Source organism: Coleofasciculus sp. FACHB-542, from assembly GCF_014695825.1.
Lineage (GTDB): Bacteria > Cyanobacteriota > Cyanobacteriia > Cyanobacteriales > FACHB-T130 > FACHB-T130.
The window spans coordinates 1-57671 of record NZ_JACJPB010000038.1; the positions used below are offsets into that span (position 1 = coordinate 1).

The window sequence follows — 57671 nt, forward strand, 5'->3', positions numbered from 1 at the left end:
TGAGACAGGTTTTTTCGTTCACTTTCCCCCAATAATCCGCTTATATAGTTCCTAAACTCCCGTTTTTGGGCTTGATGCGTCAATATATCATCAAAGCGTTTGCACCATCTATTAAAGCAAGGGGGCATGGCGGCGGGAGTTGTCTCTTTCATTTATCACACCATAACGTGAAATGGTTGCCATGTCTGTATTATACCTTTTTAGAGTCTTGTTTTTCGTTTAAGCACCGCTAATTCCTTATTACCCATTACTAATGACCAAACCCCTTATCCTCGGCATCACGGGTGCCTCCGGCTTAATTTATGCCGTGCGTGCCTTAAAATTTCTGCTCCAAGCTGAGTACAGCGTTGAACTGGTTGCCTCCAAATCTACTTATATGGTTTGGCAGGCAGAGCAAAATATCCGGATGCCTGTAGAAGCAGTGGCACAGGAACTATTTTGGCGACAGCAAGCTGGAGTCGAAACGCAGGGTAAACTTTACTGCCATCCTTGGGGCGATGTGGGAGCCAATATTGCCAGTGGTTCCTTCCGCACCCTAGGGATGGTGATTATGCCGTGTAGTATGAGTACCGTGGCGAAACTGGCAGCTGGCTTAAGTTCCGACCTTTTGGAGCGAGCAGCAGATGTCCAACTCAAGGAAGGGCGGAAACTGGTTCTTGTGCCCCGCGAAACGCCCTTTAGCTTGATTCACCTGCGTAACCTGACGGCTTTGGCAGAAGCAGGTGCCCGAATTGTCCCAGCAATTCCTGCTTGGTATCACAATCCCCAAACAATTGAAGACTTAGTAGACTTTGTGGTGGCGCGTGCCTTAGATCAGCTAGATATTGACTGTATCCCGATTAACCGATGGGAAGGAAAATGAAAAATTAAAAATGTAAAATTGAAAATACAAGAAGAAATTCTGCATTTTTAAGCTTTAATTTTTAATTTTTAATAGATTATGCCTGCGATTCGGATTTTACTGCTGATGTTGGTGCTAGGGTCCGTAGCACTACTTGCTTTACAAAATTTGTCGCCGGTGCTAGCGCTGGTATTTTTGGGTGCTAAGACGCAAGTGCTACCTGTAGGGGTTTGGATTTTGGCAGCGATCGCAACGGGTGCCCTGGCTGGCAGTTTCTTACAATTGTTGAGCTATCTACAACGGCGTCCCTTACAAGCACGCATCCGCAAACTAGAAGCTACAGAACCCCCTCGTGCCAACCAGTCGCGGCGGGAAACTGCCCAATCTACCTATACCACTCAACAAACCTCTACCACTCAACAAACCAGTTACACCCCTCCCCCTCCGCCAGAGCCAACGAATACCGATGCAGATGGAGATGACTGGGAAGAGGAGGTTGCGGAGGATGATGATTGGGGGGATGAATCGGAGGAACCGCGCGATCGCACTCCAAGCCGACAACCGTTTGCAAAAGAATCTGTAGCAGAACGTACAACCTACGAGCGTCAGCAAGAACCGAAAAGCGCCTCTCGATCGGGTTCCGTCTATTCTTACAGCTACCGGGAACCGCGCAATTCTGGGGTGGGAAAAACTGAAGCCGTTTATGATGCTAGTTACCGGGTAATTACCCCGCCCTATCAGGAACCTGAACCTGTACGGAAAACCAATCCGGATGAGGACGACTGGGGATTTGAAGACGAGGACGACGAGTTTGACACTGATTGGAAGAACCGATAAGCCTAGAGGGTGACTTTTTTTTGCGAGGGTTTCCCTCAACCCCTCTCCGGGGAAGCCTTCACACGCTTTATTATTTTGACTCCTGAATGCTCAAGTCATTAACCCCAAGAATTAACTCTAAACTACTACTTATAACCGCATCAGTTCGCGCGATTGCTGCTTGACAAGACCTGTCATTGCGGCTTTCTGCAAGGTCATGAAGGCATTAAAATCCTCATTGTCATACTTTTTTCTTAATAACTGTCGCAGTTGATCTTCAGCTTCAACGGTTAAATATCCAATAGTCAGTGCTTGTTCGACAAGTTCGCGGATGAGCATCATAATTTGTCACCAACTCAATCAACACCCGGAGAAACCATTAGGTTTTGAAATAGGGAATTCACGTCAGTTAATTTACGGATGCCTTTTCTGAGGCAGGGCAATATAATTGAGCCGCAGGGTAGGGTAATGCCGTTAAAACCTAGGAAAACCATCGCTTCACCTCTTTTCTCCCTCTCAAAAACTGTGAAATTTTAATGAACTTTAGATGAAAGTTAGATAAAGTCTCCCTAAAATTTAAGGATAGCCAAAATATTAAAAAAACTTCATCTAACAATCGTTATTAAATTCGTTAGAACTTCATCGTAACTTCGTTAGGATTTCATAATTAATCCGTTAGAATCAGGCGTTGACAGCCTTTATTGAGGTTAGCAACGCGAGAGAATGGTATCAACTGTTGAGCGGCAGGACGACGAGTTTACAGAAGCAGCAAATAATTGGCATTTGGAGAAGCTTTATCTAGATTTAGCATCTGCCAAAGGAAGGAGTTTGACACCTGTTGAGAAGAAATTCTTAAGAGGATTGTTGTGTGGCTATAGTCCAGCAGAAATAGCAGACACTGTCTACAAAAGTCGCACTAGCAGTGCCGTTAGAGTTTACTTATCGAATGGGCTGTACAAATACATTCAAGAACTCCTGATTCGCCAGACGGGTGACGTTATAAAAATCAAGAACTGGAGCCGCGTCACCAACTTGCTCTCAAAAGCTGGATATAAAATAGATTCCGCTAACGTATCCGAACACGGTCAAGCTGAGACATCTACCATCGGGACGGCGATCGCTTCCCAGGATTGGGAAGAAGTGATTGATGTAGCAGCTTACTACGGTTGCGAGGAAGAACTGGCAACCTTAGAGCAGTGGATTGTCCACGACAGCTGCCGCTTAGTGGCATTGTTGGGGATAGGGGGAATCGGGAAAACTGCTCTTGCTGTAAAGCTAGCAGAACAGATTCAGCAAGATTTTGAGTTTGTCATTTGGCGATCGCTACGTCATGCTCCATCAGTTCAAGATTTGGTGGCAAACTTGGTTCAATTTCTGTCTCAAGGACAGGAAATCATCGGTGACGCAACCGCAGACGAGGGAATTTCCCTACTGATGGCTTATCTGCGATCGCATCGCTGTCTGATCATCCTCGATCGAGCAGAGGAAGTCTTATCTCCTATCCAACACGCTGGATACTATCGTCCCGAATATGAGGGATATGGGGAACTGTTCCGACGTCTGGGAGAAGAACGCCATCCTAGCTGTCTGGTTCTCACCAGTCGGGAGAAACCGAAAGAAATTGCATCCTTAGAAGGGGAAAACTTACCCATTCGTTCCTTAGAACTAAGGGGGTTGTCAGCATCCGATGGACAAGAGTTACTGCAACTCAAAGGTTTAGTTGGCTCAACCGAAGAATGTAGAGTCCTGATCAACCGCTATGCGGGAAATCCGCTAGTCCTGAAAATTGTAGCAACGACGATTCAAGATGTCTTTGACGGAAATATCACCGACTTTTTAGCAGAAGGGTTGGTTGTCTTTGGGGATATCCGAGATCTATTAGATCGGCAGTTCAATCGCCTCTCGGACTTAGAAAAAAAAGTAATGTACTGGCTGGCAATTCGTCACAAGTTAATTCCTATACGTTCCTTGCGAGACGAGGTGGTGCCGGGAGTATCGAAACGGCAGCAGCTAGAAGCAATGGAATCTTTGCGACGGCGATCGCTGATTGAAAAAACCTCGAATAATTTCACCTTGCCACCTGTTGTCAGGGCGTATCTCGCTGACAAATTAGTTGAGCAGATTTGTGAAGAAATGACGACTAAAGATGTGGCTCTTTTATTAAGCTTGGGGCTAATTAACGCTCCATCTGGGAGATACGAAACCAACCGTCGTCTAACCTTACCGGGTTAACATTACCGGGTTAACAAAGGGCTGGAAAGGACGATTTTTTGCCAATGCTTGGCTTAGCCGCTAGCATCTCCCACAGGAAAGTCGCTGAGAAAGGGCGAGTTCGCGGGACTCTTGCCTCACTTGACCCAGCATTGCAGCTTGCTGCAACTGCATAAAAGCGTTGAAGTCTTCTAATCCATACTTAGTTGTTAAAAGTCTCCGCAGCTGTTCTTCGGCTGCAACAGTTAAGTAGCCTGTACTCAAAGCGTGTTGGACGACTTCGCGGATATTGCTGAGGTTATTTTTCATGGTAGAACACCCAACTTTGATGATCCTAAGTGAGATTACCGTGCTTCACAATTTAACCTTATTAGGCAACCGTAACATTACTGAAATTGAAACAAAGCAATTATAGGGTAATTTCAAAGTAATTCAAAGCCAAGTTGGTTGCTCAAGTTAATAGTTTGCAGGATTTTGTTGATACAAAGCTCCAAATTTTGTCAGAAATACGCAAAAAGGTCTATCGGTATCTATATGGCTGGTGGATTTGACCTCAGAAGAGATAACAGTAACGTTTTTTTGTCCGCAAGCTTAAAGAAAAAGCTACACGAAGAATTCAACAGAAAGTACAAGCCTGAAGGCAAGCGTGCCTTAATGCAAGAATTTTTGAGTGCGTGGCGGAAACAACTCAATACACTTGAACCCTCCCGCCAAGCTTTACAAGCAATTTTGAACTCGGAGAGCCGCCAAACCTGCGAGTATCGGATTGCCAATGGCTTATGTCATCTGTTATTGAACTGTTCCTATGATGAATGGAGCGAGTTTTCTAAGAATGCTCCGGACAATTCTCAGAGCTTGCTATCCTGTCCAATCGGGGAACAGGTCGGTTCTCAAGACTCCTTATCTACCACTCCTGGTATAAGATGCTGGGAGGAAAATCAAACCGTCAACGCCCCAACCGAAGCGCCACTAGATCGGGGCAAAAAACGCCAGTGGGGCTTGTTTATCCCTAATCCGCGATGTCGGATGGTGTGGGGGCGAGAAAGCTTCATTCAAGAAGTATTGAACCGCTTGGACGATCCCACAGAACTCTCTATTTTTTCCCTCAGCGGCAGTCCAGGGTATGGCAAATCTGAAGCTGCCAGCCAAATTGCGAAAGAAGCACTCGACAGAAATCTGTTCGCGGATGTGGTGTGGGTGACAGCGAGGCAAAGCGAGTGGGTGGATGGTTACATCAGCCAGGAAAAGCAGTTTGAGGCGCTGACGTGGAAGAAATTTTTAAATGAAATCGCGCATCAACTGGATTGTCCCCCTGAGCGAGTTCACCAGCGTTTGAGAGCAGAGAAATTGCTTGTCGTCTTGGATAATGCGGAGACCGCACAAGTTGAAGATATTCTGGCGAACCTTATCAAAATGCTCAACCCCAGTCGGGCACTGATTACCAGCCGACACCGCACTAAACCTCCCTATGTGGGATTAATTGAAATCCCAGGACTCGAAGCAAGATGGTCGTCTAAATTGTTGGAGGACGAGGCAAAATACAACAATATTTCGGTACTGAGGCAGGCAAGCAATGAACAGCTCTATCAAATGCATCAATTATCTCGCGGCGCACCTTTAGCACTGCATTTCCTGGCTGGACGGGTATTCCACGACCAGGCACTTGAGCCAATCTTGTCGGAATTAAAGCTTGCCAGCCGACAAGTTGAGACATTCTACCGCTTCTGTCTGGAAGCAGCGTGGCAGCGCATCGATGTGGCAGCACAAAGTATGCTGCGTTACATGGGTAGGGTGGATGCGACCGTTAGCAGAGCTGAGTTGTCTAAAGTTGGGCAATTACTGGATTCAGACTTGGACGCAGCACTGGCGGATCTGAGACGATGGTATTTGATTGAAGACGTACAAGATGAGCTAGGCAATCCACGCTACGATCTGCATCCTTGGGTAAGAAGCAGCGTGCGCGGGGGATTGGTGGAGAAGTGGCAATCGTCGCTTGAAGACCTGGAAAAGATAGCTACTTGGAAGTTTGATATATAGTAAAGAGTCAATTTTTTTTGTTGATAGCTAAACTAGGACAGCGATCGCTCCGGCAATTGTAAATATGGAAAATAGCAATCAGAACCTGCGCGACCGACTCAAGGGCATCAATGTCTATTTGATTGGCATGATGGGTGCGGGAAAGACAAGCGTGGGACGCTTATTGGCACAGCATCTGGATTATCACTTTTTCGATACCGACGCGGTGATTGAGCAAGTTGCGAAAAAATCGATTAATGATATTTTTGCCAGTGACGGCGAAGAAAGCTTTCGGAAGCTGGAAAGCCAAGTGCTGTCCGAATTGTCGGCTTATACGAAGTTAGCGATCGCTACTGGCGGCGGTATTATCCTGAAGCGAGAAAATTGGAGCTATCTCCAACACGGTCTCGTCGTATGGCTGGATGTCCCTGTGGAACTTTTAGTCGCCCGTTTGCAAAACGATACCACCCGACCTCTGTTAAAAAATGCTGACATCGCGACCGAATTCCCAAAGCGTTTTGAGCAACGGAAACCACTCTATGCCCAAGCCGATCTGCACATCACCATTGGCGAGGGGCAAACTCCCGAACAAATTGCTACGCAAGTCATCGAAGCCATTCCCTCAGTTCTCAAGCCAAAGCAAGAGAATAACGGTCAGTAAATCTGGAAACAGCCGCCTCTCATCGTGCCGCAGACGCCAGTATGCACTAAACTTCTAGAAAACGATAACTGGCATCATCCTGCTAAGTAATGCTTAACGATAGCGAATACCTCAAGAAAGCTGAAGCGACTCGTGTTCGAGTGCTAAGCGAAGCACTTCCCTACATCCAGCAATTTGCCGGTCGCACCGTTGTCGTTAAATACGGCGGCGCGGCGATGAAAGACGCTTCGCTCAAAGATAAGGTAATGCGCGACATTGTATTCTTATCCTGCGTAGGCTTGCGTCCCATCGTGGTACATGGTGGTGGCCCAGAAATTAACTCTTGGCTGGCTAAACTGGGAATCGAACCCCAATTTAAAAATGGCCTGCGTGTAACCGATGCCGCCACAATGGAGGTGGTGGAAATGGTTTTGGTGGGTCGGGTCAATAAAGAAATTGTCTCCTTAATTAACCGTGCTGGCGGTTCCGCTGTTGGACTTTGCGGCACAGATGGCAACTTGATCAAAGCCCGTCCAGAAGGGGTAGAGGGCATTGGTTTTGTGGGAGAAGTAAACAGTATTGATATCAAGCTTTTGCAGTCGCTGGTCAGTAGCGGATATATCCCTGTAGTGTCTAGCGTGGCAACCGATGACAGTGGACAAGCCTATAACATCAATGCGGATACCGTAGCTGGGGAACTTGCGGCAGCTTTGGGGGCAGAAAAGTTGATTTTGCTCACAGATACAGCAGGGATCTTGCAGGATTACAAAGATCCCTCCACTCTGATTGCCAAAGTGGATATCGCCGAAGCGAGACGTCTGATTGAGAACGGTGTTGTGGGCGGTGGGATGATTCCCAAGGTCAAATGTTGCGTGCGATCGCTTGCTCAAGGCGTTCGGGCTACTCATATTATTGACGGTCGTATTCCCCACGCACTGCTATTAGAAATTTTCACCGACGCCGGTATCGGCTCGATGATTATCGCCTCTGAGTTTATGACTTAGGGTCTATGACTTAGGCGTGCGCGATTAACGAATAATAATCTGCCTGGGTTGGTTGAAGCGTCTGCGATTGCCTCGCGGATTCACAATCACTGGATTAATCAGGATAGAATCCCGAATCTGGGGATTGATTAAGGTGGGGTTGATCAGTGTCGAGTTGTTGACTCTTCTGTGCGATCCCACCGGGTAGCCGGGATAACTCGGATAGGAGTTGGGATAACCCTGGTAATAGTCGGGATAACTTGGATAGGAGTTGGGATAACCCTGGTAATAGTCGGGATAACTCGGATAGGGATTGGGATTGACTCGGTAGTAATTACTCGATCCGCGATCGCTCATCCCCGTCGTTGGGTTTATCGGAATCGGACTGGGAATCGGACTGCCATAAACAAAGCTACCCGACGACGGCTGGATAACTCCATGCTGGGGAAATCCATAAGTAGGCACGCCTTGCTGAATGATTAATTGTGCCTTGGCTGGGGAAATCGCCCCGGTTAGTACCGTAATGCCCAGGGTCAAGGGTGCTAAGCCGGTGGCAAGGCAAAACCGATGAAAACGATGCAACGGCAGAGGTAGGGTTTTGAGCATGGTTTTACATCCTAATCTTTTGGATGGTGCTAAGTATGAAATTTTGAATGACTTCTTAAGATAAACCCTGGCAAGGCGAGAAAAATTCCCCTCGTTGATTCACCTGAACGGGTGATGTTGAAACAACGAAACAGAAACCACCCCTTACAGACGATAAATCTTCCGAGCTGGCAGCTTGCAATTTTTGTCTTTGGATGCTCTCGAAAACCCTGGCAAAGGCAATTGATTTTAGCCGTCTTGATTACAGGATAATCTGCTTCGCTAAAATTTAAAGAGGCTATCGGTGATGACGTACAAAGCACAAAAAAGTTCTCTTTAAATTCGATTGGCACAGTGAATTCAGAAACCCAGGAAATTATTAGAACCGAGTACCAGACTGGCACAGCAGCATTTGAGCGAGGAAATTACCGCCAGTCAGTGCAGCATTTAGAGAAGGCAAGTAGCTTGGTGACTCGAAACTCCCGATTGGGAGGAGAAATCTTGATTTGGCTGGTGACGGCTTACGAAGCAGCAGGACAAACAACAGAAGCGATCGCCCTCTGCAAACAGCTGCGACATCATCCCGATCCACAAACTAGCAAGCAAAGCCGTCGCTTACTCTACATTATGGAAGCCCCGCAACTCAGCAGGCGTCCAGAATGGCTGACAGAGATTCCCGATCTCACAACTCTCGCTGACAGCGAACCGGAATTTCGCCGGGGGAGCAATCTTCAGGGTGCTACGAAAACTCCTCAAAAGCGTCCAGAACCGGAACCCATCGATCTCAGCCAAGTAAATACCAAGGACAATTTGTTTATTTGGGTTGCCTTGGTTGCCATTGGTTTGACACTCGGTGGATTAGCTTGGTTTAATTTTTGAACGCTAATTTTATCTGTGATTGGGTTCTTGTTTGGCTTCCCGCAAACCTTTTTTTATGCCCAATATGGCGTGACTGGACGGGCTTTCCTAAGTTGGGAAAATTCATCTAATCGCAAATTTAGCTTCTGTTTGAGTTGTTGAGGAGATTTTTCTCCAATTAAAAGTCGTAGAACAATTAGCAGCAGTCGGTAAACTTCCTGTCTGTCTTTACAGCGGTATTTAGGGCAGTCGTGCGACGAGTCCCTCTGGTAGCTTTAAGATGGTATGGGTGAAGCGGGAGAACCTGAGATGGTAACTGATGCGACGCTGGAGCAGATTCTGAAATTGGCGAAGGGACGAACCGACTCCGCTGAGGTTTACTATCTATCAAGCCAAGACACACCAGTTGAGTTTGAAAACAATCGCTTAAAATCCCTGCAAACCAAAGCGCTACAAGGAGTAGCGCTGCGGGTACTACACAAAGGAAGGCTGGGTTTTGCCAGTTCCACTGACTTGACGCGGCTGGAAGATTTGGTGGATGCTGCCGTACAAACTTCAGAAATTGGCGATAAGGCTGAGTTTGAATTTGCTGCGGATGTACAGGTGACGGAACCGGAAAAAAAATATACGCCACCAGCAACCCAGGAATTAGTGGAAGTGGGCGATCGCTTAATTTCTCAAATCCACGACTACAACTCCGATATTCTGGTAGATGTGGGGTTCCACGTCCGGACAAATAATGTAAAAATTGCAACCAGTGCGGATGTCTACGCCTCGCGCACCAGCCAGGTTGTTAGTGCCAGCCTTTCGGGGAATTTGGTACGGGGTGAAGATTTTCTCCAGGTTTATAGCTCCGATATTGCCCGTGAAGGCGTCCCAGATTTTAATCGCCTTCTAGAAGATTTGTTACGAAAATACGCTCTAGCAGAGCAGCCAGCGACCATTCAGAGCGGATCTTTCCCCGTTCTGTTTAATCCTAGAGCCGCCGCTAGTGCCATCGGACGCTTATTTAAGACGGTTCTCTCCGGTCAAAGTATCGTCCAAAAAGCCTCTCCTCTGGTCGGTAAACTGGGTGAAACCCTCTTTGACGAACGCTTAAATTTATTTGAAGACCCCAGAATCGGGCCATCTGCCTGTGCTTTTGACGATGAAGGCACGCCCACCCGTCGCAAAGTGTTTGTTGAGAAAGGCACAGTGAAAGAATTTTACTGGGATCGGCGCTGGGCAGCCAGGGCTGGCTGTGAGTCAACAGGAAACGGCTTTCGGGGTGGTTTGTCGCGTCCCAGCCCAGAGTTAGTAAATCTCTGCTTTGCGCCTGGGAAGACATCGACAGCGGATTTAATTGCCAGCATGGATGAGGGGGTGATTGTGGATCAGGTTCTCGGTGCTGGACAGTCGAATCAAATGGCGGGAGAGTTTTCTGTCAATCTGGATTTAGGCTACAAGGTAGAAAAAGGTCAGATTGTCGGTCGAGTCAAGAATACGATGGTGGCTGGTAGTATTTTTGAGGCGTTTAAAAATTTGGTGGATTTGGGCGATAAGCCGGAATGGGTAGGCGGGGGTAGTTTCTTGCCGAGTTTGTTGTTCAAGCAGTTGGGTGTAGCGGCGCGGCAAGGGTAACGAACGACTTCCGGCACGAGAGAAGGCAACCAGAAAAGTAAGGAGGAGAGAAAGGCGTGAAGTTAGCTGTGTTGAGTCGGAGTGCGAGGGGTGCTTTCGGTAAAGTATTGCCGAAAATGCGGGTTCTTTGGGCGATGCTGTTAGCGGTCGTATTGCTGTCGGGCTGCGTTCAGTATGATGCTGGGGTGAGGTTCGAGAATCCGAACCGTGGCGAGATTGTCCAGCATATCAAGTTGGGCGAACAACTGACGGCATTGAGCAGCGAGCAGGCACAGGAATGGTTAGATAGCCTTCAGCGCCGGGCGCGACAATTGCAAGGGAAAACGAAGCGCATCTCAAACCAGGAAGTTGTGGTGACAATTCCGTTTGCTAGCGGTGCGGAACTGGAGGAGAAGTTTAACCAGTTTTTTAATCCCCCTGCAAAGAAAGGTTCTCAGGCGGCGACAGATACAGATTTACCAAAGATTAATTCCCACCTGAGTCTGAGACAGGGGAATTTCCTGTTCTGGATACGGAATCACTTAAGCTACGATTTGGATTTGCGATCGCTCGGCGTTCTTTCTACTAACGGTAACGTTATCGTTAGTCCCGGTTCGCTGTTCGATTTGGACTTTAGCTTGAGAACCCCTTGGGGGGCGCGGAGTGTTGAGAAGGCGGAGAATGCACTCAACCCAGTTATCTCGGAGAAAGGACATCTGTTAGTTTGGACGCTCAAACCCGGTGAAGTGAACCATGTTGAGGCGGTATTCTGGCTTCCCAGTCCCCTCGGTATTGGCACCCTCGCAATTATCTTGTTAGTAGTGGCAGGGTTTTATTTGAAATACAACCGAGGCAAGGGAAGCGGTGTCAGTTCTGCACCCCCATCGGTGCCACAGGTGCCGTAAAAAAGCGATCGCGCTTTATTCGGAGCTAACAGACTGGGAGCCTAGAACAGCTTACTTGCCGTTCGGAAGCCGCTTCTGGGAATCCCAGTCCGTGGGGTAGACATCAGCCTCAGTCTGCGATTTGCGTACTAACAATGTATAAATTTCGGTGGGTATTTCAATCTCCGCTTTGTGCAAGGCTTCTTTAATCGCCTCATTTGCTTTAGAAGTGGTTTCTAAAAACTCCAAACGCCGAGAATTCACCCAAAAGCGGATTTCCAAATTCACCTTGCCAGAATCCAGTTCCCGGACAAGGACTTCTGGCACTGGTTTTGGCTGCACGCCTTTGACTTTAAGAACGGCATCAGTAATCACTTGTTTAGCAGTAGAGATATTGGCACCATAGGCAATGCCAACCGTAACCGAACTGCGGCGGTGCTTGAAAGCTGTGTTATTAATAATGCTAGCAAGGAAAACTTCTTGATTTGGGATATACACCTTCCGCCCATCATAGGTATTTAGAGTAGTTGCCCGCAGTTGAATTTGGGTAACGGTTCCCTCAAATTCCTTGATCGTCACTTGATCGCCTAACCGAAAAGGTCGGGCGGCAAGTAAAATCATTCCGGAAATGTAGTTACTGAAAACCTCTTTGAGGGCGAAACCAATCGCGACACTGGTAAGTCCCAATGCCCCCAGCAAAGCCCCAATGTCAAGCCCCAAGACGCCTAGAGCGATGACAGAGCCAATAACCCAAACTCCACCGTATCCCACTCGCCCCATCAGAATTTCAGTGCTGCGATCGCCTTCTGTCTCTTTCTGCGCCCATTTTAAAGCAATGTAACGCACGCCTCTAGCACCTACCCAGGTGATGCCAACGACGACCAATGCCCCTAAAATTAAGGGCAAGCTGCTGATGGCGTCCCGTACCAGATCGCGCACGGTAAGATAAAGTCGCTGTCCAACATCAATGGCTAGGGGCGGTTTTTTGAAAGCTTGATTTAATTGATTCGCCCATTTCTCGCCAAGCACCTCTACAGACACCCCAAAGTCGCGGGCGTCCTGTTGAGTTACTGACATTAAGACTCGGTTATTGAGTTGTAAGGTGGCTATCTTCCGTGGATTGTCTGGTTTAACGGTGACTTGCCCCAAAGCCTCTGATTGCAGCAGTATACTGGCAATCCGCCGATTGATAATTTGCGATCGCTCTTGAGCGCTGATTCCCGATAAACTACCTACTTGAAAAACTGGGCGTCCTCTGACAACAACATCAGCAAAATATTGTTCTTCAGTTGAAATCCTTACGGGTGTGGATTTTGGCGAGGTAGCCTCCTGGGCAAGTCCAGATGGAATGGTAATGAAGAAAATGCTGGTAATGACAATTAAAATCTGGAGTCGCTGTGAGCCTTGCTGCCCAGTGCAACGATGAAAAAGAATTTTCATATCCATTCCGAAGGACGACCAAATTTAGCATAATTCGCGCATTTGGCATCTGAATTCTTACTATAGATAGGGAATCTTACTCTAAGTTTCAGTTGTTGCATTTCTCTTCCCCATACTTGACTTGTTTTCCGTCTATAAAATTTGATGAGCGATCGCTTGGTGTTCGTTATTCATTTTTTTATCTGTCTTTAGGCGGATGATAATACTTGATAATTAAAACTCTTTATTTTTAGTAAACTGCAACACTGAATAGTCTTACTCGCTCTGCTACTCTGTTGAAACAAAAATTATTCCAATGGAGAAGCGCAGTGCAAACTTCAACAAAATCCTATCTTCCAGAAGAGCTATGTAAGGCTCCAGATTATCATTTAGCGGAGAATTACCCAAAAGATTTACCAGAAGTTGAAATAGGTTCTACTAAATCTAAATACTTAGACTCCCTAGCACCCATTAGTGCTGTGCAAGTTTTTGAAGACATACCAGGTATAAAAAAATCTACTTTCTCATTTGATACAGAGACAGAGACTTCCTTTGAAGTTTGGACTATCCTACCCAACAGGGTATTACTTCCCGAAGATTTAGAGTTTCTCAAGCAAGACAAGCATCGGGTAGAATTAATCGCGAAACAACTGGTTGAAATTGGTAATTCTTGGCTGAATTCACGAATTTTCGACAAAAAAATAAAAGTTCAAAGTTGGGAAGATATTCTAAGTATTTTGGACAAGTATGAATATGCTTATGATTTAACCGATATTGTTGAAGTTCCTTATAAAATTAGTAAAACAAATTTACAAAACGAATCTAGTGAAAAAGCTAAATATTGGAGTGTTTCTCCGCCGAGTTGGAATATTTCCCTGAAGAAAACTCGCAGTTTTAATGGATGTTATATCGTCGATGACTACAATTCATCTTATAATTTCTCGATAGAAGTTTGGATAGGCATTCCTTTTTTGAAAAATATCCAAACGGGAGAAGTCATTACAAGGGAAAATTTTCAGTGAAGATGCGATTCTACTGGGGAGACGGTAGACTATAGCACGGCAGATGTTGAGAGAACGCTGTCTAAGTCGCGATCGCCTCTACGATAGAAATCATGCGCTACTCTCTGTTAAGTCGGTTTCGCGGCACCTTGTTGGGCGCTGCATTCGGGGATTTCACCCCTTTGAGCAAAAAACAGTCTCAGCAGCCTCCTAGCTGGGGCAAAATGGCGGTTTGGGGCGCAGAAAGCTTAATTGAGCGGGGTAAATTCGATTTCGCAGATTGGCGTCACCTCACGGAAAAATTTGTGGAGATAGACGCGAACAGTGCTAACGCGCCTACGCCAGGAGCGATTATTGCCACACTGCCGATTGTGCTGTTCTCCCATGAATATAAAGCCAAACTGCGGCAAAATTTAGAACAAGTTGTCAGCATCTGGCAAGATGAGCCAGAGTTAAGAGATGGGGCGTTAGCAGTGGGATACGCGATCGCTCAATGCCTTCGAGAAAAACTCAATCGGGCTACTTTGATTCCCAAAACCCTTGCCTTCTTAGGAGATTCCCAGACGCCTCTGGTGCAACAATTAGAGCAAGTCCAAATTTTATTAGCAGAAAATGCGAGCTTAGAAATAGCGATCGCTCAACTATGTCGGAATGCCCAGCCCCAGAGTACCCCCATCGCTCTGGGTTTTTACTGCTTCCTCAGTACTCTAGAAGATTTTCGCCTGAGTGTCGCCCGTGCTGCCCGTAGCGGCTACCAACCCCCGATTACCTGCGCGATCGCGGGTGCTTTATCGGGAGCGTATAACAGTACAGTGGGCATTCCTATGGGATGGCGGCTATCTTGGAATCAACCTAAGTGGGGAATCACCTCAGATGCTCAGTTGTTTCAACTAGCAGACAATCTCCTTGCTGTTTGGTCTGGTGTTTATGATGCCTCAACAGCAAAGCCAGCCCAGCAAATCAGCGCCGTAGCAGCGCCCCATGTAATTCAACGGCGTTAATTTTTTTTAATACCAGCGATCGCTACTCCATGCAAGCTAAGCTGGTCAAAGAAAATTAAATTTAATCGGATAAATCCCCCAAGGGGGATAGGCAATTTGGGCAGTGTTTTGTAAGGTAGGATGAAGCCAACAAAGGGGTGCCATTAAGGGTAAAGATTGCTGTAAGGTGCCTTTTATGAATGCCAATCTACTTTTCGCTACCATCACTCCTGTCGCCTAAAACGACAGCCATACTATAAACATGAAGACGCTTCAGTCATTGACGCACCAGCTTGATCAATGGCGGCGGACGTACCAGCCCCTTCGCAGTCTTTTACCTTCCCGACTTGTTGATTCGCCTGCCGCTATATCAGGGCAAGGTCTAGGATTAGGTCTTGGCGCTACTCTCCAAAACCGCAGAAACCGTCCTCGGATTGTTTGGCTGCTGGCAGTGGTGTCCCTCACCGGAACAATGGGGCAGCGCTACTACAATGCGCCAAAGCTCGCCGTCGGCAAGATAGCACCGCAGACGATTCGGGCAACCTTTGACGCTAATGTCGTAGATACTTTCACCACAGAAGAAAAACGGAAGGCAGCCCGCACAGGTGCCGTGCCCGTCTTGACGATCCAGCAAGACGTAACCGAACAAGTTTACGATGATTTGGAGCGATCGCTTCGTACCGCCGACGACCTCCGACAACTAGCCGGTTCTTTTCCAATGGTTCCGACTGCCATATTGTCTGCTGCCACTCAGATTGACCTCCGCAAGTGCGCGGAGTGGGAGTGGCGCTCCATATTGGCAGCGGTGGACACTGACATGAAAGTGAATCAATCCCAGTCAGGGTTATTGCCAGATGCCAACGGTCAATCGAATATTTCCGCAACCCCTGCTGTCGCCGAACTCCAAGCTTACCATCAGGCCGCAAGTCCTCAAGATTTTTTAGCCCTAATAAGCACGATTAACCAAGCCCGCGCGCAATACGCCGAAGCTGTCGCCGCCTTCTCAAATGGCAATCCAGAAAGGCGCTACGATGCCTCCCTGCTTGACTTGTCGAATGAAGCTTGGCAGCAAACAAAAACCGGCATTCCCCAGGTTGCCGAACGGATGCTCACCCAAGGGATTCCCCCAGGCTTGCCTGACAGTATCTTACAGCAAGCGTTGAGAGTGCAAATGAATTTGCTCGTTCCCCCGGAAGCTGAGCCGGTGGCAACCCAAATGTTGCTCTGGGGACTGCGCCCCAACTTAATAGAAGATCCAGAACAAACGAAACAACTGGCAGAACAGGCAGCAAAAGCGGTGGCACTGCAAACGATCGCAGTTCGGCAGGATGAGGTGATTGTCCGCGCCGGTGAAACCATCTCCCAGGCAGATTTTGTGCTGTTAGAGTATTTTCAATTAAGCCGCCGGAGCCTTAGCTGGTCTGGATTGATTGGTTTTGGAATTCTGGTCACGGGTGGCGTGTGTACGTTCTGGCGGGTGGAACGGCGATTTAATCCCCAAATCCGGCAACGAGATCACTTGCTGATATTGCTGCTGACTTTGAGTACGCCAGTGCTAGTGAGTTTGGGTATTCGCTATACGAATTTGCCAGCAGTTGGTTTATTAGTGGGCAGTTTCTACGGTTCTGCGTTGGGTGTCACCGTTGTGGGACTGCTGGGTGGCGTGTTATCGGTTAGCCTGCCCATTACTTGGGATTGTTTGGTGGCGGGTGCTGCGGGTGGAATTATGATGAGCTTACTGGCAGGGAAAATGCGATCGCGCGAAGAACTCGCTTTCCTTGGCGTTGGCGTCGGATTAACTCAAGGCACTGTCTACCTGATTGTGAATTTGATTCTCGGTGCCGCAACAGGTTCAATTTGGTACACCGTACTCCAAGAAGCTGCCTTATGCGGTTTTTCCGGTTTAGCGTGGAGTATTGTGGCGCTGGGTCTGAGTCCCTATCTAGAACACGTCTTTGACTTGGTGACACCGATTCGGCTGGCGGAACTCGCGAACCCCAACCGTCCCTTGTTGAAACGTTTAGCCGCTCAAGCTCCGGGAACTTTTCAACATACATTGTTCGTTTCCACCCTGGCAGAAGCCGCAGCGCGGGAACTGGGCTGCAATGTAGAACTTGTTCGAGCCGGTACTTTGTACCACGATATTGGGAAAATGCACGATCCATTGGGATTTATTGAAAATCAGATGGGCGGTCCTAACAAGCATGATGAAATTAATGACCCCTGGAAGAGTGCTGAGATTATCAAAAAACACGTAACTGAGGGCATGGTAATGGCGCGGCGATGCCGTTTGCCCAAGGCAATTCAGGGGTTTATCCCGGAACACCAGGGAACAATGTTGATTGCCTATTTTTATCACCAAGCGCAGCAGATAGCCGAGAAAGACCCGACGAAAATTGTGCGGGAGGAAGATTTCCGCTATGATGGGCCGATTCCTCAGTCGCGAGAAACGGGGATAATGATGTTGGCAGATTCCTGTGAGGCAGCATTGCGATCGCTTAAAGATGCTACTCCAGAACAAGCCCTTTCCATGATTAACAAAATTCTCCGCGCCCGTTGGCAAGACAGCCAGTTAGCTGAGTCTGGGTTAACGCGAGAAGAACTATCCCGCATTGCTGAAGTTTTCGTCCAAGTCTGGCAACAATATAATCACCAACGCATTGCTTATCCCAAATTCACGGTTAGCTCAGACAAAGGATGTAAAGCATCCGTTTAATAGAAGACTATTCGCGTAGCTAGACTCTCCTCGCGGATTGAAAAAAACACACTTATCTATTAACTGCTGACAAATAACCTTGAAGCAGTCCAATCAACACTTCTGGCTGCTCCAAATGAGGTAGCACTCCCGTTCCCGCAATTGGTTGAAACCCACGAATTGCTTTTGGATTCAGTCCAGCCAAACGCTTCCCTAGATTCACACTGATAAACTGTGCCTCCTCACCCCACAGGATAAAAGTCGGCACCGTCAATTGCTGAATATACAGGGCAAGGTCAAAATAAAGGTCGCCCCGCAAAAATGCCAGCGCTGCGTATTCCCCATTTGGCTGCTGCGCTGACGCCAAATAAGCCTCTACTATCTCTTCAGACAATCGTTCTTGCTTAGTAAATAGGAAGCGTTCTAGAAAACTCCGCACCGCCACGTCGTTTGTCGCCCCAAGCGTATAAATTAGCTTATCTAACAGCGGAGTTCCAATTACTTGAAGCGGTAATCTGCGCCCAGCATCTTGTCCAAAATCGGCAAATCCAGACGGACATACTAAAAATAGCGATTGGAATAACTCCGGACGTTCAATAGCCACACGGATAGTGAAAGCCGCCGTCAGCAAAGATGCCACCACTTTTACAGGGGTAAAACTTTGCTCTCCTCCAGAAATCGCAATTTTCTCAATAAACTCCGTCAGCGTCTTCAAATAGTCTGCAATTTGATAATCTCGGACTGGATGAGCTGACTCTCCCCAACCAATTAAATCTGGTGCGAATATGCGGTGAGTCGTTGCAAAAGCCGGGTACACCTTCGACCACTCGTAGGCAGAAGCTCCGCCACCAAAGCCATGCAGGAAGATTAACGGTGGCAATTCAGCTTGTCGTTGCCCTAACCACGAGTTCTCTACTGCGGTATAGTAAACCATCGAACCGAGGGAAGTTTCTATGACTTTTTGCTCAAAACCAGGCGGTTGAAACTGAAGCATAGGCGCTAACAAACCTTAAGCTTACATCTTTAATTTTGCGTACTTTTGCGCTTACCTTTGCGCTCTTTGCGTTAAAAGACAGCCAATTTTGGACTAAAGGAAATAGTAACCGATGAATCTGCATTTGCTGGAGCAAAATCTATGGCAATTACTGTGCCAGCATCAATCGCTGATGCTGGCACAGTAATTGTTAACTCACCCAACGGATCGGGATTGGAAAGAGTGAGTCGGCGATCGCATCCTCATTCCCATCCGTTCAAACGTCAGTATCGCCATAGGTTTGTCTCCAGCTTTCTGCTTGCTGAAATTTGATACCTGCGGCTTTTGCAGCATTTCTGTCATCCGAGCGATCGCCTACCATTAACACTTTGTCTGGCAAGTGTTTTTCTATCGCCAAATTCAGCATTCCTGGATTCGGTTTGCGAAACTTCCCAGATTCAGGGTGTTGGCTGTGATTAACAATATCGCTGGGGGTTACGCAAAAACACTTTTTTCCTTCAAAGTCAGGACAGAAATAAATTTCTTCTATCTCTGGTAATAATCCCAAAGTGTATTGCTGCTCTTTAATGCAACTTTGCAGAGATTTTTTACCACTGGCGACACCCCCTTGATTGGTTACGCCGACGATTTTCCAGCCAGACGCGGCGAAGTAAGCGATCGCTCCCTCAGCGCCTTGAATAATCTGCTGATCGCCGGGACGCTGGATAAACTTGTGATCTGAAAGTGGTGATCGCACGGTGCCATCAAGATCGAGGATGAGTAAGTTAGTCTCAGCATTGACATCTGAAGGATCTTGCTCCATTAGAGAGTTGTTTTCAAGTCAGTTGGCTATTAAACCAAGATAAGGGGAAAAGTCAGCTAAGAACGTGGAATCTTACAAGAAAATGACGAATCAAAATAACCGATCTAAATGGGATTTCGGCAGATTTTTGCAAACGCTGACCTATTTCGAGGTGATTCCTTTCTTCAACTGCCTTCAGCGGTTGCTGCAAGGTCGCACCAAGGATAATCAAGACAAACCTACTGGAGGAAAGCGCGTGGGAGTGATACTGGTTGCTGGGGCGACGGGTGGGGTCGGTAAACGAGTCGTGCGGCGACTGGTTGAACGGGGTTATCCAGTGCGTGCCCTCGTCAGAAATACTCAGAAAGCGCGGGAAATGCTTGGCGACAACGTAGAACTCTTTGAGGGAGACATCACCATCCCAGAAACATTGACTCCGGAAATGATGTCGAACGTTAGTGCTGTAATTTGTTGCACTGGGGTTCGGGTGCAACCAGTCGAGGGCGATACACCAGATCGGGCGAAGTATTATCAGGGTATCAAGTTTTATATGCCCGAAGTCGTTGACAGCCCGGAAATCGTGGACTATCAAGGCATCCAGAACTTAGTGCAAGTTGCTGCCAACTACTTTAGCCCTCAGACGAAGGGGGGAGCTGAAAAAGTAGTATTTGATTTTAGCAACCTTTCAGATGACATCAAGAATACTTGGGGTGCGGTGGATGATGTCGTTATGGGTGGCGTAAGCCAGAGTGGGATACAACTGGTGGAAGGCACGGCGCTGTTTGCGGGCAACGTATCAACCGACAACTCTGGTGGTTTTGCTTCCGTTCGCACCCGCAACTTCGACACTCCGATAAATTTGGCAGGATACGAGGGTGTGGAATTGCGCCTCAGAGGCGATGGAAAACGCTACAAATTTTTCATCCGCACTGAATCCAGATGGGATGGGGTTGCTTATTCTTATTCTTTTGATACCGTAGCCAATACCTGGATCGATGTTCGCGTTCCCTTCGCTGATTTAACTCCCGTGTTTCGCGCCAAAACTTTGCAAGATGGCGAAGCAATTAATCCCAGTAAAATTTGCTCGTTCCAGTTGATGTTGAGCAAGTTTGAATACGATGGAGAACTAAATCCGAAGTTTTCACCGGGAGGCTTTGCTTTGCAGGTGGAATCTATCAAAGCTTATGGCGGCGCGATGCCTCAATTTATCATGGTCAGTTCGGCAGGTGTAACTCGTCCCGGTCGTCCTGGAATCAATTTAGGGGAAGAACCGCCAGCAGTGAGAATGAACGACCAACTAGGAGGAATTCTTACTTGGAAATTGCGCGGTGAAGAAAGTATCCGTGAAAGTGGTATTCCTTACACAATTATCAGACCTTGTGCTTTGACGGAAGAACCAGGAGGCAAGGCGTTAATTTTCGAGCAAGGTGATAATATTCGGGGCAAAGTGAGCCGGGAAGATATTGCCGAATTGTGCGTGCGATCGCTAGAACAACCCAAAGCCTGTAATCTCACCTTTGAGGTAAAAGAGGCCCAAGAGAGTCAAAGTTCTCCCGACTGGGAAAGCTTATTCTCCAGCTTGCAAAGCGATCGCATTGCAGCAATCAAATCGTAAAACAAATAGACTTCTTGCCTCTGCGGTTTTATAAAAAACTCCGTGCAAGAAGTCTACTATCTTTACAAACATTTGCTTGTCCCTACTTTATTCCCTCAAATTGCCCCAAAAAAGTTGGTTGAGGACGGAGAAGATTCACCTCTAAAACGGCTTTCACCGTCGCGAGTGCTTCCCGCGTCGAATAGGATTTCATCACCCCATCTCCATACCGTCCCCAATCGGGTGTACCCAAGCCGCTCGCATTCACACCTAATTGACGGCAAGTATACACGGCGCGTGACAAGTGGAACTGCTGCGTGATGACAACCGCCTGTGTCACCCCAAAAATCTCTCGTGCGCGATAGCAACTTTCATAAGTGCTGAAACCAGCATAATCCAGAGTAATATCAGCAGCCGGTACACCGCGATCGCTCGCGTAGCGCTGCATTACGCTCACTTCATCGTAGTCGGTGCGGCTATTATCGCCCGTCATCAACAGTTTTTTAACCCGACCCATCTGATAAAGTTGCACAGCCGCTTCCACCCGATCGGCTAGCATCGGTGTGGGGCTACCGTCGGGCAATACGCCTGCACCAAGAACAATGGCGACACGCTCAGCCGGAACTTGGGCAGGCTCGGTATAGCGATCGCTTCTGGTAACTGCATTCACATAGTAGATCGTCGCTGGAGCGAGCGCGGCACTTCCCAACAAGAGGAGCAGAAAAACACGACGCCAGTTAGACAAAAACCATTGACGCACGCTCAATCAAACTCCCCCCAAACGTTATCAGAAATCTGTTCTAGCTAGCCTCAAGGAATTGCATCCCAACTCCGGAAAATATCAATCGGCCAAAATAACCCCTTAAAAAGAAAAACCCCTGGCTTGTCTCCAGGGGTAAACATCAGGGTGCATCTAACTAATCTTTGTTTTACATAGACAACGTAGCTATATCCGGAAGAAAACTAATTTCTATACCTCTACGTCTTCAGTTGTTCTTCCGATCGGAATTTGAAAGATTAACGAGCGAATCAACTTTGTCTAATTAGGCAGAGTAGGAAACGCCCAGCCTGTCTAATCCACGTTTCACGCTGCGCTAGCAGTGGCAAAGAACAACTTCTCCAAGTTTTGTGGCTGCATAAATGCTACGTATTGAGGGGCAATCTCCGGGGGTAGCAGTTCAATCAATAGCTTGTTCTCAATCCACAACTCGATCACATCAAAAAACGAGTCCCGGTTACAGCGCAGCACGCGCCAGCCTTCACGGGTGGCAATCTTCTCAATCTGTTCTTGGCTCGTCGGTACAGATATGGCAGCATGGGTAGCTGTAAACGGTGAGTACAAAACGTTTTGAATGAATGCTGCCTGCTCGTAACCTTCACCAGGTATCATTTCGGTACCAACCGGATAAATCTCAATCATCGTCCCGTACTCATCGCCAGCAATAACGATATAACTGCCTGGATTTGGTGGGAATGGGGCAACCTTCCCATTCCATATCTCTGCAAAGACATTGGCGACGTGAAGGGGATTTTCAGCGGGGAGAGAAATGTGGTGAATCATAGAGAGTGACTGCTCCTGAAGGAAATCGCTGCAAGAATTTAAATTAGGTACTTCTGAAACATCCATCTGAGTCATTGAAATTTCGCAAACAGCCAGGTTGTTCCCACAAAGTTCACCCGATTGGGTGAGTTTCCATCACCTGATTGCATGACTTAAATCGAGGTGAATCCACTTAAATCTCTCGTGCGCGATCGCTTTCAATCGAATTCAGGACTCTTGGAACTGAAAATAAAGCTAACAGTGGCACCGCTCTGTTTCTAAGGGAAATTTCTGGTTGGATAGGGTGCTTTGATAAATCTTTGCGCGATCGCCTTGATCTGAAGCACCATTAACCTTTGACGCCGCTCCCTGCATCTGTCGGCACAATATATCGTTGCAAAAAGAGGAAGACAAGCAGCACTGGAGTAATGGAAATGACAGAACCCGCTGCTACCAGTCGCCAATCCAGGGATAATGCCCCGGCAAGGGTAGCGACACCTAAGGGGAGGGTGTAATATTCGGGTCGGTCGAGGACAATTAAGGGCCAGAGAAAGTCACTCCAAGAACCGATAAAGACAAAAATTGCCAGCGTTACCAGTGCTGGGCGAATTGCTGGAAGCATGACGTGCCACCACAAGCCTAGCTCCGAGCAGCCATCCATCCGAGCCGCTTCTTCTAGTTCTTTGGGCACGCCCTGAAATGCTTGCCGCAGCAAGAAAATCCCGAAGGCAGAGGCGATGCTTGGCAAAATAACACCCAAATAGGTATTTCTCAAACCTAGCTGTACGGTCAAGATGTACAGGGGAATCATCACGATTTGGAACGGAATCATAATCGTGGAGACGACAGCCGCAAAAACCATGTCCCGCCCCCGAAAATCCAGCCGTGCCAAGGGGTAAGCGGCAAGCGAGCAGAATAGCAGATTTAAGCCCACTGTCAGCACTGCCACCAGGGTACTGTTGAACAAATACTGACCAAAGGGATTGGTTTGCCAAACGGTGATGAAGTTCTGGAATGTCGGCTCTTGTGGGACTATCTGGGGTGGGAACTGAAAGATATTTTCAGTGGGAGATTTTAAGGAAGTACTGATGAGCCAAAGTAGAGGAAAAAGCATCACTAGCGCGATCGCTCCCAGAAACCCATACATCCAAAAAGTTTTAACTTTTGAGTTTTGAGTTGTAAAAAGGCGATATATCACGTTTGTTTTTTGAGTTTTGGAATTTATCATTGGGCGACAATAGCTGTTTTCTTTAATTGAAATCAGTCAATAAAAAATAATTATTTATTTTTATTATTATTAATAATTTATGATGTTTATTTTTGGAAAAATCTTGCTTTTAATCTAATTAAGTCATATTATAGTAAGAGTATTGGTCTAACCAAATGCTTGTTCTAAGTAGGTGGTTGGAGCGCAGAGGACAATGTCCTCTGCGCGGAAATTAAAAAATAAAAATTGAGAAATTGAGATTTCATCGCATCATCCTCAACCCCGTTTCTGTACAGACGCCCTGCAAAGATTTATCCCAGCTATCAATTGGCAACTCTAGGGAAAAAGCAAAGTCAAAGACAATGCCGATAGTTAATTGGGTTGCCCATTCAGATGAATTGAGCAAGCGATCGTAATAACCACCACCATAACCTAAACGATATCCCCGCACATCACAAGCTACAGATGGCACAAGAATTAAATCTACCTCTGTTGAGTGTAAAACAGGGCTATCTGGGTGCGGTTCAAGAATACCATAGGCACCTTTTTGTAGGGAGTCTCCAGGTTTCCAGAGATGCCAAATAAGACGATCGCCAACACAGCGAGGAAATCCCCATCGGCGACGAGCGCTAATGAGAGGGCTAAGGTCAGGTTCTTGTCGAAAACTGAAATAAGCTAAGACCGTTTTGGATTGGGTAAATAGGTGGGAAGATTCCAGGTGGGTACAGATGCGATCGCTCTTTTCTCTCCATTCCTCCACAGGCATCAATTGCCGTGTTTTGAGAAGCGATCGCCTTAATTGCTGTTTATCCAGTTGATGATCGACTTTGTTCACAAGTCTTATAACTTAAGGTTTGTGGCGAGGGGGTTATCGTCCATCCTTTGACTTGATATCCTGGGGACTTGTTTTGCGAGCGCTATTTTCGCTCCTGACAACGCAGAAACCCGTTTTGTTCGGCAAAACGGGTTCTTTACACTGGCGAGTTTTTCACGCTTACTCAGCGTGCTGCCGATACCAATCGATTGTGTTCTTCAGCCCTTGCTTGAAGTCCACTTGGGCAGTGAAGCCAAACTCTTGCTTCGCCCGTTCTGTATCTAAACAGCGGCGCGGTTGACCGTTCGGCTTATCGGTTTCCCAGATAATTTCGCCCTGATAGCCCATCAGTTCGCAAATCAGTTCTACCAAATCCTTAATAGAAATTTCATAACCCGTTCCCAAATTGACGGGTTCTGCGCCATTGTAGTCCTGGGTACCCATGACGATACCCAAAGCCGCATCTGTAGAGTAGAGAAACTCGCGAGTGGGACTCCCATCGCCCCATACAGGTAGCTGCTTATCGCCTCTAGCTTGAGCTTCGTGGACTTTGCGAATTAAGGCGGGGATCACGTGGGAACTCTTGGGATCGAAGTTATCTTCCGGGCCGTACAAGTTCACTGGTAACAGGTAAATGCCGTTAAAGCCGTACTGCTGCCGGTAGGATTGGAGTTGCACCAGTAAAGCTTTCTTCGCAACGCCATAGGGGGCGTTAGTTTCTTCCGGATAGCCATTCCAGAGGTCATCTTCTTTGAATGGTACTGGCGTGAACTTGGGATAAGCGCAGATAGTCCCTACACAAACAAATTTTTGAACCCCTGCTTGATAGGCAGCATGAATCAGTTGAGTGCCCATCATCAGGTTGTCGTAGAATAATTCAGCGGGTTTTACCAGATTCAGACCGATGCCACCGACGTGAGCGGCGAGGTGAATCACGACATCCTGCTGCTCAACGGCGCGTTGACAGTGTTCTAAGGAGCGGAGATCGTACTCGCGCGATCGCGGTATCGTAATCTTGTTTTGATCGGCTCCGGCTTTACACAACCGATCTACGACCTGACGCCCCAAAAAACCAGCTCCGCCAGTGACGAGAATCCGTTTATCGCTTAAATCTAAACTAGCCATATCTCTTGCCATCCTCCACTGGATTCAGGATATCTCCAAAAATTGATGAGTGATGAGTTAATGAAAAACTCATCACTCATCACTCAGTAGGGCGCGGGGATCGCTCTTGCCCCTACAAGTCAAAACGACTTAATCGTGCATACTACCTACATTCTGGCGAATCGTGGCAAGATCCAGAGGCGAGTGCGAACCATTGCCATTCGGACAATTCAAGCCCAAAGCTTGCATATCCGCTTCTACCATCAAGCGAACTAATTCTTCAAAAGTAACCGATGGTTTCCAACCCAGCTTTTGGTGCGCCTTCGTGGGATCGCCAATCAGTAAATCCACTTCCGCTGGGCGCAAATAGCGTTCGTCAAACTCTACGTAGTCTTTCCAATCTAGATTGACGTGTTCAAAGGCAATATCCAGGAATTGACGAATGGAGTAAGTTTCTCCTGTGGCTACAACGTAATCATCTGCTTCCTGTTGCTGTAGCATCAGCCACATTGCTCTTACATAGTCTTTTGCATAGCCCCAATCCCGCTTGGAATCGAGATTGCCCAGGTAGATTTTTTTCTGCTTCCCGGCAACAATGCGAGCGATCGCTCTGGTAATTTTGCGCGTGACAAACGTCTCGCCTCTCCGTGGACTTTCGTGGTTAAAGAGTATCCCGTTACACGCAAACAGGCCGTAGGATTCCCGATAATTCACCGTCTGCCAGTGAGCGTAAAGCTTCGCACAGGCATAAGGACTGCGAGGATAAAACGGTGTGGTTTCCTTCTGAGGCACTTCTTGTACCTTACCAAACATCTCAGAAGAACCCGCCTGATAAAACCGTACCTCAATGCCGGTACGCTGCTGGTAGTCCCGAATCGCTTCCAAAAGGCGTAGCGTCCCCATCCCGACCGCATCAACGGTGTATTCCGGCGAGTCAAAACTAACGCGGACGTGGGATTGGGCACCTAAATTATAAATTTCTACCGGCTGGACTTGTTCTAAAATCCGGCGTAGAGTTGTGCCATCGGTTAAATCGCCATAGTGCAGAAACAACCGCACACCCTCTTTGTGAGGGTCTTCATACATATAATCGATCCGGTCTGTATTAAATGTAGAAGTTCGGCGAATGATCCCGTGAACTTCATAGCCTTGCTCAAGCAAAAATTCGCTCAAGTAAGAACCGTCTTGTCCCGTAATGCCCGTAATTAGCGCTCGCTTGCGTTGCGTCATACTTAGTATTCCCTATAGCCTGTGACGAAACAATCGTCTTAACAGTAACTGGTAATTATCCTGTAAGCTTTCTCTCGCTAACATTGCAGCAAGAGTCACTTGCACCCAAATTTATGAAAAATCCCTCTGTAAGTAGAGGAAATCCTTAATTCACTCCTTACGTTAACGCAAAATCTCTGGCGCAACATCAGGAATATACGTAGATTCTGCTAAGCATCGGCAATAAGACTTACGTATTTCGACGGTGGACTAAATGTTGAGCAAAGAAGAGGGGAAAAGCTTCTTGCAAGAGTACCTACAATACCTGTTGCATAAATTCTGAGCGACACAAATTAATTAATCGCCATTACAACAACCAATTTATCTAAACTCTGAAATTAGACATGAAGAGTTTACCTGCTGTAGAGGCAAGCGTAACTCCCAGCGCTGTACTAACTCATCAAACGATGAACGACAAAATACTACAGCTCTCTCTACACAAGGAGGAAAGCTGTAGGAGCCGTTGTTCAAAGAACTTGACTTGAGTTATAGATTGCCGAACATTAGCTATGTTTCAGTAGGCACCATTGTCTTTGGGGGAAACGACAACGCCAATTGTTTTTACAACTAGCCACAAATCCAGCCAGAAATTCCTGGCATTGACGTAATAGACATCTATCTGGACTCGGCGCGGATAAGGGATGTCATTGCGCCCAGAAACTTGCCATAATCCGGTGATTCCAGGTCGAATCGTCAGCACTTTGTCAATGTGATGTCCGTATTTTGACAACTCCTCGGCAACGAGAGGTCTTGGCCCGACAACGCTCATGTCCCCTTTAAGAACGTTCCAGAATTGGGGAAACTCATCCAGGCTAGTTACCCGTAGGAATTTACCAATCCATGTAATTCGAGGGTCGTCTTTGAGTTTGAAATTATCCTCGAATTCCTGACGCAGATGGGGTGAGGTTGCCATCATTTGCAGCAAAACTTCGTCTGCATTTGGCACCATCGTTCTGAATTTGAGACAGCCAAAAGGCTGATGATTTTTCCCGATTCGTTCCTGGACATAAAAAATGGGACCTCGTGTGCTAAGAGCAATCAGCAAGGCCAACAACAGGTAAACGGGAGAAAACAAAATCAAAACCGACAGTGAAAACAGAACATCAAAACATCGCTTAGCGAAATCTCGGTCTAGACGCTGTAGGGGGAGGTCTTGCTGTTTGCTCAAACCTCTGGGCCTACCTGTCGGCGCGAGTGGTTGAAAACCTCGCTTCACGAACGCCCACAACATCTTGCCGGAGATAAGTTGGCTTTCGGCAGTCATCTTACTCCTTCACTTCACACCACACAGTCCCGATCATAAAGCCACAAGACGCCTGAAGACAGCTAATGGAGTCCCAGAAAGTAGAATTTGGTCATTAGTCATAGGTCATTGGTCATTAGTCATGGGTTTTTAGCAATCGGCTAAAGAGCATGACTGATGATTAGGGACGAATGGCTGAGGATGACTGAAATTCTTGATAACAGCTCTCTAGAAAGGCTAGATAGCGCTTCTGGAAAGTTTGAGGGGCGAACTGAGAAGCGCGGACTCTAGCAATCTCCGGATTAAATAATCCTTGCGATGCTTCAAAGGTTTTTACCGCTTCTATCAAAGCCGCTTCTGTTTGGGCTGGAAAAAATAAGCCAGTCCCCTGTGTCGGGTGTTCCCGAATATCCAGAACGGTTTCTAATGCCCCACCAGCACCATAGGCGATCGCAGGAGTGCCACAAGCTTGGGCTTCTACCAACGCCATGCCAAAGTCTTCACAGGCTGCATATACAAATGCTTTTGCTTGAGCCATATACTGCTCAACAACATCATCTGGTTGTGACCCTAGCACTTTTACATTGGGTTTCGCTAGCTGGCGCATTTCGTCAAGTTCCGGCCCCGTGCCAATCACCACAAGCGGGCGTCCCAGTTGGTTAAAAGATCGGACAATTAAAGATACTTGCTTGTAACTCACCAGCCGGGAAACGGTGAGGTAAAAATCTTCTTTCTGGGGCTGAAAGGAAAACCGCTCGATATTGACGGGTGGATAAATGACTTCTGCTTGCCGCCGATAGCAGCGCCAGATGCGACGTGCGGTGTGTTGGGAGTTGGCGATGAAATAATCAACGCGGTTTGCGGAGAGTACATCCCACTGACGCAGTTGATGGAGTAGATACCGAGTCAGGATGCCTGGGAGACCCCGTCCTAGTCGGCTACTGTCTAAGTAATCAAAAGTTAAATCCCAGGCGTAGCGCATGGGCGTATGGCAGTAGCAGATATGCAGTTGTTGCGGGCTGGTGAGGACTCCTTTGGCGACAGCGTGGGCAGAGGAGAGAATGACGTCATAGTCGCGTAAGTCTAGCTGTTCAATCGCTAGTGGTAGTAGAGGGAGATATTTTTGGACGCCACTGCGGGCTTTCGGGAAGTGTTGCAGGAATGTGGTGCCAATGGGGCGATTGAAGAGATAACTTTCGGGATTGGTGGATTCAAAGTCAATTAGGGCATAGAGGTCGGCATCAATGTGCTTGAGGATTTCCCGGACAACAAGTTCTGACCCGCCAGTAGCTTGGGGGGTCAACCATTCATGGACGAGGGCATACTTTAATGACAAAGCTGACTTCACAGTTGCGCGTACTTAAGGGCTGAGTGTAAATTTTACTCACTCCTCAGCCAGCGATCGCTAGCTCAAGAGCGATCGCTGTAGACTCTAAGTGCATTACCGCACTTTTGCACGCCTGACACTGGATTACAGGGAATTAAAAATAGACTTCCTAGAACTTAGCTTAGAAAAATAGCCTGATTCTTCTCTTCTACTACTTTTTTGAGCTTTAGAGAGCGAGTAGAAATCGCAGGCAGCTTTTGGTTAACTTCCACAGTAACTGTTTATCCCGTTTACTAAATTTTTTTCTGGATTATAGGATTTCTGCAATTTTTTAAATCCAGCGTCAACTGCGGGAAAATCCCTTTTTTTGAGAGCTGAAACATATTCGCGAGTTGCCTTACTACTCTCTCGATACATTCTAATAAAATCAGCTTGAAACTTTTTAAGCTTTGGATCGTTGACGCTAATATTTGTCATTTTTTGAGCTGATTTATCCCAAATCTCGGCTGTTTTAGCTAGCGCTTCTGGAGAGCTATTCTGACCTCCATTGGTCACGGTTTTGGTTTCATTCACCGTTTCATTGGTAATCTTGAAAATCTTTTGACACTGAGTGATTTTGCTTTCGGTGCAACTGACAATCGAGAAACTGACGGCGGCAGTCACGGGAAGGATGACAGCGTACCGACGAAGAAAGTGCATGAAAACTCTCCTGATGAGTTGATGGGTACTTCCACTTTATTTCCCTAGGATTGACAGCCAATCGGGATACGATGGCAAACCAGAGACCGAGATTAAGATTCGGTCTCTTCGGTTGCTTCAATGGCATCCACAAGGCGTTGTAAAGCTTCTGTTAGCTGCATCAACCGCACAAGAGAATCATCTTGGGTTTCTGCCAAGGTTTGCACCGCATCGCTTAAGGCAAAAATTTGATAGTGCTGCTGTTGGACTTGATGCCCCTGTTCTTGTACTTGAATGGTCAGGGCATCCACTCGGTCAGCAAGGCGGTTAATTGTCTCATTAGTGGCAATTACTGCCTCCCTAAGGTTTCCCTGTTGTTGTACTTGAATTGTGAGAGCATCTACTCGCTCGCCAAGACGGTCAATTGTGTCAGCGCTGGCAAGTACTGCCTCTGCAATTTGTTCAACAATCGATTCTAAACGACCTAATCTAACTTCCACTCCAGAATTATCCATGACGATGCTGATGCCATTGCCAAGCGTCAGCAACGATTTTACTCAGGTCTGCGTATTGCGGACACCAACCGAGGATTTTTTTTGCTTTATCGCTGCTGCCGACTAAAATAGGGGCGTCCCCGGCACGGCGATCGCGTTCTACTGCGGGAATCTCCCGACCTGTTACCGCCTTGGCTGTCTCAATCACTTCTCTGACTGAGAAACCGTTGCCATTTCCTAAGTTAAAGACATCGCTCGTTCCCCCTTGCAGGAGATACTCTAGCCCTAAAACGTGAGCATCTGCTAAGTCGCTGACGTGGATGTAGTCCCGAATTCCGGTGCCATCTGGGGTCGGGTAATCGGTGCCGAGAATGAAGATAGATTCCCGTTTGCCCAAAGCTGTCTGAAGTACCAGGGGAATCAGGTGCGTTTCTGGCTCGTGATCCTCACCGAGTAAGCCATCGGGATTCGCACCAGACGCATTGAAATAGCGGAACGCCACAGACCTGAAATCGTAGGCGAGATCAAAATCCGCCAGAATTTTCTCTACCATCCACTTACTGGTTGCGTAAGGACTGAGGGGATTTTGGGGATGGTGTTCGGTCATGGGAACTTCCTGGGGCATCCCGTAGATGGCGCAAGTGGAAGAAAAGACAAATTTCTTCACGTTTGCAGCCACCATTGCTTCTAGCAGTGTCAGAGTGCCAGCGACGTTGTTGTGGTAGTATTTCGCGGGATCGGTGACGGACTCTCCCACAGCAATATAAGCGGCAAAGTGCATAACTGCCGCAATGTTGCGAGTGGCAAAGAGTTGGTCGAGGAGCGCGCGATCGCTCATATCTCCCACTACCAGCTCTACCTTGAGTACATTTTCCACCAATTCCCGATGTCCGTACACCAGGTTATCCAATACCACTACCCCATAGCCCGCCTTGATCAGCGCCAGTACGGCATGGGTTCCAATATATCCAGCTCCACCCGTCACCAGAATGGTTGGTTTGACTTGCGACACGTTCAATACCTTCTCAAACTTTGAATCAGTGCTTTATAAGGATAGCTAACTGAGGGCAATGCGTTGTCCTCAGTAAGAGAGCCTGTGTTCCTTATAAATACTTTCCTTCACCAAACTAGCGATCGCATACCTCTTTCGTCTGAAAATCGCACAGAAACGCGGAAGCATCCCCATTTCTGTGCGATTCAAAATTATATCTTAGAGATTTTTGCGGCTAAGCTTACAACCCAGCGCTTTAGTGACCTTGATTACTTTTGAGGAACTGCGCGATCGCTTTGTTGTCGGGGAACAAACAGGGTTTTAGAGCTTGCCGGTGGTTGATTGCGGCGATCGCGGTGTTCTTGACAGCGAGGCAACCTGTGTAAAAGTGGCAGCTTTTCATCTTCGAGACTCTCTACCGTACACAAAATCGGTCTTTGATTTTCTGCACCCGCTACTGGTACAGGTGAGAGTGTATTTCCTTGAAAGTCTGTCACAATTTCTGTCTTGGGTTGGTTCCCAGGTTCCGGTTGGGGATTTGAACTGGGTATGGGGGTAGGAGTTGGCGCAGGACTTGGCACGGGAGTTGGCGCAGGAATTGGCGCAGGAATTGGCGCAGGAATTGGCGGTGGAGGAGTGGTATTGATCGTAATATTGCCCTGAACCGTTCCACCGGGGAAAGATTCGGGGGGCGAAATTGTCGAAGTGCCCGTGGTGATGGCTTGGGCAGTTCCATTCGTCGTGGGATCGCCAACAACAAATGGAGTCGAGGGGACTGGAACTCCCCCGTGATGATTGATATTAATGGCTCCACCCCCGCCCGTTCCGGTCGTGTTAATGCTGGGGTTATTGTAGGTAAAAGTAACAAACTTATTATCAACGGTGAGATTCTGTCCCGCCGCGATAGTTACATTACCGCCAGTGCCACTGCCAAGACTCTGAGCATCGATGATTTTGGCGGCGATATCATTACCAGCAATCAGCGTGATGTCACCACCATTGCCAGAGGAAGAGCAAGAATTGCACTTAGAACTGGAATCTATGGTTTCAGTCTTGATATTGCCTCCGGCGCTAATTGCGATCGCGCCGCCAGTCCCAGAAGCAGCCGTGCCAAAGTTATCAGAAGAGGAAAAGATATCTCCGGTTGTAATATTTCCCGATGGGGCGCTGAGGGTAATTGCACCTGCATTACCAGGGCGATTGCGAGAGTCTAAATTGTAAACTTGATTAACTGGATCGGCGGCATTAATAGAACCGCTGGTGCTGCTAATACTTATATTTCCACCAGACGACTGAATGGTTTGAACATTAATATCACCCGGTGCCGACAAGGTAACATTTAAAGGTTCCGCTGGTCCCAATAAATCATCAGATTTAATGGTTCCTGCAACTGTAATCGTTCCAGCTGAGGTAGGAGATTTCACAAAGGTTGTGTAGGAGGGATTTGCGCCTGCATCGTCAAAATATTCGGGAGGGGCACCCGGAAAGGGTTCGGCGAAGGGTACGTTATCAGTTGTCCCAGTCGCACCTGCTTGTAAAAGCAGGGCACGACTATTAGGATCTACCTCTGGATCGATCGCATTAATGACGATATCTCCACTAATCGTAATTTTTCCGGCTGCGATTATCTTCAGGGAAGCACCCGTATAAGAATCAAGCATGACATCGCCATCAGACGTAATGATGGGGTCATAAATACTTTGAAACTTGCCGCCAGCTCCCGATAAGTTGAGAATTGAGAAATTCCCCCCTGCTGAATAGTGAGCATCTCCAGAAATCACTCCATCACTGATTAAACTGAGATTGCCGCCACTTTGAAAGGGTGTTTCTGGGTGATTCAGTGCCAAAATATCAACCGCTTGATTGCCTTGAACGGTGAGATTCCCTCCCGCCTTCGCTACAAAAGGGGTCGCGACGCTATCCCGCACTCGCACGGTATCTTTTGCCAGCAAATTCATATCCTCAGATGTCTGTATTTGGCTTTCAACCAGAGTCAAATTATGGTTGGCTGAAAGTGTAGCTGTTCCCGCATTGAGCTGACGGACTACCACATCCCCCGCTTCTACTTTGATACCAGAACCTGTTAGTTCTACCTCTCCTTTGCTATTTGTAGTCAGTCCAGTGGCATTTCCCGCTTTGCTACCTGTTAGTAGCTGGGGTAGAGAGGAAACTGTTGCGGTTGAGGACTGACTAGCATCAGGAGAAATGGGTTGAATCTCCAAACTTAGCAATTGTCCGGGTTGACTAATCCGGACTGTATTCTGACCCGGTACTGCTGCCACAATTAGTTTACCGCTTGGTGCTGACAGAGTTCCCTGGCTAACAACAGTGCCACCCAGCAAGGTAAGATTTTGCCCTTCTTTAACTGCTAGTTCTCCGGAGTTGACAATAGCACTCGGTTGAGCGGTATTAAACGAATAACTGCTGGGCATTCCCGTTAAGGTTGCGTAATTATTATTGCCGCTAGCATTAAAAGAATTAGAGCCAAGACCAATCCCTGTGGCAGTGGTTGCGGTAAAGCTTCCCGGCACATCCAATCTGGCATTGGCACCAAATATAATCCCCGATGGATTCATCAGGTATAAATTAGAATTTCCTCCGGTGACTTTAATTAAGCCATCAATGGTAGAGGGATCTCCACCCACTACTCTGCCTAAAATATTTTCAATTTTGGGATTAGAAATAAAGTTAGCTATTTGGTCTGCATTGAGGTTAAATTGCTCAAAGCTGTGGAAAAGGTTTGCTCCATCACCAGACAGTTTTCCTCCGCCGATATTGATTGTATTGCCTTCAGGAGCGGCAATTGTGCCCGTACCGTCTTGAGCTGGAACAATCGTTTCTGCCTGTGCCGGTTTCACAGCGATCGCTGGTGCAACGGCAAGTAAGCTAAGCAATACGCCAGAACTTTCAAAAGCTGATTTCATCTGGTGTTAACCCATTGGGGTCATGATTTATCCTGCTCCTCATTACCAGGATTGATAGAACTATCAGGATCTCAAACAGGCTTCATTAATAAATAAATAAAATATTTCTAAAAGCGAATTTTATTAAACTCTATTTGTGTAAATATAGGGATAAAAGTACTTTTATTGTGTACGCAGAAGTACGAATTAATAGCTAATTCTACGGTTAACCATGATTTCTGTTTTTAAATAAAAACATATTTGTACTTTGACAATGCTTTAATACTATAAAACCTGTGTAAATTTACTGAACATTGAAAAGGTTTCCGGATTGACAGCTATAACAAAGAAGTATTTAACAAGGCTTGTTGTAAGACAATTTTACAAAGTTAAAACTACGTATATTCGCGGAGGATTAAAATTCCTATTTTTGGTAAAGACTCTATTTCAGATTACAACTTATTCCTCGATCTGAGACTGCCGGATTTGTTAGGAAACCAACAAATATTGAGTCTGTCAAATATCTGGGTTGTTAGCTTAGCTTCTAACCTTGCTCAGTTCCAACCTTTTTTTGCAATTGCACAGTATTCTACGCCCAAAAATAAGTAAGCTCATTTGGTCATGCAATTGCGAACAATAAATCTCTTCTAATATTGAATAATGAGGTTTTTGGTATGAAACAACCGCTCTATTTCTTAACTCTCGCTTTCTGTGTTGCCTTAACGATTTCCTCACATCAAAAAGCTGAGGCGGCTGGAACTGTCGGGAACGGAACCGCTGCAAGTTGTACTGAAACTGCTTTAGATACTGCTTTAGTAGGCGGGGGGACTGTAACCTTTAATTGTGGTTCTAGTCCGCATACGATTGTAGTGAAAGAAAAGGTACTTTCCGCGAATACAGTAATCGACGGACGAAGTGTAGTAACTCTCAGCGGAAATGGAACTAATCGGATTTTTTCCACTGATAGCCTCGTTCAACTGACTCTAAGAAATCTCACTATTGCGAATGGCTTTAGTACCGAAAATGGTGGCGGCGTTTATAGCGGCTACAGAGGTAAGTTAGTGGTACTAAACTGTACCTTTAACAACAACAAATCAACAATGCCGGGAGAGGCGGGAGGCGGTGCAATCTATAGTAAGAGTGAAAGTACAATTGTTGTAGATAAAAGCACTTTTACCGGAAATCAAGCTAGCCTCGGCGGAGCAATCTATGACTTGCTCAGCGACTTAACCGTAACGAATAGCACTTTCACGGGAAATACCGCTGGAATTGTGGCTCCTGGGGGGGCGGGTGGTGCCATTTATAATGATGGTGCGAATGGTAATTTAGGTAAAATTATTCTCCGGAACAACACCTTCACAAACAATATTGCCACCAATCAAGGCGGGGCTTTTTTTAATCAACTTTATAACAACAATACGACGACAATCGAAAATAACACCTTCTCTGGAAATAGCGTTACGGGCACTGGCGACAAAGGATTTGGCGGTGCTATTTTCGTGGTCGGTGGCACCACAACTGCCCCTAATTACACTGCCGGAACAAACAGCACTATTTTTATAGTGAGGAACACTACCTTCTCTGGCAACATTTCTGCGAATCAGGGCGGGGGACTGTGGACGGGAAATGACGTAAGCGCAGAAGTTTCTAATACTACTTTTTCAGGGAATCGTGCTGTGACTCCAGATGCCAAGGGGGGTCTAGGCGGCGCAATCATGAGAACCAGTGGCAAGATGACCATCAATAATGTCACGATTGCTAACAATTATGCTGGGTTTATGGGGGCTGGTATTTTTGGCAGCAGTCCAGATATAACCCTGAAAAATACAATTATCGCTAACAATAAAGCGGATAATGGCGGGAATACCTGGAATATTAAGCAGAATTGTTCTGACGAAATGACTAATGGCGGCAACAATATCCAATTTCCCGCCAAAAACCCAAACGATCCCACTGACAAAAACTGCGCGGTTGGCATCACGATTGTTGAACCAATGCTAGGTGCACTTTCTGCGACTGGTGGTTTGACTCAGACTCTACCCTTATTAGCAGGGAGTCCAGCGATTAATACAGGAAATAACGCGACTTGCTTGGCAACGGATCAACGAGGTGTTGCCAGACCGCAAGGTGGTGTTTGCGATATCGGAGCATTTGAAGCAAAATAATCAGATGGGTAGTTGGTAACGGGATGTAATTTACCAATTACCGATTCTTTTCAAACTATCTAGTGCCTGGAGCCGAAAACAAGAAGAAAAAGCGCTTTTGTCTTCTTGTTTTTGGCTCCTGTATTTTTATGTCTAAGCTTTGACATTTGCAGATTGTTACTGAATAGTTAGCTCAACAGGTGCAAGACTAGGAGATAGTCAAAGGTACTATTCTTCTCTAGTCAACATCATGCTGGATACGCTGGATTTGGATCTTTCCCTCGATAAAAATACTTACGAGTCTCAGATTGAGACGCTAATGCGTCAAGTGCGATCGCTCCAAAAGGCTTGCTGGGACAAAAAGCTACCCATGATTGTCGTGCTGGAAGGTTGGGCGGCAGCGGGGAAAGGTGCTTTAGTCAAGAAAATGGTCAATTACATGGACCCGCGAGGGTTTACGGTTCACCCGATTTGGCCTCCCAACCAGGAAGAGCAACAATACCCTTTTTTGTGGCGCTTCTGGCGGAGACTGCCAGTCAAGGGCAGTATTGGGATTTTTTATCATAGCTGGTACACCCATGTTTTAGAAGACCGGCTGTTTGCACGAATCGAGGACTCAAAAATCCCAAGCGTGATGGCCCAGATAAACGCCTTTGAGCGCCAACTGGTGGATGATGGAAATGCGATCGCTAAATTCTGGATTCATCTAAGCCGCAAAGAATTAAAGCACCGACTCAAAGAATATGCCAAAGATCCGTTAGACGCTTGGCGAGTGCGTCCGGAAGACTGGAAACAAGAGAAACACTACGGTAAATATGTAGATTATGCCGAAGAAATGCTCGTCCAAACCAGCACTGGCTCCGCCCCCTGGACATTAGTGGAGGGCAACTGCCAACGCTGGGCGCAGGTCAAAGTCCTCACCCAATTCGCTGCCACTCTTACAGAAGCCCTCGACCGACTTCACATTCGGACGCCTATCACCCCTGTACCCCCTCAAAAACACCTCAACCCAGCAGAGCCGGATCTCTTAGCGCAAGTCGATCTCAATCTTGCTCTCTCCAGGGATGAGTACAAAAAGCAGTTACGCGATGCCCAAGTAGAACTGCTGAAGCTTCAGATGAAGATTCACAAACATCAAGTGCCCGTCTTGGTGCTGTTTGAAGGTTGGGATGCAGCTGGGAAAGGAGGAGCCATCAAACGCTTAACCGATGTCCTCGACCCCCGCAGTTATGCCGTTCATCCCTTCGCAGCACCTACGGATGAAGAGAAAGCGCATCACTACCTCTGGCGGTTCTGGCGGTGGTTGCCAACAGCAGGGACAATTGGCATTGATGACCGCAGCTGGTACGGGCGAGTGTTAGTAGAGCGTGTTGAAGGTTTTGCCACAGAACTGGAATGGCGCAGAGCCTACCAGGAAATCAATGAGTTTGAGAGCCAACTGACGAATGCAGGCTACGTTTTGGTCAAGTTCTGGCTGCATATTAGTCCTGAAGAACAGTATCAGCGATTCATATCGCGTCAGAATGACCCCTTTAAAGAATACAAACTCACCGCCGAAGATTGGCGAAATCGGGACAATTGGGCTTTCTATGAAGTGGCGGTCAATCAAGCAATTCAGCGGACGAACACTCCTAACGCTCCCTGGACAATTGTTGCTGCGAATGATAAATACTATGCCCGTGTTAAGGTAATTCAAACCGTAACCGAGGCGATTCGGGCAAAATTGAAACGTCAATAAGAGGCAATCGGTAATCGCTGGTGAATAGTCGTTACCAATTACCCATTACCAATTACCCATTACCAATTACCTACTATGTTTTTACTACTAACGCGGGTTCTGCTGTGGCTGCTGATTGGCACCTTAGTCTATTTTTTGTTAGTGCGATGGATTCCCAAACAATATCTCGCTTGGTTGGGCGGGCTGCTGTTGTTTGTCATCATGGTGATGGCGTTTTACAACCCCAATGAAAGGTTGGTATCGAGTGCCTGGAACATTCTTTCGTTTCCGCTCAAACCGTTGGGGTTGTCGATTATGCTTTTGTTGTTCGCCATTGGCGGAGTGAAAAAGAATGCGCTAACAGGCGTAGCCTGGAACCAACTTAGGATAGCCTTCTTCGTTTTGCTGTTGTCTAGTTTGCCAATCGTTGCCTACTGGCTGGCTCAGCAAGCGGAAGTGGAGGCGATTCAACTGGAGCAACGACGGCAACTGATTTGTCAAACTCAATGTCCGGCTGATATTACGCCGACCGGATCTCAAATTGTGGGGGCGATTGTGGTGCTGGGGCGAGGGACGACACAACCCAATCTTCCCTACCGGACACAGATTCAATTAACTGATACAGGCGATCGCATTCTATACTCTGCTCAGCTGTATCAAGAACAGCTACGGAGCGGTAATGACCCCTTAGTGATTGTCAGTGCAGGACCTAGAGCGGAGCTGACAGGAAATCAAGATAGTGTTAACGAGGCTAACGATGTCGCGGCGCTACTGGTCAGGATGGGTGTACCCCGCAATCGAATTGTGATTGAACCGCGTGGGGTTGATCTCCGCACCAGTGCGGTCAGAGTTGAGGAAATCTTGAGGCAGCGCGGTATTCGATCGCGCCGGATTATTCTCGTTGCCTCCGGCTTAAATATTCGCCGTGCCAACCTTACGTTTGCCAATTTGGGCGTCACGGTCATTCCCAGAGCTACAGATTTCTTTACCTTTCAAAGTGGGGCAACGCCTGCCCGACGCATCACCGTCACGGATTTTGTTCCCACCGTGGAAGCGCTAGTCACGACAACGCGAGTGGTAGAAGAATATCTCACTTTCATCTACTACTTCTTACGCGGCTGGTTGACACCCCTCGTTTTATAGAAGCAGCACGAGCGCCAATTCGTCTACGATGGTTTGGGATTGGATGTTAGGCGAAAGCTTCTTGCAGGTTGCAAGAAAGTTTTTTGTCTGTTGCCTTTTCTCAGTTTTTAATCCTCAGTCCTCACAGAATGGCTCACTCTCGGCTGCAAAAATTGGGTGCTTATCTGCGTCCCCACTGGCGACAGGCTACCTTAGGCGTTATCGCGCTGTTTGTTGTGAATGCAGTGGGCGTTTATATCCCTTTGCTGATTCGAGATAGCGTTGACGAACTCCGCCAAGCGTTCGACTTCGCTCAAATCTGGAAGTATGTAGCGCTAATCCTGATTCTGGCTTCGGCAATGTGGGTAGTGCGGATGGCTTCGCGCATCTTGCTGTTTGGAGTCGGGCGACAAGTAGAATTTGACCTGAAACAAAAGATTTTTCAGCATCTACTCACTCTGGAACCGTCTTATTTTGCAAGCAACACTGCTGGAGATTTGATTAACCGGGCGACTAGCGATGTGGATAATATCCGGCGTCTGCTGGGATTTGCCGTGTTAAGTTTGGCGAATACAGTCTTTGCCTACGGACTGACATTGCCGGTGATGCTATCGATTAATTTGAAGCTGAGTCTGCTGGCGATCGCAGTCTATCCGTTTATGCTGATCGCTGTGCAGCTATTTAGCGATCGCCTACGGAACGAACAGCTGGTGTTGCAAGAGGAACTCTCTAGCATCAGCGAGTTGATTCAAGAGGATATGAGCGGGATTGGTCTGATTAAAATCTACGCTCAGGAGGAGAACGAACGCCGTGCCTTCTCCCGGTTAAATAATCGCCTGTTGCAAGCCAATATCCAATTAGCAAAGACCAGAAATGTCTTGTTTCCAATCATTCAAGGCATGGCTTTTATCAGCTTACTGATATTGCTATGGGTTGGAGCACGATCAATTGTGGCGGGTGCGATCACAATTGGCGATTTTCTGGCGTTGATTCTCTATACTGAACGATTAGTTTTCCCCACCGCTTTACTGGGTTTTACGATTACTGCCTACCAACGAGGTGAGGTGAGTATCGACCGCATTGAGTCAATTCTGATGGCAGAAGCCAAAATTAAAGATTCTCCGAATGCACTCGCATTACCCGTTGAAAAAGTAAGCGGTAAATTAACAGCCCGTCAACTCAGTTATACGTTTCCGGGAGCCGAAACTCCCGCGCTTAAGAATGTTAGCTTTACGATTGAACCAGGGGAAACCGTGGCGATTGTGGGACCAATTGGCTCAGGAAAATCGACACTTGCCAATGCCTTGCCGCGATTAGTGGATATTCCAAGCGATAGTTTGTTCGTAGATGGCAATGATATTACGCAGATCAAATTGCCCGATTTGCGCGGAGCGATCGCTTATGTCCCGCAAGACAGCTTTCTGTTCAGCACTACCATCAAAAACAATATTCGCTACGGCAATCCTCTGAGCGAACAGACAGAGATTATTAATGCTGCCAAGCAAGCGCAAATTCACCCGGAAATTCTCAATTTTCCCCAGCAATACGAAACCGTTGTGGGTGAGCGCGGCATTACCCTCTCAGGGGGACAGCGACAACGGACGGCTCTCGCCCGTGCTTTGCTGATGGATTCCCCGATTCTGATTTTGGATGATGCTCTCTCCAGCGTTGATAATCAAACTGCCACAGCCATTTTGAATAATCTTTCGGAAGGCATCCAGCGCAAAACGGTTATTTTTATCTCTCACCAATTGTCTGCGGCTGCAACTGCCGATCGCATTTTTGTGATGGATCGAGGTCAAATTGTGCAGTCTGGGACTCATGCCGAACTTTTGCAACAACCTGGACTTTACCGTTCGCTTTGGAACCAGCACGAGCTAAAGGAAATCCTCAGCTAATTTTAGTGGCACTCAAGTAGCGATCGCTATTTGAGTTTCTTGAGGTAATGCAATTTGATTCGTCGGGTTGGATGGTACTTCGGAAACCCTGGGTGTAAAGAACATTAAAGCCGAACCCAGCAGACAATTAACGCACATTTTTCCGATTCCTCCTCAAATAAAGCGGCTCTTGGAGTCATCTGTTTGAGGTTCATTTTACCCATACTTTTTAAAATGCCAGCACTGAAGTGATATGATTGCCCTACTCAATCGGTTCTGGTGGGGAGCAGCCACCAGAGGTAACGGGGAAAGTTCGGTGTAAAACCGTCGCTGTCCCGCAGCTGTAATGAGATCCGTCGTTTTGGTCTCTCAGCCAGAATACCCGCCGAGAGAAATTGATTTGCGAAATCTGCGAGGTACAGAATTATGTCTAAAGATAGACGCTTTGCTTTCTTAAATCTGATGCAAAGCCGAACAGTAATTGTATTTTTGGTTTTAATTAGCACTTTCCTATGCGCCCAGCGGGCGATCGCTCACCATCCAATGGGTGGCAAGACGCCGTCTAATTTATTTGAAGGGTTCTTTTCAGGACTAGCCCATCCCTTAATTGGACTGGATCATTTTGCGTTCGTGGTGGCGATTGGATTACTGGCGGTTGGGCAAGTGCGGGGCGCGTTCATCCCAGCTGGGTTTGTATTGGCAGCCTTGGCGGGAACTGGGATTCATTTACTCAATCTAGATTTACCGGCAGCTGAGATAGCGATCGCCGGTTCCGTGATTGTCTTTGGGGCGCTGCTGCTAACGCCAAACAAACCAAACTGGATGGTTCTTATAGCGCTGGGAGCGCTTGCTGGTTTATTTCACGGCTATGCTTATGGCGAGGCAATCGTCGGTGCTGGTATGACGCCGCTTGTTGCTTACCTTCTGGGTTTCACTTTCATTCAATATGGCGTTGCCTTGGTTGCCATGCTGATTGGCAATGCAGTGAGCCGGAAATCTGCCACTCAACCTTTATCCTGGCAGCGATTTGCCGGTTTGGTTATCTGCTCGATTGGAGTGGTTTTCTTGAGTAATTCCGTCCTCGGTTAATGATAATCTCGCGCAAAGGTGCAAAGACGCTAACAAAAACTTTGCGTCTTTGCGCGAAATTTGAAAAGAAATTATCCTGATTGTGCAACACCAAAATTTAAGTGTGAAACGGCACGGTTACTAGTGGCAGAAACCCTAGTAGTATCCAATGCCAAAGCCATATGCTGGGTGAAGCTGACTCCTCTGATGGTGCCAGAAGCGCTTCGATTCTCTCCTCTAAACGATTTCGAGAGGTCATGGCACTGAACGCTGCACAGAAACTTTCAGACTGTACTGGCGAGACACTCACCACCAATAGCAGAGATTCTGCTAACAACAAGGGATCAACTTGTTGCGCCGCCCATCGATCCGCACGAAGTTCCCGCAATAGTAAAAGTTCTTGCCACAAAGCTTCTGTATTCGGCAACCAAGCGGTTATCTGGCGCACCCAGCCAAGCCAGAAAAACCAAAACGTATCCCGATAATAGTAATGCGCTTGTTCGTGGGCGAGAACTGCTTCTAGATGATCTCGATCGAGGGTTTCTAACAATCCCTGACTGACGACTAATTCAGGCTGCCAGAAACCAATTTGGGCGCTAAATAGAACGCTGGCATTGAGAAGGCGACCCAATTTACCTTCAAGCTCGATTTGGGGATAAGTGCGTGTCTGTTGTACCGAACGCCATCCTTCATGTGCCAGCTTTAGACATAAAATTCCGGCAACGCCTAAAAATCCCCAGGCGAAGGAGTAACTGAACCATCCGGCTTGCAGTCCTCCCATTTTTCCGTCTGCACCCATGCAAATAACTGCGATCGCTGTCACGATCAATAGCAGCGGCGGAAACAAAAATAACCCAAAGGATCGTTGCCAGCGTTGCGTCCAAGTTCCCGATGGCTCTAACCCTGTGCATCTCAGACACCACGCCAATCCTAACGCCGTCAGAATCATCGCTAGATGCATGATTTTCCCTCCTCTCTCGCTTTGCGTGCGGATTGAAGACGAAGCGCGATCGCTTCTATTTGCTCTACGCTAGCGCTATCCAAGCTATCTGCAAAGGCAGCGACGACATCCGGGTTCCCCACTGCCAAAAACTGGTGTAACTGTTCGTGAGCTTTAATGACTTGCGCTTCTTCCCGCGATACCAAAGGTTGCCAGCAAAAGCTTCGTTCTTGTTTATCGCAAGCTAGCCAACCTTTTTGGGTCAGGCGACGCAGCACCGTAGTTACAGAAGTATAAGCTAACTCTCGGTCTGGGTCAGCCAGAATGCGATCGTGTACATCTTTAACGGTGGCAGAACCGAGTTCCCAGACGATATTTAAAATCTCCGCTTCCAAAGGGCCAAGGGAAAGTTGTTTGGGACGGTAGTTAGGTAGAGGAACCATACATCTGAACTTTGTGCCTTGTGCAATCTCTGAATAAGCTTACACTCCAAACTTGCACTCTTGTTCAAGTTTGACAGCTTGTCTTTTGACGGCAACAACGACTCAACTCAAAATAATGGGGTTGCATCCCAATCAGAGCCAAATCTGCTGACATTGAGCCTGCGTAGGCAGGCTTTGTTTGTGTAGCCACAGACTGACAGCCTGTGAGCAATTGGCTACTAAATGACGGGTGTTACGCAGTGCTTTCTCAACATCTATGTTCTCAACGTCTATGTTATGAGTCGCCTTTCCCGCAAGATTGTCATCTTCAGCATTATCTTCAGCATTGTAATGGCACTGCTGAATTCGCCGTCGATGGCTCAAGCTCAGCCATTACAAATCACGCTAATGGCGAGTACCGATACAGCTCAAATGAGTGCTGAAGGCTTCTTCAAGCGCGGAGTTTACGAGGTATTGAGCGGAGATTACCCTGAAGCGATCGCTGATTTAAACCAAGCAATTCGGCTCAATCCCGATAATGCTCAAGCTTACACGAATCAAGGTCTTGCCCGCGCTGCCCTCGGAGATACGCAAGGAGCGATCGCTGACTTTAGCCAAGCAATTGAGATCGACCCCAGCCTCGCTTTAGCTTACTATAATCGGGGTTTTGTCCGCTCCCAACTACAAGATTATCCGGGAGCAATAGAAGACTTTAGCCAAGCGATTGAACTCAATCCTCAGGATGGCGATGCCTATCACTGTCGCTGTCTCATTCACTACACGCTGGGAGATAAGCAGGGAGTGAGAGCAGATTTTGAGAAAGCCACCGATCTCTATCTACAACAAGGGAAACGACAACAATATCAAAGTTTACTACAAGAAATTAAAGAGCTTCATTCGTCAAGTCATTTTCTAGTTTCTTAATCATTTGTTACCTTGAATCATCCATGCGATCGCTAAAACTCAAAGCAATTAGCTAAAACGATTATTAACTAAAACTTTATTGGAAAAAATATATGAATAAACACTTATTGTTCAATAGTTTTTTGATGGCGAACGTTGTAGCAGTATTCATTGCCCCTCCAGTTCTGGCGGAAGTTACACAAGTCACTAGCATTCGTTTAATTCCCACAAGTAGCGGCATTCAGGTAATTTTAGAAACTACGGGTGGTAAGCTTTCTCAAATTTTGACATCCAGCAATAACGATATCTTTATCGCTAACATCATCAATGCTCAGTTGAGCTTACCCGAAGGGAGTCGTTTCTATCAAAACAACCCTACTGATGCAATCACTGCTGTATCTGTTACTCCTTTGGATTCTAATAGTATTCAGGTAGTCATAATTGGAAAGGCTGGGATTCCGCCCGGAGAAGTTAATCAAAGTGATTCCGCGCTTATTTTTAACATAGATAATACTACTGATTCCATAGCATCTGAGCCTGATAGCGAGGCTGATGAAACGCCTGAAGCAGTTGAATCAAGTGAGTTGACAACTGAGCCAGAAGTTCAAGTAGGAACAAATGAAGAAATTCAATTAGTCGTAACGGCGAAGAGAGAAAATTTCCCGGAAACGTCTACGCCCGTCTATACAATTAATCAAGAAGAAATTCAAAAGCAAGGCGCTAATAGTGCAGCGGAAGTCTTGAGAGGACTCCCTGGATTTGCCATTAATGATGCCGGTTTCGGGGCAGATATTCATACTGGCACTTACTACCGGGGACATTCGATTAATCAGTCTGTTTTTCTCCTCAATGGCAGACCTATCAACACGAATATTAATACTTATCATGGCGCTACCGACCTTAATAGTATTCCAGTAGAAGCAATCGAACAAGTGGAATTATCCAGCGGCACCAGTTCTACTTTATATGGTTCGGAAGCTTTTGGAGGAGTTGTTAATATCATCACCAAACAAGGACAAGAAGTTCCTAGACTCAATGCTTTAGTTGAATATGGCTCTTTTAATCAGTCTAACTATCGGATTAGCTATGGCGGTTCTGTTGACAATCTAAGATTTAATCTTGGCTATGAAGATTACGAGGCAGATAATCGTTATGCTGTCCCTAAAGGTGCAGCTAATCGGGATTCCGAAGGTCTTTTATTTAATGGAGATACCGCAACTAGCAACTACTTTGGCGGGATTTCACTAGATTTGAATTCTAGAAATACTCTTAGTTTAGATGCTTCTAAAATTAGCAGTCGTCGTGGGTTACTTTATTTTGGGTTTCCTCTGCAAAAAGACAGATTAGACCACGATGCTTTTAATATTGGGTTATCTTGGAAGGCTTTGCTAGGAGAAGGTGAAGATTCTGTTCTGAGAACGACACTTTCTTACAATCAGGATTACTTTAATACTTATGGCCCGACTCAAAATATCTTCTACCGGACTGGTACTCTGAATTCCCAAGCTCTCAATGCTAGGGTAGAGCATCAATGGCAAACATCTCCTCGAAATACTTTAACTTGGGGCTTCGATGTACAAAATAGCTACTTAAATGGGAATGTTTTAAGTACAGTCCCTAATCAGCTTACCCTGAACGAAAGTGAAAACAGAGATAGGTTTCATACAGCAATATTTGCCTTAAATACTTGGAAAATAAGTAACTCATTACAGGCAGATTTTGGTCTGCGGCAAAATTTTAATAGTGACTTTGGGAGCTATTTGAATCCCAGTGTTGGGGGACGGTGGGCTGTTACTCCAACGGTGGCGGTGCGGGGCAGTTGGGCTTCGGTTCAGCGCAATCCTGGATTAGATCAATTGTATGTTTTTGATACGGTTCATAACTGGTTGCCGAACCCAGATCTAAATCCAGAAACCGGATCTTCTTGGACGGCTGGAGTTGATATCCAATTTTTAGAAAATTTGACAGGACAGTTTACCTATTTTGGCAGCCGTTTAAACGACCGCCTCGGAGTTATATCAGGACGCTGGGCGAATATTGGTCTAGTTAATACAAATGGGTTGGAGGCAGCATTACGGTGGCAAATGACTCCGCAATGGTCAACTTTTCTTAACTATACTTATACAGATGCGCGAATTGAGACCGGCTTAGAGAAAGGATTACAGCTAGGTTTAATTCCTTACTCAGTAGGACAATTCGGGATTGGTTATGCGAGTGGAGGATGGCAATTGAATCTATATGCAAGTTACCACGGCGGGGCACGGAGAGCTTTCTTTAACAATCCTAGAGAGAGTAACAAAGATTTTTCGCCGTCATACTTAAATTTGGATTTGAGCGGTCGGATTCCGATCACTAAAAATTTTGCGATTACAGTAAATTTAGAAAATTTGGCTGATGTAAAGTACGAGAAAGCTAATCGAATCTATCACCCCGGGTTAACTTTACGAGTTGGCTTACAATCTAATTTCTAAAAGTTTTGGACGGGTATTGGATAGGGTAAGAGTAGAATTTTACTGCTTTTTGTCAGAGCGATCGCTTAACGCAATCCTGTCGTCATCCCGAAATTACCTCCTTGAGATAGAGGTATTTATGCCGCTAGACAGGTGTAATTTTTGATGAAAGCGCAACTTTCTACCGAAATTGATTGAATTATGGCTCTTTATCGTCGAAATTTCCTGTTTCTGCTAGGTGGCACTGCCGGAGCAGCCGTCATTGGGGCTTTCCCCGCAGCTTGTGCAGCTCAAACAACTCCAAAAAGTGAAAACCAGCAAGCACAGCAGCAGACACCGCAAGCACAACAGCAGGGGCAAACGGCAAATACTTTTACACTGCCGCCTTTACCTTATGCCTACAATGCTCTGGAACCCCATATTGATGAGGCGACGATGCGGTTTCACCATGATAAACACCATGCCGCCTACGTCAAAAACCTGAATGAAGCCGTGAATAAATACTCGCAACTCAAAGGCAAGAGTCCTGAAGAATTGCTTCGTGACATCAATAGCGTGCCAGAAGATATTCGTACTACAGTACGCAATAACGGCGGCGGTCACGTAAATCATACGATGTTCTGGGAAATCATGGCACCCAATGCTGGTGGAGCGCCGACAGGAAGAATTGCCGAAGCGATTAATCAAAGCTTTGGCAGTTTTGACGCTTTCAAAAAGCAATTTAATGAAGCCGGTAGCAAGCGTTTTGGCAGCGGCTGGGCTTGGCTGGTTCGCGGCAAGGATGGTAAGTTGCAAGTGATGAGTACGGCGAATCAAGACAGTCCGTTGATGGAAGGAATGTATCCGATTATGGGCAATGATGTCTGGGAACACGCCTACTATTTGAAATACCAAAATAAGCGTGCTGATTATTTAGATGCTTGGTGGAACGTCGTTAATTGGAATGCAGTAAACCAGCGATTTGAGAAAGCATCAGCTTAGTTGAATGCCGCTGATTTCAGCCCTAAACTAAAGTTTGGGCTAATAGCTTAAACCCGTTTAAACGGGTTTAAAGGCTGACCAGTAAGTTAAAGCTTACTTTAGCTTTAATCCGGAAATTTATTTGCAAACTCTTTGTGTTAGTGCCATCCCGGCCTAGTTGCTCGAAGCCTTAGTTAGCAGGCTCAATTGAGGCTGTGAAGCGCGAGGTGGCTCTCGCAGTGCTAGATGGACTTCGTTTGTCTCGCCGGATTCCCGCCTCTGGGCAATTTGCTCTCATCGGGATGCTCCCGATCCTGGGAACCCAATGCATCTACAGCGCTATTTTTGTAGCTTAATGATAATAATTGACAATAACTCTTTTTGCAGCTATATTCAAAGGTTGTCAATTACGTTACTAAAAGTTGATAACACAGGCTATAGAAGATGGCTTCAAAGAAAAGCAACCCTTTGTACAGGTAGTGGGTGGAGAATTTGTTTGTGGTAACTTAACAAACGGTTCTTAGCTACCTAGTTAAAAAACATTGTCAATATAAGATTTTATTGAGGAGTAACCTGGTGAAGCGTCGAAAGTTTGTGTTTTTAATGGGACTGGCAACTGCGAGCGGTGGGTTAGCGATCGCCTGCTCTGACAACCAGAGTGTCACGACTCCCAATGCAACCTCCCCAACCAGCAGCCCTGCCAGTACGACTGCCGCCAGTCCATCTGCCAGCCCAGTTGCCGCCACCGGCCCATTGGAAAAAGAACTGGTGGTCTACTCAGGACGGGACGAGAAACTGGTTGGCGACCTGATTAAACAGTTTGAAAAGGAAACTGGGGCGAAAGTACAAGTCCGCTATGGCGACACCGCTGAGTTAGCAGCAGCCATTTTGGAAGAAGGTAAAAATAGTCCGGCTGACGTTTTCTTTGCCCAAGATGCTGGGGCACTCGGAGCAATGCAAAAGGCAGGTAGGGCATCGCAGTTGCCAACTTCACTGCTCGATCGGGTAGAAAGCCGCTACCGCTCACCGGATGGGAAGTGGGTTGGAATTACGGGTCGAGTGCGGACAGTAGACTACAACACCAAGTTAGTTAAGGCAGCAGATTTACCAGAATCTATCACTGGCTTTACCGATCCAAAGTGGAAAGGAAAAATTGGTTGGGCACCTACGAATGGCTCCTTCCAGTCCTTTGTCACCGCTTTGCGCGTCTCGCAAGGGGATGAGAAAGCTAAGCAATGGCTAGAAGGCATTAAAGCCAACAATCCCAAAACTTACCCCAAAAATGCGGCAATTGTAGAAGCGCTATCCCGTGGGGAAATTGCGGTCGGATTTGTCAATCACTATTACTTAGAAAAGTTCAAGCAAGAAAATCCCCAAGCTCCGGTGGATCATCACTTTACCAATGATGTTGGTTCCTTGGTTAACGTGGCGGGCGTGGCAATTTTAGAGGGTGCAAAACATCCCAATATTGCTCAGAAGTTTGTGGACTTCATGTTGGCTCAGGATGCTCAGAAATACTTTGCCACCAAGACTTATGAGTATCCACTAGCTTCGGGAATCGCTCCGGCGGGGAATTTAAAAGCACTCAACGGAATTCCCAGCCAAGCGACTGCCATTGACTTAAGCAATCTGAACGACTTGGATGCAACGTTGAAGCTTTTGCAGGAGACACAGGTAATTTAAGTCGTTTGTGGGAATGGGGAATAAGTACTGATAACTCTTATTACCCATGACCAGCCTTCAAAAGTGATGTTATTTCCGCAATTTTGTTGAATTGTTGGTTGTTAATCCTCATGTTGATTAACTGATTGGAGAAAGCAGCTCGACCCCCTTTATTTCTGACTTTAACAGCAGCGGCAGTAGCGATCGCGATCGCTCTGCCTCTGACTTATTTGGTCATCCGGACGGCTGGTGTCGGTGGGGAAGCGCTCTGGGAATTAGTTTCCCGTGCCCGAACTCTCACCATTTTGCTCAACAGTGCGGCAATGGCGGCAATCGTGACCCTGTGTTCGGCATTGATTGCCGTGCCACTGGCATTTTTAACCGTGCGAACCGATTTACCGGGACGTCGATTTTGGCTAATAGCGACGACCTTACCCTTGGCAGTTCCTAGCTATGTAGGGAGTTTTACGCTGATTGCCACTTTTGGGCCACGGGGTAGTTTGTTGCAGTTGTTGCTGGAACCTTTGGGGGTGCAGGAATTACCTTCGATCTACGGCTGGCCTGGGGTGATTTTGGCACTCACCTTATTTACTTATCCTTATTTGCTGTTGAGCGTGCGTTCTGGATTGCAAGGAATTGACCCTACCTTGGAGGAAGCCGCCCGCAGTTTAGGTCAAAGCGGTCAAGCTACTTTCTTTCGGGTTATCTTGCCCCAGTTGCGCCCGTCATTGGTGGCTGGGGGTTTATTGGTGGCGTTGTACTCGCTGCGGGACTTTGGGACGCCGTCGTTAATGCGGTTTGATGCCTTTACACGGGCAATTTTTTTGCAGTACAAGGCAAGTTTTAACCGCAATTCAGCAGCGGCTTTGGCGTTGGTATTGGTGGGGCTGGTACTGTTGATTTTGTGGTTAGAGTACCGAGCGCGATCGCGTGCAGCATACTACAGTCGCGGCTCCACCTCCCAGCGCCCCCCTAAAGTCTTGCTACTAGGTCGTTGGAAGTGGCCTGCGGTAGCTTTTTGTGCGGTCGTGACAGCGATCGCTTTAGTGCTTCCTATTGGCATTACCGTGTTCTGGCTGATTCGCGGACTCCATAATGGCTACAGCCTGCCGAATCTGGTACCGGCTGCACTCAATTCCATTTTGGCGTCAGGAATTACAGCGGGTGTCGCCACTCTTTTTGCCTTACCTGTGGCAATTTTAGCGGTGCGGTTTCCTGGGCGAATTACTTCAATAATTGAACGCTGTTCTTACATTGGCTTTGGCTTGCCTGGAATTGTGGTGGCGCTGTCGCTGGTATTTTTTGGGGCAAACTACTTGCCACAGTTGTATCAAACCCTGCCGATGTTGGTGTTTGCCTATCTTGTCTTGTTTCTACCCCAGTCGGTGGGAACCGTGCGGGGTTCGCTTTTACAGGTGAATCCGCAGCTGGAAGAATCGGCGCGGAGTTTGGGTAGAAGTTCCTGGCAAACTCTCAGAGAAGTTACGCTTCCGCTGGTGCGTCCGGGTGTTATTGCTGGAGCTATGTTGGTGTTTCTCACAGCAATTAAAGAATTACCGGCTACCTTGCTATTAGCACCGATTGGCTTTGAAACCTTGGCTGTAAAGATTTGGAAAGCGACGGAAAATGTTGAGTTTGCTGAGGCAGCAACTGGCTCTCTATTTATGTTGTTAGTTTCAATTGGTTCGACTTTATTACTGTTATCTCAAGAGCGTGTGAGGAGTTATAAGTAGGCGGAAATGGTTTGTAGGAGATTTATTTTGACGAACCGCCAAGGACGGGCTAGCGTTCGCGAAGCGGCGCGAATGCGCGAGAGAGATGAGCATTAGCGCTATAGGACGCCAAGGAAGAGAAGGAAGCGGGTTTCATGAATCACTTAAGATTGCTATCTATATGGTTTTTATCAAATTCAGGACTTACGCAACTGGCACAGCGATAGCGAAGCGCTGCTGCGAAGCGCAGATCGCATAAGAACACCACGAAAGCGCGATCGCTCAGAAAAACTACGCTATGCCCCGTATGGCAAGGCGTTTCTCCTCATGCACGCGATCCTTCCTGATGGATGATGGCGATCGCTGTGCTAATCTTTGCGGACATACTGGCGGATACGTTGAGCCGTCTCTTCTGCCCGAACTTGTGCGGTTGCCTGCTTGCCACTTTCGGGTTCCCAGTTGTACTCGCGACTGGAATAGTACTGAATTGCAACCTGTCTCTTGGAAGTCAACACCAAAACGATCTGATAGTTGACATCGTAGAATTTGTCACCATCACTATCTTCTTTTGGAACTAGTCTTCTAGTAGGAGTCAGCTGAACCTGAACATCAACAAAATCACTCAGCGTGTAGGTCTTGACCGTATTACTGTCCTGGGAAATGATACAGTGGGCTGACCGATCGAAGACCCAAACTTTAGATGATTGCACGTTCGCTCTCAACCACTGTGCGATCCCTTTTGCGTATGGGTTTGGAGCTACATATTTGTCAATCCAGGTTTGCCCAAATCCAAGTGCCAATTGCCAGGGACGGTAAACTCGACGACTGACCTCATCTGCTATTGGCTGCACTTGTTGCCACTCTGCTCCCTCCCAGGGAGACTTTACAGATGGGTGAGCCTGCCCACACAGACAAAGTAACTCGCCCGATCGCATTTCGACAAAGAGCCGCACCTTTGCCCAAGGGTCTACATCTAAAATAACCCGATGAATATCTGAAAAATCATAATGTTCCTGGCGTTGTCTCCACAGACTCCCATATTGGTAAGTCAGTCGATTCTGGGTTTGGTCAATGCAATAAGACTCGATTAATTTAGAGCGGATACTCAAAAGACTGACATACAGCGCGTTGATTCCCACAAGGAAGAACATGCCAGGGAGTAACCCAGACCACTGCAACCAGTCCACCTGTGCAATGCTTAAGCGATTTGCTGTAGGGTCTTTTAGGAAGGTGTTGATGCGATCAACACTCTCCTGTGTATTATCCAACCCAGAAGTTTTATATTCCCTTAAAGGAACTTCACCTTCACTGGTTTGTAACAGAACTTGGTAAAATACCCCATCATCTACATTTGTTGTCAACTCCACAGCCTGCAAATTACGAATGGGTGTGTTCTGCCACACCCCCAACCCCAACCAGCCCGGTTTGCTTAACTGACACGTAACCTGCGTCGGTTCTATCCGTTGGCAGTTCAATTTTGCAGGCCCGGTCCAGAGAAGGAATCCAACTCCTATCCCGGTCACGAGAATTTCTCGGAACACACGACCGAAGGACACGTAATTCTGGCGGAGAACTAATTTATTTGGAGACTGTTCAGCAATTTGCGTCATAGCAACTTTGAAGCAAGGATTGAAAATAAGAAATGTTGATGTTTCAGCTTTAGCAACCGAAGACGACTTCCTACAAGAACCTAACAAATTGGTTTTGCCATGCTGGGGCTATCAGCATTGCTACAGGCATCAGAGCTTCTGTTTAATTTAATACGCTTCGCTGGTGCTATATATTTGTTCTTAGGAGTACAAATGTTGATGAGCAAGCAGCAGGTTCAGTCATCAAAAACGGTTACTCCAATTGTTTACCGAAGACTTTTCTGGACTGGATTGGTCACCAGTATCACTAATCCAAAGGGAATTTTATTCTTCTTTGCATTCCTGCCAGAGCTTGTTGTTACCACTACAAGTCCCGTACCATTGCAAATGTTTGTCGTAGGGTTGACATTCAGGTTCTCAGGAGAAAATTAGTTGCTCAACTCAGGCGTCCAGCGTTAGCCATGTCCTTGGCCTAATTGTGGAGATGCAATCTGCGCTTCGCAGCAGCGCTTCGCTATCGCATGTGACAGTTGTGTAAGTCCTGAAATTATTTGTTGTGCCAAAGAGCTATTTAATCAAGCCGCCTATTTTAAATTTTGAGTTATGCAATCACCGGCAATTTTACGCTTACAGAATGTAACGAAGCAGTTTAGTCAAAATGCAATTCCGGCTGTTGAAGATGTAACGTTGACCTTGCAACCAGGGGATTTGTTGGGATTGCTGGGGCCATCTGGCTGCGGTAAAACTACACTGTTGCGGCTGATTGCGGGTTTTGAACGACCTTACCGCGGAAGCGTGGAGATTGCGGGACGAACGGTAGCTGATTCCCGTTGTTGGGTGCCGCCAGAGCATCGGGACGTGGGAATTGTCTTTCAAGACTATGCCCTGTTTCCTCATCTGAGTGTGGCGGAGAATGTTGCTTTTGGGTTGCAACAGTTGAGTAAACAGCAGGTCAAGGAACGCACGCAAGATGCGATCGCGCTTGTCGGTCTGCAAGGATTAGAAAAGCGCTATCCTCACGAACTCTCTGGCGGTCAGCAGCAACGGGTTGCCCTCGCCCGTGCCTTAGCACCGCGACCCAAGTTGGTTCTCCTCGATGAACCCCTCAGCAATCTCGATATCCAAGTACGTTTGAGGTTGCGTGAAGAAGTGCGAGAGATTCTCAAGGCAATTGGCACTTCAGCAATTTTTGTCACCCACGACCAGGAAGAAGCACTTGCCATCTCTGATTGGGTGGGTGTTATGCGTCAAGGACATTTAGAGCAATTGGGCACACCGGAAGATATCTACACCCACCCCGCCTCGCGGTTTGTTGCCGAATTTGTTACTCAAGCCAACTTCCTTCCCGCCCAACGCCAAGGTCATCTGTGGGAAACAGAAGTCGGTTGTTTTGATGTCGCCCTTAACGGACGGCAAGACCCCATTTCTAGCCTCACCGGCGAACTCATGATTCGCCAGGAAGACTTGATCTTACAGCCATTTCCTGATGCACCTGTTGTCATCCGAACCCGGCGCTTTTTAGGGCGCGAGTACCGATATTGCCTCCAAACTCCCTCTGGTAAAGAACTCCACGCTCGCACGATGACTGATACCGCCTTGCCGGTAGGAACGCGAGTGCAGCTATCGATTGCCGGTGATAGCGTTCGAGTTTTTCCCAACTAAAACTCTCGATAAATTAGGGAAATTGCTCATAGCCCCCTTTTTAAGGGGGTTGGGGGATCTCCAAATCCGACCCGGCGAACTGGGCTTGGTCGGGGCTTTTTGATTGCCATGCCCCTACAAATGTATCGCACTCAACAGCGACGCAAGCGAGTGAGTAGCAGCACAATTTCGTCCATCGCCTGCCGTATCGTTGGGGCAGATTGGTCGGATTGATTGACGAGAATGCTAAAAACGATCGTTTGATACTCTGGATGATTCATATACCCAGATAAGGAAACCGTTCCACTCATCGTTCCTGTCTTCGCTTGCACAATGCCTTGGGCTGGAGTATTTTGAAAGCGACTTTTTAGGGTGCCGCTGACACCGGCAACCGGGAGAGAGGCGCGGTAAATTGCGGCTTCTTTGGTTTGCGCGATCGCTTCGAGAGTCTGCACCAGTGCTTTTGGACTCACTAAGTTGTGACGAGACAACCCGGAACCATCAGCCATCACGTAACTGTTGGGATCGACGCCTAATTCCGTTAAAGCTTGTTTAACAGCAGCTAACCCCATTGCAGCCGAATTCTCTGAAAGTGTGGTTTCCTCGCCTTTACCGGCGGCACCCAGGGTTCGCAATAAAGCTTCTGCGTAGAGATTATTGCTGTTTTGGTTCGTCTCCATCAACAGAGTCTCCAACGGCGGCGACTCCACAGCAGCTAATTCCCGTTCGTCCCCCCTTTCTCTGCCAGATCCCACCTGCGACTGTGCGATAGGAATCCCTGCAATTACTAAAGCCCGCCGGAAGTGCTGCAAAAAATACTGGGCGGGGTCGAGAACTGCCACACCCAAGGATGCAGGTTCGGCACCCGCAGGCAACTGACCTTTAATCTGTAATACGGGTTTCCCCAGTACAGCGCTAACGGCGATCGCTGCCGGTGATTTCGCTTCCGCTGTCACCGTATTATTTTCCAGTCGCCATTGCGCGATCGCAATTGGATCGATCCAAGCGGTTTGTAGCGGTTGCCCAGGCGATCGCGGTGATAGGGTTAGCACAGTGGCATTTTGATTCAAAATCAAACTATTAACGGGTGCCGCATAAGCTGCCTGAAGGTCTCCCCATTCCCAACTGGGATTTACTGCCTGCCCTTGAAAGTAATCATCCTCGACAATGAGCTGCTGCACCTGACGAATTCCCTGGCGCTTTAGCTGTTGTGCCAAGCCTCTTATCTGGGTATCGCTAAAACTGGGGTCGCCTCGTCCGACAACGCGCAATTCTCCCCCGTTTGTGCCATAAACTGAGGTGCGAATCCGAAACTGAGAACCTAATTTGTTTAAAACCGCTGCTGTTGTCAACAGCTTTGTATTCGATGCGGGGATAAAGTAACGGTCTGGTTCGCGGCTGTAGAGGGTGCGTTCTGGAAATTTTGAATTTGTCGATAATGGTTCTATTAAAATTCCCCAACGAGTACGAGAAAATTCCGGGCGGTTGGTGACAGCTTCAATCGCGTTTCCTAGTTGGGCAGGACAAACCAACGCAGGGGATTGAGGTTTTTCTGCTTGAGAAACCTGCTTTGAATTTATCGAAGGATCCGGAGAAACAGCGGGATTATTTGCCCTCGCCGCTTCCTGCCAGGCTAGCAATTGTGTGTTTAGGAGCAACAGGAAACTCAGGCATTTACTGATTTTAGTAATTTTTAGGAATAAGTAGGGCCGCGGGAAAAACCTAAAAATAGATAAACTTGTTTTTTTGGAACTACAGATTTTTTTATGCTGGGATAAGCTGATACTTTCTTTTGACAACCTACTTACCATTCAGATTTTTCCGAATAAAACTGATTTGTTAGTGAAAATATTACCTTAGATAGGTGCAAAAGCACAACTTGGTTTAGCAATAAAAATATTTCTAATGGTAGAGCTTATTGAGTCTTGAAAAGTGAATAAAATACAGAATAATCATAGCTTTTTTTGTATTTACAACCGAAAAAAATAGGTACTTATAATCATGGCACTTCAAGAGCGCGATTTTGAGAAAAGCAATCGCCATACAGAGGGACCCCGTCGGAACAACGGAAGTAAATATTTTTTGGTTGCTCTATTAAGCGCACTTTCGACATTGGGTTTAGTTGCTGCTGGTTGGTGGCTGTATCAGCGAATGCAACAAGAAAATGCGATCGCTCCCGCAGAAGTTCCAGTGACGACTGCTAGCCCAATCGTCAGCCCAACCATTAGCCCCACCATCGCCCCAACTGCTCCAGTCGCCCCAGCACCCAGCCTTGGCATTCAACCCGGTCAATTTGTTCAGCCTGCTTTAAGCAACAAAGGGCAGGTAGAATTAATCGCTGTCCGCAGAATTCTCGGTGCGCCCGATGAAGTCAGCGTGGATATGCGAATTAATCGTCTTGCAGACGATGTGGTGGGAGGAGACCTGATTAATGCCGGTGGGACAACCGCCCGGAATCCGATTACCAGCGAAACTTATCAAGCACTCGATCCCTTAAAGCGTTCATCAGGAACGGTTTCTTTATATCAGATGCGCCGGGGGCAACCGCAAGAAGGCTATGTCGTGCTAAAAGTCCCCGCAGGTGTTAGTACCCTCGATATCTATGTCGATCAAACGCAGGCGTTTAAAAATGTGCCGATTGCGGATGCGAACACCAGCCCAGTGGGTGGAACCGCCCCCGCTTCCCCAGTACCCACCATCGCGCCATCGCCCCAAGCTCAAGCACCCGCGACTACTGCGCCAGCTGCGCCAGCGCCCAGCGCTGACATTCAACCCGGTCAATTTGTACAGCCTGCCTTGGGCACCAAAGGACAAGTAGAGTTGCTGTCTGTGAAGCGAATTCAAGATCCCGAATCCAGAAACCGCGACGTGGTAAACGTGCAGATGCGCGTCCGGCGTCTGTCAGCGGATCGAGTGGTTGGAGGTGACATCATTACTGTGGGCGGAACCACTGGACGGAATCCAGAGACGAGCGAAACCTACAAAGCCGTTGACTTG

Annotated in this window: 49 protein-coding genes, 1 pseudogene and 1 riboswitch (1 of these 51 running past the window's edge); of the genes and pseudogenes, 26 read left to right on the forward strand and 24 right to left on the reverse strand. The window is 47.2% G+C overall.

Annotated elements, in window-relative coordinates:
• A pseudogene (locus H6F52_RS13360) lies at positions 1-152 on the reverse strand (IS701 family transposase); the annotation flags it as partial.
• Positions 153-253: 101 nt separating this feature from the next.
• Here H6F52_RS13360 and H6F52_RS13365 point away from each other — a divergent pair.
• Together H6F52_RS13365 and H6F52_RS13370 are read left to right on the forward strand one after the other, a co-directional pair.
• Positions 254-862 (forward strand): flavin prenyltransferase UbiX, encoded by a 609-nt coding sequence (locus H6F52_RS13365; protein ID WP_190535377.1) that lies wholly within the window; start codon positions 254-256, stop codon positions 860-862.
• 78 nt (positions 863-940) lie between these two features.
• A complete protein-coding gene (locus H6F52_RS13370; RefSeq protein ID WP_190535380.1) occupies positions 941-1678 on the forward strand; it encodes a LapA family protein in 738 nt (245 codons plus the stop codon).
• 129 nt (positions 1679-1807) lie between these two features.
• Here H6F52_RS13370 and H6F52_RS13375 read toward each other — a convergent pair whose 3' ends face one another.
• The gene (locus H6F52_RS13375; protein WP_190410913.1) at positions 1808-1999 is read right to left on the reverse strand and encodes a hypothetical protein; all 192 of its coding nucleotides are present in this window, start codon (positions 1997-1999) and stop codon (positions 1808-1810) included.
• Positions 2000-2380: 381 nt separating this feature from the next.
• On the opposite strand from H6F52_RS13375, the gene H6F52_RS13380 reads away from it, so the two are divergent.
• Positions 2381-3889: an NB-ARC domain-containing protein gene (locus H6F52_RS13380; protein WP_190535383.1), complete on the forward strand. Its 1509-nt coding sequence runs from the start codon at positions 2381-2383 to the stop codon at positions 3887-3889.
• Between the two features lie 60 nt (positions 3890-3949).
• On the opposite strand, the gene H6F52_RS13385 is transcribed toward H6F52_RS13380, so the two are convergent.
• On the reverse strand, positions 3950-4177 hold the full coding sequence (locus tag H6F52_RS13385) for a hypothetical protein (RefSeq protein ID WP_190410665.1): 228 nt from the start codon (positions 4175-4177) through the stop codon (positions 3950-3952).
• Positions 4178-4447: 270 nt separating this feature from the next.
• Here H6F52_RS13385 and H6F52_RS13390 point away from each other — a divergent pair, with 270 nt between their 5' ends.
• From H6F52_RS13390 to argB, 3 genes are all read left to right on the forward strand, one after another.
• The gene (locus tag H6F52_RS13390; RefSeq protein ID WP_190535386.1) at positions 4448-5905 is read left to right on the forward strand and encodes an NB-ARC domain-containing protein; all 1458 of its coding nucleotides are present in this window, start codon (positions 4448-4450) and stop codon (positions 5903-5905) included.
• Between the two features lie 64 nt (positions 5906-5969).
• On the forward strand, positions 5970-6545 hold the full coding sequence (locus tag H6F52_RS13395; protein WP_199300546.1) for a shikimate kinase: 576 nt from the start codon (positions 5970-5972) through the stop codon (positions 6543-6545).
• 89 nt (positions 6546-6634) lie between these two features.
• Positions 6635-7528 (forward strand): acetylglutamate kinase, encoded by an 894-nt coding sequence (argB, locus tag H6F52_RS13400; RefSeq protein ID WP_190535389.1) that lies wholly within the window; start codon positions 6635-6637, stop codon positions 7526-7528.
• Between the two features lie 24 nt (positions 7529-7552).
• Here the strand turns inward: argB and H6F52_RS13405 are convergent, their stop codons facing one another.
• Positions 7553-8113 carry a hypothetical protein gene (locus H6F52_RS13405; RefSeq protein ID WP_190535392.1) on the reverse strand — a complete coding sequence of 187 codons (561 nt, stop codon included), beginning with the start codon at positions 8111-8113 and terminating at the stop codon, positions 7553-7555.
• Positions 8114-8446: 333 nt separating this feature from the next.
• On the opposite strand from H6F52_RS13405, the gene H6F52_RS13410 reads away from it, so the two are divergent.
• From H6F52_RS13410 to H6F52_RS13420, 3 genes are all read left to right on the forward strand, one after another.
• Entirely contained in the window at positions 8447-8971 is a 525-nt protein-coding gene (locus tag H6F52_RS13410) for a tetratricopeptide repeat protein (protein WP_190410669.1), read from the forward strand.
• A gap of 288 nt (positions 8972-9259) precedes the next feature.
• On the forward strand, positions 9260-10570 hold the full coding sequence (locus H6F52_RS13415; protein WP_190535395.1) for a TldD/PmbA family protein: 1311 nt from the start codon (positions 9260-9262) through the stop codon (positions 10568-10570).
• 56 nt (positions 10571-10626) lie between these two features.
• A complete protein-coding gene (locus H6F52_RS13420) occupies positions 10627-11454 on the forward strand; it encodes a DUF3153 domain-containing protein (protein ID WP_347276212.1) in 828 nt (275 codons plus the stop codon).
• A gap of 51 nt (positions 11455-11505) precedes the next feature.
• On the opposite strand, the gene H6F52_RS13425 is transcribed toward H6F52_RS13420, so the two are convergent.
• Positions 11506-12873 carry a mechanosensitive ion channel family protein gene (locus H6F52_RS13425; RefSeq protein ID WP_190535398.1) on the reverse strand — a complete coding sequence of 456 codons (1368 nt, stop codon included), beginning with the start codon at positions 12871-12873 and terminating at the stop codon, positions 11506-11508.
• A 308-nt stretch (positions 12874-13181) separates the two neighbouring features.
• Between H6F52_RS13425 and H6F52_RS13430 the strand changes: the two genes are divergently transcribed.
• The 3 genes from H6F52_RS13430 (at position 13182) to H6F52_RS13440 (ending at position 17549) form a co-directional block, all read left to right on the forward strand.
• Complete coding sequence (locus H6F52_RS13430; RefSeq protein WP_190535401.1) at positions 13182-13874, forward strand: hypothetical protein; 693 nt, start codon at positions 13182-13184, stop codon at positions 13872-13874.
• A gap of 92 nt (positions 13875-13966) precedes the next feature.
• Positions 13967-14854: an ADP-ribosylglycohydrolase family protein gene (locus H6F52_RS13435; RefSeq protein WP_190535404.1), complete on the forward strand. Its 888-nt coding sequence runs from the start codon at positions 13967-13969 to the stop codon at positions 14852-14854.
• 241 nt (positions 14855-15095) lie between these two features.
• On the forward strand, positions 15096-17549 hold the full coding sequence (locus tag H6F52_RS13440) for an HD family phosphohydrolase (protein WP_190535409.1): 2454 nt from the start codon (positions 15096-15098) through the stop codon (positions 17547-17549).
• A 52-nt stretch (positions 17550-17601) separates the two neighbouring features.
• Here H6F52_RS13440 and H6F52_RS13445 read toward each other — a convergent pair whose 3' ends face one another.
• Positions 17602-18522, reverse strand: coding sequence for an alpha/beta hydrolase (locus H6F52_RS13445; protein ID WP_190535412.1), 921 nt, complete (start codon positions 18520-18522; stop codon positions 17602-17604).
• Between the two features lie 256 nt (positions 18523-18778).
• The gene (locus tag H6F52_RS13450; protein WP_190535415.1) at positions 18779-19324 is read right to left on the reverse strand and encodes an HAD-IIIA family hydrolase; all 546 of its coding nucleotides are present in this window, start codon (positions 19322-19324) and stop codon (positions 18779-18781) included.
• Positions 19325-19406: 82 nt separating this feature from the next.
• On the opposite strand from H6F52_RS13450, the gene H6F52_RS13455 reads away from it, so the two are divergent.
• A complete protein-coding gene (locus H6F52_RS13455) occupies positions 19407-20918 on the forward strand; it encodes a CIA30 family protein (protein WP_190535418.1) in 1512 nt (503 codons plus the stop codon).
• Positions 20919-21000: 82 nt separating this feature from the next.
• Here H6F52_RS13455 and H6F52_RS13460 read toward each other — a convergent pair whose 3' ends face one another.
• The 9 genes from H6F52_RS13460 to H6F52_RS13500 all read right to left on the reverse strand — a co-directional run bounded on the left by H6F52_RS13460 (position 21001) and on the right by H6F52_RS13500 (position 29974).
• Positions 21001-21618: an ElyC/SanA/YdcF family protein gene (locus H6F52_RS13460; protein WP_242033943.1), complete on the reverse strand. Its 618-nt coding sequence runs from the start codon at positions 21616-21618 to the stop codon at positions 21001-21003.
• 363 nt (positions 21619-21981) lie between these two features.
• Positions 21982-22458 carry a hypothetical protein gene (locus tag H6F52_RS13465; protein WP_190535420.1) on the reverse strand — a complete coding sequence of 159 codons (477 nt, stop codon included), beginning with the start codon at positions 22456-22458 and terminating at the stop codon, positions 21982-21984.
• A gap of 328 nt (positions 22459-22786) precedes the next feature.
• Positions 22787-23584, reverse strand: coding sequence for a carbohydrate ABC transporter permease (locus H6F52_RS13470; protein WP_242030340.1), 798 nt, complete (start codon positions 23582-23584; stop codon positions 22787-22789).
• 322 nt (positions 23585-23906) lie between these two features.
• Positions 23907-24479: a 5-formyltetrahydrofolate cyclo-ligase gene (locus H6F52_RS13475; protein ID WP_347276213.1), complete on the reverse strand. Its 573-nt coding sequence runs from the start codon at positions 24477-24479 to the stop codon at positions 23907-23909.
• 159 nt (positions 24480-24638) lie between these two features.
• Positions 24639-25583, reverse strand: coding sequence for a GDP-L-fucose synthase (locus H6F52_RS13480; protein ID WP_190530363.1), 945 nt, complete (start codon positions 25581-25583; stop codon positions 24639-24641).
• A 129-nt stretch (positions 25584-25712) separates the two neighbouring features.
• Complete coding sequence (gmd, locus tag H6F52_RS13485) at positions 25713-26792, reverse strand: GDP-mannose 4,6-dehydratase (protein ID WP_190410680.1); 1080 nt, start codon at positions 26790-26792, stop codon at positions 25713-25715.
• A gap of 553 nt (positions 26793-27345) precedes the next feature.
• On the reverse strand, positions 27346-28095 hold the full coding sequence (locus tag H6F52_RS13490; RefSeq protein WP_190535423.1) for a sugar transferase: 750 nt from the start codon (positions 28093-28095) through the stop codon (positions 27346-27348).
• Positions 28096-28255: 160 nt separating this feature from the next.
• Positions 28256-29410, reverse strand: a complete 1155-nt coding sequence (locus H6F52_RS13495; protein WP_190432838.1) for a glycosyltransferase — start codon at positions 29408-29410, stop codon at positions 28256-28258.
• 252 nt (positions 29411-29662) lie between these two features.
• Positions 29663-29974, reverse strand: coding sequence for a hypothetical protein (locus H6F52_RS13500; protein WP_190432809.1), 312 nt, complete (start codon positions 29972-29974; stop codon positions 29663-29665).
• Positions 29975-30001: 27 nt separating this feature from the next.
• On the opposite strand from H6F52_RS13500, the gene H6F52_RS13505 reads away from it, so the two are divergent.
• On the forward strand, positions 30002-30148 hold the full coding sequence (locus H6F52_RS13505; RefSeq protein ID WP_190432807.1) for a hypothetical protein: 147 nt from the start codon (positions 30002-30004) through the stop codon (positions 30146-30148).
• Positions 30149-30192: 44 nt separating this feature from the next.
• On the opposite strand, the gene H6F52_RS13510 is transcribed toward H6F52_RS13505, so the two are convergent.
• From H6F52_RS13510 to H6F52_RS13520, 3 genes are all read right to left on the reverse strand, one after another.
• The gene (locus H6F52_RS13510; protein ID WP_190410684.1) at positions 30193-30594 is read right to left on the reverse strand and encodes a hypothetical protein; all 402 of its coding nucleotides are present in this window, start codon (positions 30592-30594) and stop codon (positions 30193-30195) included.
• Positions 30587-31585 (reverse strand): UDP-glucose 4-epimerase GalE, encoded by a 999-nt coding sequence (galE, locus tag H6F52_RS13515; protein WP_190535426.1) that lies wholly within the window; start codon positions 31583-31585, stop codon positions 30587-30589. Before galE ends, H6F52_RS13510 begins: the two co-directional genes overlap by 8 nt.
• Positions 31586-31833: 248 nt before the next feature.
• The gene (locus H6F52_RS13520) at positions 31834-34488 is read right to left on the reverse strand and encodes a filamentous hemagglutinin N-terminal domain-containing protein (protein ID WP_190535429.1); all 2655 of its coding nucleotides are present in this window, start codon (positions 34486-34488) and stop codon (positions 31834-31836) included.
• A gap of 653 nt (positions 34489-35141) precedes the next feature.
• Between H6F52_RS13520 and H6F52_RS13525 the strand changes: the two genes are divergently transcribed.
• The 4 genes from H6F52_RS13525 (at position 35142) to H6F52_RS13540 (ending at position 41348) form a co-directional block, all read left to right on the forward strand.
• Entirely contained in the window at positions 35142-36632 is a 1491-nt protein-coding gene (locus H6F52_RS13525; protein WP_190535432.1) for a choice-of-anchor Q domain-containing protein, read from the forward strand.
• Positions 36633-36861: 229 nt separating this feature from the next.
• Entirely contained in the window at positions 36862-38349 is a 1488-nt protein-coding gene (pap, locus tag H6F52_RS13530) for a polyphosphate:AMP phosphotransferase (RefSeq protein ID WP_190535435.1), read from the forward strand.
• Positions 38350-38424: 75 nt separating this feature from the next.
• On the forward strand, positions 38425-39471 hold the full coding sequence (locus tag H6F52_RS13535; RefSeq protein ID WP_190410690.1) for a YdcF family protein: 1047 nt from the start codon (positions 38425-38427) through the stop codon (positions 39469-39471).
• 128 nt (positions 39472-39599) lie between these two features.
• A complete protein-coding gene (locus tag H6F52_RS13540; RefSeq protein ID WP_190410691.1) occupies positions 39600-41348 on the forward strand; it encodes an ABC transporter ATP-binding protein in 1749 nt (582 codons plus the stop codon).
• Between the two features lie 12 nt (positions 41349-41360).
• Here H6F52_RS13540 and H6F52_RS26130 read toward each other — a convergent pair whose 3' ends face one another.
• Entirely contained in the window at positions 41361-41486 is a 126-nt protein-coding gene (locus H6F52_RS26130; protein ID WP_277878954.1) for a hypothetical protein, read from the reverse strand.
• A gap of 95 nt (positions 41487-41581) precedes the next feature.
• Positions 41582-41732: riboswitch (cobalamin riboswitch) on the forward strand.
• Between the two features lie 21 nt (positions 41733-41753).
• Between H6F52_RS26130 and H6F52_RS13545 the strand changes: the two genes are divergently transcribed.
• Entirely contained in the window at positions 41754-42416 is a 663-nt protein-coding gene (locus H6F52_RS13545) for a HupE/UreJ family protein (RefSeq protein WP_190535438.1), read from the forward strand.
• 97 nt (positions 42417-42513) lie between these two features.
• Here the strand turns inward: H6F52_RS13545 and H6F52_RS13550 are convergent, their stop codons facing one another.
• Both H6F52_RS13550 and H6F52_RS13555 read right to left on the reverse strand, forming a co-directional pair.
• Positions 42514-43356 (reverse strand): M56 family metallopeptidase, encoded by an 843-nt coding sequence (locus H6F52_RS13550; protein WP_190432790.1) that lies wholly within the window; start codon positions 43354-43356, stop codon positions 42514-42516.
• Entirely contained in the window at positions 43347-43778 is a 432-nt protein-coding gene (locus tag H6F52_RS13555; protein ID WP_190410694.1) for a BlaI/MecI/CopY family transcriptional regulator, read from the reverse strand. The genes H6F52_RS13550 and H6F52_RS13555 overlap by 10 nt, the downstream gene beginning before the upstream one ends.
• Positions 43779-44000: 222 nt before the next feature.
• On the opposite strand from H6F52_RS13555, the gene H6F52_RS13560 reads away from it, so the two are divergent.
• From H6F52_RS13560 to H6F52_RS13580, 5 genes are all read left to right on the forward strand, one after another.
• The gene (locus tag H6F52_RS13560; RefSeq protein WP_190535441.1) at positions 44001-44681 is read left to right on the forward strand and encodes a tetratricopeptide repeat protein; all 681 of its coding nucleotides are present in this window, start codon (positions 44001-44003) and stop codon (positions 44679-44681) included.
• A 92-nt stretch (positions 44682-44773) separates the two neighbouring features.
• The gene (locus tag H6F52_RS13565; RefSeq protein ID WP_242033939.1) at positions 44774-47131 is read left to right on the forward strand and encodes a TonB-dependent receptor; all 2358 of its coding nucleotides are present in this window, start codon (positions 44774-44776) and stop codon (positions 47129-47131) included.
• 180 nt (positions 47132-47311) lie between these two features.
• Complete coding sequence (locus H6F52_RS13570) at positions 47312-48091, forward strand: superoxide dismutase (protein WP_190535444.1); 780 nt, start codon at positions 47312-47314, stop codon at positions 48089-48091.
• 555 nt (positions 48092-48646) lie between these two features.
• Complete coding sequence (locus tag H6F52_RS13575) at positions 48647-49753, forward strand: extracellular solute-binding protein (RefSeq protein ID WP_190425305.1); 1107 nt, start codon at positions 48647-48649, stop codon at positions 49751-49753.
• A 125-nt stretch (positions 49754-49878) separates the two neighbouring features.
• Positions 49879-51465, forward strand: a complete 1587-nt coding sequence (locus H6F52_RS13580) for an iron ABC transporter permease (RefSeq protein WP_190425308.1) — start codon at positions 49879-49881, stop codon at positions 51463-51465.
• A gap of 347 nt (positions 51466-51812) precedes the next feature.
• Here the strand turns inward: H6F52_RS13580 and H6F52_RS13585 are convergent, their stop codons facing one another.
• Complete coding sequence (locus tag H6F52_RS13585) at positions 51813-53054, reverse strand: hypothetical protein (RefSeq protein ID WP_190535447.1); 1242 nt, start codon at positions 53052-53054, stop codon at positions 51813-51815.
• 582 nt (positions 53055-53636) lie between these two features.
• Between H6F52_RS13585 and H6F52_RS13595 the strand changes: the two genes are divergently transcribed.
• Complete coding sequence (locus H6F52_RS13595; protein WP_190535453.1) at positions 53637-54695, forward strand: ABC transporter ATP-binding protein; 1059 nt, start codon at positions 53637-53639, stop codon at positions 54693-54695.
• 131 nt (positions 54696-54826) lie between these two features.
• Here H6F52_RS13595 and dacB read toward each other — a convergent pair whose 3' ends face one another.
• Positions 54827-56332, reverse strand: coding sequence for a D-alanyl-D-alanine carboxypeptidase/D-alanyl-D-alanine-endopeptidase (gene dacB / locus H6F52_RS13600; protein ID WP_242033940.1), 1506 nt, complete (start codon positions 56330-56332; stop codon positions 54827-54829).
• 343 nt (positions 56333-56675) lie between these two features.
• Here dacB and H6F52_RS25250 point away from each other — a divergent pair, with 343 nt between their 5' ends.
• Positions 56676-57671, forward strand: the 5' portion of a protein-coding gene (locus H6F52_RS25250) for a hypothetical protein (RefSeq protein ID WP_199300549.1). 156 nt of this gene lie beyond the right edge of the window; 996 of the gene's 1152 nt are visible here — the first part of the coding sequence; it begins with the start codon at positions 56676-56678; the stop codon falls past the right edge of the window.

Excerpts from the sequence above, each read along its gene's own strand:
- H6F52_RS13365 (WP_190535377.1), top strand. The coding sequence starts at position 254 with ATGACCAAACCCCTTATCCTCGGCATCACGGGTGCCTCCGGCTTAATT.
- H6F52_RS13370 (WP_190535380.1), top strand. The coding sequence starts at position 941 with ATGCCTGCGATTCGGATTTTACTGCTGATGTTGGTGCTAGGGTCCGTA.
- H6F52_RS13375 (WP_190410913.1), bottom strand. The coding sequence starts at position 1,999 with ATGATGCTCATCCGCGAACTTGTCGAACAAGCACTGACTATTGGATAT.
- H6F52_RS13380 (WP_190535383.1), top strand. The coding sequence starts at position 2,381 with ATGGTATCAACTGTTGAGCGGCAGGACGACGAGTTTACAGAAGCAGCA.
- H6F52_RS13385 (WP_190410665.1), bottom strand. The coding sequence starts at position 4,177 with ATGAAAAATAACCTCAGCAATATCCGCGAAGTCGTCCAACACGCTTTG.
- H6F52_RS13395 (WP_199300546.1), top strand. The coding sequence starts at position 5,970 with ATGGAAAATAGCAATCAGAACCTGCGCGACCGACTCAAGGGCATCAAT.
- argB (WP_190535389.1), top strand. The coding sequence starts at position 6,635 with ATGCTTAACGATAGCGAATACCTCAAGAAAGCTGAAGCGACTCGTGTT.
- H6F52_RS13405 (WP_190535392.1), bottom strand. The coding sequence starts at position 8,113 with ATGCTCAAAACCCTACCTCTGCCGTTGCATCGTTTTCATCGGTTTTGC.
- H6F52_RS13415 (WP_190535395.1), top strand. The coding sequence starts at position 9,260 with ATGGTAACTGATGCGACGCTGGAGCAGATTCTGAAATTGGCGAAGGGA.
- H6F52_RS13425 (WP_190535398.1), bottom strand. The coding sequence starts at position 12,873 with ATGAAAATTCTTTTTCATCGTTGCACTGGGCAGCAAGGCTCACAGCGA.
- H6F52_RS13435 (WP_190535404.1), top strand. The coding sequence starts at position 13,967 with ATGCGCTACTCTCTGTTAAGTCGGTTTCGCGGCACCTTGTTGGGCGCT.
- H6F52_RS13440 (WP_190535409.1), top strand. The coding sequence starts at position 15,096 with ATGAAGACGCTTCAGTCATTGACGCACCAGCTTGATCAATGGCGGCGG.
- H6F52_RS13445 (WP_190535412.1), bottom strand. The coding sequence starts at position 18,522 with ATGCTTCAGTTTCAACCGCCTGGTTTTGAGCAAAAAGTCATAGAAACT.
- H6F52_RS13450 (WP_190535415.1), bottom strand. The coding sequence starts at position 19,324 with ATGGAGCAAGATCCTTCAGATGTCAATGCTGAGACTAACTTACTCATC.
- H6F52_RS13455 (WP_190535418.1), top strand. The coding sequence starts at position 19,407 with ATGACGAATCAAAATAACCGATCTAAATGGGATTTCGGCAGATTTTTG.
- H6F52_RS13465 (WP_190535420.1), bottom strand. The coding sequence starts at position 22,458 with ATGATTCACCACATTTCTCTCCCCGCTGAAAATCCCCTTCACGTCGCC.
- H6F52_RS13470 (WP_242030340.1), bottom strand. The coding sequence starts at position 23,584 with ATGTATGGGTTTCTGGGAGCGATCGCGCTAGTGATGCTTTTTCCTCTA.
- H6F52_RS13480 (WP_190530363.1), bottom strand. The coding sequence starts at position 25,583 with ATGGCTAGTTTAGATTTAAGCGATAAACGGATTCTCGTCACTGGCGGA.
- gmd (WP_190410680.1), bottom strand. The coding sequence starts at position 26,792 with ATGACGCAACGCAAGCGAGCGCTAATTACGGGCATTACGGGACAAGAC.
- H6F52_RS13490 (WP_190535423.1), bottom strand. The coding sequence starts at position 28,095 with ATGACTGCCGAAAGCCAACTTATCTCCGGCAAGATGTTGTGGGCGTTC.
- H6F52_RS13510 (WP_190410684.1), bottom strand. The coding sequence starts at position 30,594 with ATGGATAATTCTGGAGTGGAAGTTAGATTAGGTCGTTTAGAATCGATT.
- H6F52_RS13520 (WP_190535429.1), bottom strand. The coding sequence starts at position 34,488 with ATGAAATCAGCTTTTGAAAGTTCTGGCGTATTGCTTAGCTTACTTGCC.
- H6F52_RS13525 (WP_190535432.1), top strand. The coding sequence starts at position 35,142 with ATGAAACAACCGCTCTATTTCTTAACTCTCGCTTTCTGTGTTGCCTTA.
- pap (WP_190535435.1), top strand. The coding sequence starts at position 36,862 with ATGCTGGATACGCTGGATTTGGATCTTTCCCTCGATAAAAATACTTAC.
- H6F52_RS13535 (WP_190410690.1), top strand. The coding sequence starts at position 38,425 with ATGTTTTTACTACTAACGCGGGTTCTGCTGTGGCTGCTGATTGGCACC.
- H6F52_RS13540 (WP_190410691.1), top strand. The coding sequence starts at position 39,600 with ATGGCTCACTCTCGGCTGCAAAAATTGGGTGCTTATCTGCGTCCCCAC.
- H6F52_RS26130 (WP_277878954.1), bottom strand. The coding sequence starts at position 41,486 with ATGTGCGTTAATTGTCTGCTGGGTTCGGCTTTAATGTTCTTTACACCC.
- H6F52_RS13545 (WP_190535438.1), top strand. The coding sequence starts at position 41,754 with ATGTCTAAAGATAGACGCTTTGCTTTCTTAAATCTGATGCAAAGCCGA.
- H6F52_RS13550 (WP_190432790.1), bottom strand. The coding sequence starts at position 43,356 with ATGCATCTAGCGATGATTCTGACGGCGTTAGGATTGGCGTGGTGTCTG.
- H6F52_RS13555 (WP_190410694.1), bottom strand. The coding sequence starts at position 43,778 with ATGGTTCCTCTACCTAACTACCGTCCCAAACAACTTTCCCTTGGCCCT.
- H6F52_RS13560 (WP_190535441.1), top strand. The coding sequence starts at position 44,001 with ATGACGGGTGTTACGCAGTGCTTTCTCAACATCTATGTTCTCAACGTC.
- H6F52_RS13565 (WP_242033939.1), top strand. The coding sequence starts at position 44,774 with ATGAATAAACACTTATTGTTCAATAGTTTTTTGATGGCGAACGTTGTA.
- H6F52_RS13570 (WP_190535444.1), top strand. The coding sequence starts at position 47,312 with ATGGCTCTTTATCGTCGAAATTTCCTGTTTCTGCTAGGTGGCACTGCC.
- H6F52_RS13585 (WP_190535447.1), bottom strand. The coding sequence starts at position 53,054 with ATGACGCAAATTGCTGAACAGTCTCCAAATAAATTAGTTCTCCGCCAG.
- H6F52_RS13595 (WP_190535453.1), top strand. The coding sequence starts at position 53,637 with ATGCAATCACCGGCAATTTTACGCTTACAGAATGTAACGAAGCAGTTT.